Genomic DNA, 57,025 nt, shown 5'->3' with positions numbered 1-57,025 from the left:
AGCCCGGCTCCGTCCAAACTGGATGTCGGTTTGCTGCAAGGTGTGAACACGTTTTTGACCGCTGTCTGACAGAGAATCCGGAGCTGCTCAAGATTCGATCAGGGCATGACTGCCGCTGCTTCCTTTATGACTCGGAAGGGGGTGCTCCCCATGAGCCAGCAGCCACTGCTTCAAGTCAAAAACCTTAAGAAATTCTTTCCGATAAAGGGAGGCGTGTTTGGCCGCCGAATCGGGGATGTGCAAGCTGTAAACGATGTGTCTTTTGATGTATATGAAAAAGAAGTTCTCGGAATTGTCGGGGAGTCAGGATGCGGAAAATCAACAACTGGCAAATCCATTCTCCGTTTGATTGAACCGACAGCAGGTGAAGTGCTGTTTGAGGGAAAAGATGTTACCTCTCTCTCTCAGGAAGAAATGCGCAAGATGCGCCGCGATATGCAGATTATCTTTCAGGATCCGTATGCGTCGTTGAATCCGCGTCATAAAATCGAAAAAATTCTCGGGGAGCCGCTGATCGTTCACGGCATTGGTACGAAGGAGGAACGGCGAAAAAAGGTAGAAGAAATTCTGGAAATTGTCGGCCTTCCGCCTGAACATGCTTCCCGCTATCCGCACCAGTTCAGCGGAGGGCAGCGTCAACGAATCGGGATAGCCCGGGCGCTGATTGTACGTCCGAAACTGATTATCTGCGATGAGCCGGTTTCTGCGCTTGACGTATCGATCCAGGCCCAGGTGCTGAATTTGATGGAGGATCTTCAGGAGCAATTCGGACTAACGTATGTTTTTATTGCACATGATTTAAGTGTTGTAAAGCATATCAGTGACCGGATCGGTGTGATGTACCTTGGGAAAATGGTTGAGCTTGCAGATAAAGATGATCTTTATGCTGAGCCGCTGCATCCCTATACGCAATCTTTATTGTCCGCAGTGCCGGAGCCGGATCCTGATCTGAAGAAGGAACGCATTATTTTAGAAGGGGATGTTCCCAGTCCTGCGGATCCGCCTTCCGGATGTCCATTCCACACAAGGTGCCCGCACGTCATGGAAGAATGCCGCAGCGTCGTACCTGAATTCAGAGAAATCAGAGCTAACCATTTTGCTGCCTGTCACCTCTATAAGGAGGAACGTACTCGACAGTCGGCAGAAACCACTATAGAACACCAATCATAAAGGGGGAAATGGAATGAAAAAGTCTCTTGTACTGACGTCCGTTGCTGCAGCTGCACTGCTTTTTACGGCCTGTGGCGGAGATAACAACGAAGGGAACACGAATGTTGACAACAACGCTGAAGCCAACAACGCTGCAGACGATGGTGCCGAGGAGAATGATGAGGCTGGTGCTGAGGAGGACAACGATGGCGGTGAGGAAGCAGGGACGCCTTCAGAGGATCAGACACTGATCTTTGCCAGAGGCGGTGATTCCGTCAGTCTCGATTATGCGAGCGTTACAGACGGGGAATCCTCCAGGGTAACGGAACAAATTTATGAGTCGCTGCTCAGCTTTGAAGAAGATTCATTTGAAATTCAGCCAGGCCTTGCAGAAGACTGGGAAGTGCATGACGACGGAACTCGTTATACGTTCCAGCTGAGAGAAGGCGTCACATTCCATGATGGAACGGACTTTAATGCCGATGCGGTCAAACTGAACTTTGAGCGCTGGGCCGATCCGGATCATGAATTCCACTTTGCAGATGAGGGATACGCATACAGCGTTTATGGTACACAGTTCGGTGGTTTCGAAGGCGATGATGGGCACGTTATTGATGAAATCAACGTACTCGATGACTATGAAATCGAGTTTGTGCTGAATCAGCCGCTCGGCTCCTTTATTCAGAATATGGGCATGAGCTACTTCTCCATCACATCTCCTGCCGCTTTTGAAGAGTATGGTGCTGAGATTAACGAGAATCCGGTTGGTACGGGGCCATTCCAGTTCGTAAGCTGGTCTCGTGATGACTCGATCGTGTTGGAGAAGTATGAGGACTACTGGCAGGAGGACCTTCCAAAGCTGGACCAGGTGATTTTCCAGGTGATTCCTGACAACTCTGCTCGTCTGACGGCACTTCGATCAGGGGAAATTGACATTATGGATGGTCTGAACCCGGATGATTTGGAGCAGCTTGATGGTGAGGAGGGCGTTCAGACGTTTGAGCGTGCTACCAATAACATCGGTTATCTTGGCTTTAACGAAGATAAAGAGCCGTTTGATGATCCAGAGCTGAGACGTGCGCTCAACCATGCGATTGACAAAGAAAACCTCATTTCCCTTCTTTACGCTGATAAGGCAGAGCCGGCAAAGAACCTGATTCCGCCTGACTACCTCGGCTATAATGACGAGATTGAGGCATATGAGTATGATCCGGAGCTCGCGCAGCAAATGCTTGAAGATGCAGGCTATGAGGACCTCGAGTTCGATCTCTGGACGATGCCGGTTGCGCGTCCTTACATGCCGGATCCTCAGCGTGCTGCAGAGGTTATGCAGGCAAACCTGGATGAAATTGGCGTAACGGCTAACATCGTCAGCATGGAATGGGCGACTTATCTGGAACAGACAGAAGCCGGTGAACATGACTTGTTCATGCTCGGCTGGTCGGGTGTTAACGGAGATCCAGATTACTTCTTCGGCAACCTGCTGCACTCAGATGCCATTCCTGGTGGTAACCGTAACTTCTACCGCAATGATGAAGTAGATGCGCTTCTCGATGAAGCGAAGGTAACGATCGACGAAGACGAGCGTGCAGAGCTTTACATGGAAGCGCAGGAAATCATTCATGAAGAAGCACCGATGATTCCACTCGTACACTCGATTCCGGTTCTCGCAGGCAGCGAACGGGTTTCTGGTTACGTTCCACATCCATCTACCAGTGAGCCGCTTACAAATGTTGAACTGATGGACTAACCGTAATTTGATGCAGCGGGCAGGTTGCCTGTCCGCTGCATTCATTATGTAAAAAATGGATACATACGCTGTAAGGCAGCGGGGGGTGCAGGCAATTGCTTTCATATACAATAAGAAGACTGCTTATGCTCATTCCGGTGCTTATCGGAATGTCGCTGATTACATTCTCCATCATTCATCTAATACCGGGTAACCCTGCCCAGACGATTCTCGGCGAGCAGGCTACACCGGCTGCGATTGAACAGCTGGAGGAGCAGCTTGGGTTGAATGAACCTTATTTTGTGCAATATACAGAATACATGGCCGGATTACTGCAAGGCGACCTGGGTAATTCGCTAAGAACAAATGCTGCTATTTCTGCGGAAATATGGCCGTTTCTCGCAGCGACGATTGAGCTGACGTTTTTCGCAATGGTGTTTGCTGTCATCGTCGGTGTCAATGCGGGAATCATCAGCGCATGGAAACAAAATTCTATGTTTGATTACACAGCCATGCTGATCGCACTCATCGGAGTATCGATGCCGATCTTCTGGTTAGGCTTAATGCAGCAGTGGATTTTTGCTCAGGAGCTCGGATGGCTGCCCGCTTTTGGCCGTTCGAACCCGCGGGATCCTGTGGAAACAGTCACCCATTTTTATCTGATTGACACCTTGCTTTCAGGCAGACCTGATCAGTTTGTTACCTCGCTGAAGCACCTTGTACTTCCGGGAATCGCGCTTGGGACGATTCCAATGGCTATTATTGCGAGAATGACCCGCTCCAGCATGCTGGAGGTTCTGCGCTCTGACTACATCCGCACGGTGCAGGCAAAGGGAATCAATCACCTTTCAATCGTATACCGGCACGGATTTAAAAATGCCGTTATACCGGTGTTAACGGTAGTCGGTCTGCAGACCGGAACGTTGCTCGGCGGGGCGATTTTAACAGAAACGATCTTCAGCTGGCCAGGTATCGGCAGGTATGTGTTTGAAGCGATCGGTACTCGGGATTATCCTGTTATTCAGTCCGGGATTCTTGTCATTGCTACGATGTTTGTATTTATCAATCTGATTGTGGATCTCTTGTACAGCTATATTGATCCGCGTATTAAATATTAGGGGGAGAGGAATATGGAACAGGCTAAAAAACAAAAAAGCCCCATTCCAGGCCCTGAGCAAGACGAGGCCGGTACGGTGCTCCCGGCACCAGCCTCTCCCTGGAAGGTTGCTTATAAAGAGCTGAAGAAAAACAAACTCGCTCTCGTCGGATTGTTTATCATTGCCTTTTTTATTCTGACGGCGATTTTCGCACCGCTGCTGACGAGCTATCAGCCACAATCGATCAATGCCGGACCGAGGCTTCAGTCACCAAATGCAGATCATTGGTTCGGGACAGATGATCTTGGACGGGATATTTTTACACGAATTGTTTACGGTGCGAGAATATCATTGATGGTCGGTTTCTTTGCTGTAACCGGCGCGCTCTTTTTCGGCTCTCTGCTCGGCATAGTGGCCGGATATTTCGGGCGCTGGATCGACATGATTATTTCGCGCATCTTTGACATTATGCTCGCCTTCCCGTCCATTTTGCTTGCCATTGCAATCGTGGCTATTCTAGGTCCATCGCTTCAAAATGCCTTAATTGCAATTGCGATCATTAATATTCCGATTTTTGGCCGGCTCGTTCGGTCCAAAGTAATTTCAATACGGGAAGAGGAATATATTCTGGCTGCAAAGGCTCAGGGAATGAAAAGCGGAAGAATCCTGATTCACCACGTATTGCCAAACAGTACAGCGCCAATCATCGTACAGGCGACGCTCGGTTTTGGTACTGCTATTCTGGAAGCAGCAGCACTCGGCTTTCTCGGGCTTGGAGCGCAGCCGCCGACGCCGGAGTGGGGCAGCATGCTGTCTGATGCGAGGCAATATATTCAAAGTGCACCATGGACGGTATTGTTTCCGGGGCTTTCCATCATGCTCGTTGTACTTGGCTTCAATATGATTGGAGACGGACTCAGAGATGCACTTGATCCAAAAATGAAAACGTAACGATTAAAAGACGTGTGAAACAATCTCAGACCGCACACTGCTTTATCCTGTTTAATAACCCTGTCGAAACCTGACAGGGTTTCATTTATGTGCACGCTCGTTATAATGCCGGAGCGGATCATGTTTACAACAATATTAAGCAGGTCAGTGCTTTTTACCTCTGCTGTAATCAGCTATACTAGATTAGGAAAGGGGGCTGCTATGATGAGTGGTCAAAACCGGGCATCGGTTACTCCGGGAGCAAAAGTATCTGTTGTACAAAAGAAGGATCAGCAGACAGGGAAGCTGACAGAGGGCGTTGTCAAAGACCTGCTGACTAAATCTGCAACACATCCGCACGGGATTAAAGTGCGTCTGGAAGACGGTACCGTAGGGCGTGTAAAAGAAATTCTGGATCAGAAGCAGTAAACGATATGGAACGCTTCGCTGCCAGCTGGCGGAGCGTTCTTTTTTAATGAATTGCAGACGGGAGCGTACGATATGTCATTTCTATTTGCAAAACAAAGGAACTGGACGGTGCTTGGCTTTTTATGGGCAGTGACAGCTTTCATGACAGCATGGCTGACGGCTGCGCGAATAAATCTCGGCGGGTTTGGACTGCTGGAGGCTGCAGCAGCCCTGACTTCGCTGCTCGCTGCAGTTGTCAGCTTTTATTTCCTGCGGCTGCACCGCGTTGAATTATTTCGAACAGAGGAAAAAGGGATTTATATTCATGAAGGTCCAGCCAGAAAAAAACGTCTCGTGCCATGGGGTGAATTATCTTACACAGTGTGGGCAGAGGAGGGCTGCATACTCGTAAAAACGGGAGGGTCTCAGGAGGTATTGCAGACAGATATGCTAAGAGAAGAAGATATCTCTCTGTTTTATGAACAAATAGGGGAAAAACGTCCCGTTTATAAGCGGATAAGCTAAGGTTATATGACGGCGTGACGGGGTATAGATTACCACCTGTATCAGTCGTAAATATTCATTAAAAATTTCAGACGTTTATCATGGCTTTGGTACGGGTTAACACGTTTATAAAATGAACTGCGGTATAAACTACAGGCAAAGAGCCTGGGGTTTCAAGCGGTCCCGCACCAGCCAGGAGGACATCTTATGAGAAAAGCAGAGGAATGGACGACACTGCTCTCGATTGGAACGGGGGGCGGCACAATTGAACTGAAAGGCGCTGAGCGGAAAGATGGAGGGTGGGATTTCCGCCTCCGTACGGATGAACCTTCGAAAGGAGTTGCGTATCAGACGTCGGGAGGAGGAAAAGAGGACGGTCTCCACCTTCTGAGCCATATTGCCTGGCTGTCTTTGTATCCTTTATATGTAAACCCGGTGATTGCAAATGCGGTTGAGAAGCGGGTGCTGCATCATAAATACAGAAATGAATCATCATTTATGGCCTGGCTTGAAGCCTGCTATCCGGAAGCAGAGCAAAAAGCTGCACTGCTGGCAAACTGGCTGTTAACGGCTGAACGGACGGTGTTTTTTACAGGAGCAGGTATGAGCACGGAATCTAACCTCCCTGATTTCCGGTCGAAAGAGGGATGGTGGAGGCGGATCGATCCCCGAACAGTCGCAACGCCGGACGCATTGAATGATGACTATCCGCTGTTTAAGGATTTTTATGCTGCAAGAATGAAGTCGCTCGAGGCAGCTGTCCCGCATGCGGGATATCACGTTATCTCATCCTGGGAAAGCCGCGGCATGGTTCAGGCTGTGGCTACTCAAAACGTGGACGGCCTGCATCGCAAAGCAGGCAGCCGGAATGTGTACGAGCTTCACGGCAGGCTGCAGGCCGTCAGATGTTCCAGGTGCGATGAACAGGCTTCGGAGCAGGATTTCCGCCGAGGGATACCATGTCAGATTTGTGGCGGCAAACTGCGGCCGGGCGTAGTTCTTTTCGGGGAAATACTGCCTGAAAAAGACTGGGATGATGCTCTCGCAGCCGTTCAGCAATCAGATCTCATCATTACGATCGGAACCAGTCTGGAAGTGTATCCCGCCAATCAGATCCCTCTCATGTCCAGCGGCAGGTCCGTTTATATTAATTCAGAGTACAGCGGTGCGGCGGCTGATTTTGATTTGGTCCTGGAAGGCCGGGCGGGAGAGATTTTGCAGCAGGTTGACCGGCTGCTGAAAAGTGTAAAGAAATGATTATTGCTCAATATTTCACAAAGTCGACATGTTTTTGTGGTAAATATGATTTTTCAGCGACTGATTTCACGGTATAATGGAATCAGTTATTATCTTTATACAATTATGTGTAACATTGAACAAGAGAAAGGGGCACCTGTAATGTTCATGCTTACAGCATTAAGTGCAATTATTCTTCCTTTTATTTTTTTGGTCGTGATGCGCCTGCCCGCAAAAAAAGGCATGCTGTATAGTGCTGTTTTGTTTATATTCCTTGCCGGACTGGTCTGGCAAATGGAGCTTATCGTCCTGTCTGCTTCCATTTTGGAAGGGTTCCACCAGGCTGTCACGATCCTCTTCATTCTGCTTGGCGCTATCGTCCTGTTAAATACGCTGAAACGCACTGGTGCTGTCGTACGAATCAATCAGGGATTCCGGCGTGTTTCAGGAGATATGCGTGTTCAGGCGGTGCTTACAGCATTTTTGTTCGGAAGTCTGCTTGAAGGAGCGGCCGGGTTTGGCACACCGGCTGCCGTCACCGGTCCGCTGCTCGTCGCCCTTGGATTTGCGCCAATGGCAGCAGCCTCTCTGGCGCTTATCGCAGATAGTACGGCTGTTTCCTTTGGAGCTGTCGGAACACCGGTTATCATTGGGCTTGGGGGAGTTCCAGGAGCTGACGCAGCGCTCTTCCAGGAGACGGCGGTCCGCATCACCGCAATGGATATCGGAGCAGGAACGTTTATTCCGCTCCTGCTGATTTTTGTACTTACTTTTTTTGCAGACCGAAAAAACGCTTTGAAAGACACACGTGAAATGGTTCCCTGGGCATTATTGACAGGGATAAGCTACACAGGATCCGCCCTTCTGTATGCCATATTATTCGGTCCTGAATTCGTAGCTATCCTCGCTGCATTGACCGCACTTGCAGTCGCAGCTGCGACAGCGAGTTACGGTATACTGATGCCGAAAACGGAATGGAAAAAAGCGCTTGATCAAAACGATGTCCAGGAAGAAGAAACGCCGGACATGTCGCTTCTTGCAGCATGGAGTCCTTATTTTATCGTCATCGGCCTGCTTCTGCTGACGAGAATTGTCGAGCCGGTTCAGGAATTTGCACAAACAGCGGTGGATTTATCGTGGACAACGATTCTAGGAGTGGAAACAGCCTCTTCTACGTGGCAGGTGCTTTATTCGCCGGGCGCTGTACTTCTGCTCGCCGCTGTGCTTTCTGTATTCGTTCAGCGTAAAAAGCTCGCCGTAGTCAAAGAAGCGGTGATGGAATCACGCAAGATGGTGACAGGGGCCGCTCTGGCGCTATTTCCTACACTTGCTCTGGTCAACGTGTTTATTAATTCCGGAGTTAATGCCGGTGATCTTGTGTCGATGCCGGAACATATTGCCGTTATGCTTGCTTCCGGCCTTGGGAGCGTCTGGCATTTGGCTGCCCCGTTTCTTGGACTTCTAGGATCGTTTATAACCGGGAGCGCAATGGTATCAGGTCTGACGTTTGCACCGATTCAGACGTCTGTTGCGTCTGCAGCCGGCCTTGATCAGACGCTGGTGCTCGCCCAGCAGACTGCCGGAGCTGCAGCAGGAAATATGATTTCTGTTCACAATGTCGTGGCAGCTGCGGCCGTTGTCGGACTGGCGGACAAAGAAGGGGATATCATCAGGAGGACGGTTTTTCCGGCGTTAGGCTACGCAGCCCTGATCGGCATCGCAGGTTCGATTCTGGCCGGCGCAGCAGGCTTGTTTTAACGGTCACTCTTCGGACTATGCGTTTCACCAGGTTCGTATGCTACACTGATAGAAAGACATGGTGCTGCTTTGACAGGATACTGTTGAAGCAGCATTTGCTTGTGAGACAGCAGAAGCAAATGGAAGGAGAAACTCCATGCATCTAACTCAATATACGGATTTTTCACTGCGTGTACTGATGTATACAGCGGTCCGGCCTTCAGGGAGATTGTCACAGATTAAAGATATATCAGAGGCTTACGGCATTTCCAAAAATCATTTGATGAAGGTCGTTTACCGACTCGGAAAGCTTGGTTACATAGAGACAATCCGTGGAAGAAACGGCGGAATACGCCTTGCGCTGGAGCCGCAGGATATTAATATCGGTGAAGTTGTGAGACATACGGAAGATAATTTCCATATGGTGGAATGCTTCAACAGCGAAACGAATACGTGTCCGATCACACCCGCATGCAAGCTGCAGTTTGCTCTTTCGGATGCACTCGCGGCTTATCTGGATGTGCTGGACCAGTATACGCTGGAAGACATTACGGATAACAGGGATGCGTTGGCAGCCCTTCTAAAACAGTCTGATTAGGAGGAGTTTACATGCAGGAATTGAAAAAGCTGTCTGATCGCTTTTATTATCTGACTCCCGTAGAAGAAACAGACCGGCCGATTCTCGGAGCAGTGGTAGGGGATAACCTGACGTTGTTAATCGATGCAGGTAATTCAGAAGCGCATGTGCGCCTGTTTCTGGATGAATTAACGCGGAGCGGTGTTCCTGCTCCGTCTCTTGCTGTTTTGACACACTGGCACTGGGATCATGTTTTTGGAGCATCTGCGTTGAACAGAACACCTGTTATCAGTACCGAAGCCACCAAAACAGAGCTAAAGCGGCTGTCGTCGTACACGTGGGACGATGAAGCTCTCGACTTACGAGTAGACTCTGGAGAAGAGATTCTGTTTTGTGCAGAAGCCATTAAAAAAGAATTTCAGATGGAGCGCTCTATTCGTATTCATATGCCGGAGATCACGTTCAACGACGAGCTCGTGCTCGATCTCGGCGGTATCACATGCCGGCTTGTGCATGCAGGCGGTGATCACGCGCCAGATCACTTAATTGTCCATCTTGAAGAGGAGGATATTCTGTTTGCCGGAGATATCACAGCTCCGAATTTGTACGCTTCCTCCTGGCACTACACTTCTGAAGGAACGAAGCAGCTTGTCGAAAAGCTGAAGCCTTTTTCTTCTTCACAGAACATTATTTCGCACTGGAAGCCGTTGTCAAAAGAAATGTTCACAGAGGAGCTGGAGCTGCTTGAAAAAACAGCTTTATTGAGCTCACAGGCAGAGAATGAAGCCGATCTGAAACAGCTGTTAATGAACGAATACGGGAAGCCTTTATTCGAGGAAGAAGAACTGGCAGCGCATTATTTTATGAATGGTAAACAGCTGTGAGACTGAGCGTCTGCAAAGCGGACCGATGCAGCCGTTAAAAAAAGAATAGGCTGCAGTGATTCATTGAAAAATGCCTTTTCTGAAAAAGTTTTAGGTTGCAAATAGCTGGGAATAGAGGTAGCATAATCAATATGTTGAGTGTTTGAGCGAACAGACATCTAAATATAGCGTGCAGAAACGTAAAGGTACCGCGAAAGTGGTTTAATAGGGAATCCGGTTTAAGGCCGGAGCTGTCCCCGCAACTGTAACTGCTGACGAGCAGCTGATCACCCACTGTTTTTTAACGGGAAGGGAAGCTGTAAGGATGATGCAGAAGCCAGGAGACCTGCCTTACGTTTCAGACGTTTCTTTTCTTCGGGGATTGAGAAAGGAAATGGTGCAGCGCCGGGACTCCGGCTGTCTGCGCTGTTTCCTTTTTCGTGTCTCTTCCAATCGAAGAGGCACTTTTTTATGGTTCCGCTGTTTTGCGCAAGATCATTCAATATAGTGAATTATGAAAAGAAAAAGGAGGCTTCTCAATGGAATCTGCACTACAATCACGCATTCAGCTGACGATGACAGAGCTTGAAAAGAGCTACGATCTCGATTTATCAGAACTTAAACAGCAGGTGGAGTTAAAGCATGAGGACGAGGCATTTGATCATGCACTTCACACGTCACTGAATCAGGTGGCAATGGATCAGCCTGATTATACGTTTGCTGCTGCACGTTTTTACTTAAAGAAACTTTATGAACAGGCAGAATTACAGCGTGGTGTTAAAGCATACAGCGGATTTCATGACCTGCTTCATACGCTTACAGAAAAAGGAATTTACAGCAAGGCGCTGCTTGAGACATATTCAAAAGCAGAAATTGATCATTTAGAAGCGATTATCGTACCGGAGCGGGATCATTCATTTACTTTTATCGGATTGTTTTTGCTCTCCGACCGCTACCTGGCTCGTGACCATGAGAAGCAGGTATGGGAGCTGCCGCAGGAACGATGGCTCGTTATCGCAATGGCACTTATGCAGCAGGAGCCGGCAGAAAAGCGGATTGAGCTGGTGAAGGAAGCCTATTGGGCGTTATCCAACCTCTACATGACAGTAGCGACACCGACATTAGCCAATGCAGGCAAGAGCTATGGACAGCTTTCATCCTGCTTTATCGACACAGTTTCGGATTCGCTGGACGGAATTTATTTAAACAATTGGGACACGGCCAGATTAAGTAAAGACGGGGGAGGCATCGGTGTATACTTTGGAAAAGTAAGGGCGCTTGGTTCCGACATAAAGGGGTTCAAAGAAACATCGTCCGGCGTTATCCCATGGATCCGTCTGTTAAACGATACTGCAGTCAGCGTTGATCAGCTTGGACAGCGTCAGGGGGCTGTTGCCGTTTACCTCGATATTTTCCACAAAGATATTATGACCGGATTTCTGGACTTAAAAACAAATAACGGCGATGAACGACGAAAAGCTCACGACATTTTCACAGGCGTGAGCATACCGGATCACTTTATGCGGACACTGGAAGAAACAGATGAAACTGGCCGCAGCATCGGTGAGTGGTCGGTGTTTTGTCCGCACCAGGTGAAAACATTTATGGGGTGGAAGGATGAGAGTGGAAACGCGCTCGGACTGGAAGACTTCTACGATGAAACGGATCATTTAGCGTTTACGGAAAAGTATAAGGAAGCGTGCGGCCATCCGATGCTGCCAAGAAAAACGTACCGGGCGATGGACATCATGAAGCGGATCATGATCGCGCAGCTCGAAACAGGCACGCCGTATATGTTCTACCGCGATGAAGTAAACAGAAGTAATCCGAATAAAAAAGCGCTGGGGAGGACGTCCATCTACTGCAGCAATCTCTGTACGGAGATCGCTCAGAACATGTCTGCGTCAGAGATAACCGATGAGTACGTGGCAGAGGATGGCAGTATCGTCATCGTTCGCAAGCCAGGCGAATTTGTTGTCTGCAACCTCTCTTCAATAAACTTGGCTTCTGCATACAAAGACGATGTGATTGAGCGGACAGCAGCGATTCAGATGAGAATGCTCGATAACGTAATCGATTTAAACACACTTTCTGTCGGGCAGGCCCAGGAAACGAATAAAAAATACCGCGCTGTCGGACTTGGAACATTCGGCTGGCACCATGTTCTTGCCGTAAATCACATCCACTGGGAGTCAGAAGAAGCGGTTGCCTTTGCAGATGAACTGTACGAGCGGATTTCATACGCAGCTATTCAGGCCAGTGCAACGCTCGCTGAAGAGAAAGGTGCATATCCTGCGTTTTCCGGTTCAGAGTGGGAAAGCGGACTTTTCTTTGAGCGGAGGGGCTATAAGTCGGAGCGCTGGAACAAACTAAAACAAAAAACAGCGAAAAGCGGAATTCGCAACGGGTGGCTGATGGCGGTCGCTCCAAATTCATCAACGGCAAAAATTGCTGGATCCACGGATGGAATTGATCCAATTTATGCCCTGGAATACGCGGAAGAAAAGAAGAACTTTAAGCTGAAGGTAACCCCGCCGGATTTAACGCATCATACGTACCCATATTACAATCGGGCCAGACATGAGCTGGATCAGCTGTGGAGTATTCGTCAGAATGCAGCACGCCAGCGGCATGTAGACCAGGGAATCAGCTTTAATCTGTATGTCCGTCATGATATTCACGCAAGAGATCTGCTGCATTTACACATGGAAGCATGGCGGCAGGGACTGAAGACGACCTATTACGTCCGCAGCACCTCACAAGGTGAAATAGAAGAATGTGAAAGCTGTCATTCCTGATGAAGCTGACGAAGGGAAGGGAAGATACGATGACCTTAACAAAAATGAAGCTGCTTGAACCGGAGCACGCTAACAAATCGACCGGAATCATTAATGGCCGAGCATCGGGCATTTTAAACTGGAACGATATCGCCTATCCGCAGATGTATGATATGTATCACGTTTTATTGTCCAACTTCTGGAAAGCGCAGGAAATCAACATGCAGGATGATATTAAGCAGTGGGATTCGTTAACATCTATAGAAAAAGACATTTTTCTGAAGGTGAATACACAGCTGGCGTCTCTTGACAGCCTGCAGACTCCGACCATGTCAATGGTGCTTGACTACGTGAGCGATCCGAGTTTTAAAGCGGTTTTTGCTGTAATTGCCCAGCAGGAAGCCGTACACAATGAATCTTACTCGTACGTATTAAGCTCGCTCGTCTCCACGGATGAGCAGAGAAAGGCATTTGACGATGCAAAAAACGATCCCCTCGTTCGTAAACGGAATGCACTGATTCTCGATTCCTACGAGCGCTTCCGTGAGGAACCGTCTCCACAGCGTTTGTTTGAGCTTTGTATTAACTCGGTCAATCTGGAGGGAATTTATTTTTATGCCGGCTTTGCATTCTTTTATCATCTTGCCCGCAATCAGAAAATGGTGAAAACAAGTACGATGATCAGCTACATTCAGCGAGACGAAATGCAGCACGCCTATTTTATTTCGCAGTTTATCCGAATTCTGATGGCTGAAAATGAAGAGCTTAGAACGGAAGAGAATAAAGCATTTATTTACGATACGATTGCTGAGGCCGTCGAACTGGAAAAAGAGTGGGCTGCCGTGCTGCTCAAGGATATAAAAGGCATTGACACGGAGGAGTACGAATCCTACGTTGAATATCTGGCAGACAAGCGGTTCAGACAGCTGGGACTGGCTAATTTGTATAACCGTCCGGAAAACCCGATGCCGTGGATACAGGTATTCAGTGATGACATGATGAATGAAACGAAATCAGATTTCTTTGAACAAAAATCGAGAGCGTACACGAAAGTAACGGAACAGAACGGGTTCGATGAGCTGTGATCACCGTTGTCGTTCAGTCTATGTCTGGAAACACAGATGAACTCGCTGACCTGATTATGCTGAAACTTGAGGAAGCAGGAATGAAAGCTGAAAAAAAGGCCGTCCGTGATATCCGCGGCAATCTGGACTTATCCGAATGCGACGGGATCCTTTTTGGAACATATACGTGGGGAAATGGTGAGATTCCCCGTCATATGAAACCTGTAGTTGACCGGATAAAATCACAGAATTTAACAGCGGTTCCGTGCGGTGTATTTGGCACAGGCGATTCCTTTTATCCTCACTTTTGCGGAGCGGTGGACCGGCTTCGTTCATTGCTTAAGCTGGTAACCGGGGAAAGTGCCCCGGCCCTTAAAGTGGAGCTGCTTCCTCAGCCCAGTGATGATGAACGGGCAGCATCATTCGTGCGGACTTATTTAAGTCATTACAAGGCTGTGAAAAAAAAGCATGTTCAAAAGCGGCAGGAAATGACGCGATGAAAGCGAATACACTGTAGAGGAAAGATATTCTGCAGAGGAGGCTCATCATGTCAGAACAGTTTCATGCGTTTCAGACAGAGGGAGAAGGAACGGGATCACTGGTCAAGCGAACCGTGGAGGATCTTCCTCAAGGAGAAGTATTGATCAAGGTCCATTATTCAGGAGTAAACTATAAAGACGGGCTTGCGCTTCATAAAAAAGCAAAGATAGCAAAGGACTATCCAATGATACCAGGGATCGATCTGGCGGGAACCGTTGAGCATTCTGACTCCCCTGATTTTAGTAAAGGTCAGCAGGTTATCTGTACAAGCTATGATCTCGGCACTGCGCATGACGGGGGTTACAGTCAGTATGCACGCGTGCCGGCTGCCTGGGTCGTCAGTCTTCCTGACAACCTCTCGCTGAAAGAATCGATGATAATCGGTACCGCCGGTTTTACTGCGGCTCTGTCCATCCACCGTTTGGAGCAAAATGGCCTGACCCCGGAAGATAAGCCGATATTGGTTACAGGAGCTTCCGGCGGAGTGGGCTCTATGGCTGTCGATATGCTTTCGGGAAGAGGCTATCATGTCACAGCGAGTACGGGACGTCTTGAAGAAGAAGCTTATTTGAAAAAGCTCGGTGCAGAAGAAGTGGTCGGAAGGGAGGATGTCACTCCTGAAAAAATCAGGCCGCTTGATAAACAAAAGTGGGCAGCTGCGGTGGATCCAACTGGAGGAAAGGTGCTCGCGGCTATTCTCAGCAACGTGAAGCAGCATGGCAGTGTGGCTGTTTCCGGTCTCACAGCTGGTGTGGAAGTGCCGACCACGGTGATGCCGTTCATTCTGAGAGGGGTGGATTTACTTGGGATTGACTCTGCTTACTGCCCAATGCCTCTTCGGAAAGAAGTCTGGTCCAGATGTGCAGGAAGTCTGAAACCCCGCCACATGGAGGAAACAGCGACAGAAATTAGTCTTAATGGTTTACAGCAGGCGCTTAATGATATTCTCGAGAGTAAAATCAGGGGCCGCGTTATTGTGAATTTGCAGAAATAAGTTGCTGAGATAGAAGCTGGAGAATGCCTGTCAGCAGTCTTACGCTGCTTCACCACAGACGTTTGAATGAATCTTATTCTAATATGGAAAACCGGAGGCCTGATTCAGGTCTCCGGCTTTTAAGCTGCAGCAAAGGATACGAAAGACCCTTTTGTAGCATGCTTTATCTCATGAAAATACCCCCTGGGCGTGAATCAGGATCAGCTCAGGAGGTGAGAAAAAGACATGTTGTTAAAAGGATGGGACGGATATTACGTTGGCTGTCTGCCTCCCTGACTCTTCCGGGAGCGGAACAGCTCAGGCAGCTTGTCCTTAATCTGAAGCGACTGATTTTCAAGCTCCCGCAGCCGTGAAGTGTTCACGCGAGGTTCTCTGCCTGTTTCCTGATGCTTCATATCATCAATTAAATACAGGAAAAAGCCGTTTAAAAGCGGAATCCACCAGCCATTTAAATGATAATCTACGCTGTGCTCTTCTGGTTTAATACTGGAGAGCGTGACAGTGGCTACTTTGATGCCGTCATCCTGGCCAAATTTGCCGTCTGCGCCACGGAGATGCACATAAATGTTCACATAGTTGGACAGTGGAAAACGGAAAACGAGTAAAATATCCCGGGAAGCTTCATAAAATACATACTTTCCCATAGAGCCTGCTCCGCCTAAAATGTCAGTGACGTCCATAAATGAATCCCGGTCCTGGACAGCTTTAATGATGTAAGGGGAGTCGGTGATACGGAATTCCGGAATCTGCCAAGTCTGATACGTACGATAAAACAGTCCAAACATTTGGTCCTCATTCCTCCCTGCAGCCCGCGGAGGCTGAAAAGCAGGTTACAGTCATAGCAGCATATAAAGAGTAGGTAATAGGCCTCTGCAAGGCATGATTTCAGTATACGTACAGTTTACCATACCCGGTTTCAGGCCTGAACCAATCTGCTTCTTTAAAAATAGCGCTATAGAAAGAGAAGATTCCCTATCCATAGCGCTATCAGCCTGTCAGGAAGCAGGGTCTTCCGTTACTTCCAGCAGTTCAACACGATTTCCAAACGGGTCCCGGAATTCAAACCGATTCATGCCGGGAACAGGGACAGATTCCTCCGGAACAAGCCCCTGCTTTTGAAGCATATCTTTCCACGCTTCAAGACTGGTCACTCTATAAGCCAAATGCGCTTTAGTAGAGCTTCTGGCGTCTCCATCCTCGGTACCGACGTGCACTTGCAGATTTCCGGCAAGCAGCCAGAATCCGCCCCGCCCTTTGAGGGAATCAGGCTTCTCAATTTCCTTCAATCCGAGTAAATCACAATAAAACTCCCGGCCTTCCTGTTCCGTTCCTTTTGGAATCGTGATCTGCGCATGGTGCAACCCTTGAATATGCATGACGGACATTCCTCCTTATGGCTGCATTCGTCTTTTTAGAAAGTCTGTACGGTAGCAAGCGCTATTATGACGAGGATTTAGAGACACATGTGAGTAATGACCCACAGCATCACTTTGTCAGTGGACAAATAGAAATTTACGGAAATTTTCGTGGTGTTCATACAAGCTAGTCATTTCGTTTATTAGTTAAATAGAAACCGACCTGACTTTCTCAGGCAAAAGCTGAATAAATTAAACAGCTTATCTCAAGGGCAGAAGCAAGATTAGACTAAAGTATTCTGAAACATCCAGGCGAGATAAAAAGCAATTAAAATATATGCAGTAGGAAGCATCGTAATAATGATGCCCCAGGCACGCATGCGTGGTTTTATCTGCCAGAATAAGCCCGTGATCCATACTGCGGCCAGGAGAAAGTAGTACCATCTGGAAGGGATAAGGCGGGATTCCTCAACTAGAGCGCCGCTCATTAAAAAAGCAAAAAGAAACACGATGACCCCTGTCACGATATTGCTGATGTAGCGTACGATACGAATCATAGGCAGCCTCCTGGTTTATTCGAAAGACACATTTTATTCTATCATATTGTAAAGAAATGGATATGGCGCTTCCGGCTTTTGCAGTGTCCGGGACGCTTCAGAGAGAAGCGTGATATACTGAACGGAATCAGATGCTGCAGGAGGGACATAATGAAGACGATGTTATTTGACCTGGATGATACGCTGCTCGATTTTAAGCGATCGGCCGAACAGTCGCTTCAACACGTGTTTGAAGCTTATGGCTTTACATTTGAAAAAGAAATTCGCGACTATTATCAGAAGACGAATCGTTCCTTGTGGAAGCAATACGAGGAAGGAAATATTGAAAAAGAACATGTGATATCGGAGCGGTTCAATCAGACCTTTTCAGCCTTTGGCAAAGACGTGCCCGGAGCAGAGGCCGACAGATTATTCAGGCAGGGATTGGAAGAGAATGTGTATTTGATCGATGGCGCGGAAGAGATTCTCAAGCATCTCTCAAAGAGCACCAGTATTTGTGCGGTGACAAATGGAATAGGCGGGACACAGAGGCGGAGGCTGGCGAACGCCGGGCTGACAGATTGTTTTGACCAGCTCTTTATATCGGGCGATATTGGAAGTGCTAAGCCGTCCGAGCACTTTTTTGATCATGTTTTCACAACGCTTCAGCAAACAGATCGCAGCCAAACGGCTATTATAGGCGACAGCTTAACCGCGGATATAGAAGGAGGCGTTCGCGCCGGTATTACGACAGTCTGGTTTAACCCGGCGAAAGAGACACTGCTGCACCAGGCAGATCTGGAGATCCACCGGCTTCAGGAGCTGAAAACAGCAGATTTTACCGGATTGAAGACTGTTTAACGTTATGCCCACTTAAGCCCGAACCTGTTAGAAGGTGCGGGCTTAACAGTTTTAATAAAGCTGAAAGTGAAGCATGCTTTCAACGGCTGAGTCCAGGAGGGAGTCAGATCTGTTCCTGGGAAGCGTATACCGCTTCGATCACTTTCATGTTGTTATGCGTGCTTTCCGGAGTATATACCGGCTGAGTGCCGTCGATCAGGCACTGGGAAAAGTGTTCAATCTGAAGAGTGAACTGATTCCCTGCAAACGTTTTGCGCTCCGTTTCCCGTCCGTTCTCGTCTCTCACAATAACAAGTCCTTCTCCATTATCCGGGTTTTGATCCGGTCGAAACGCAAATGGCACTTCAATTCGACCCTTGGTGCCAGAAACCTCGTACCGGTTTAAAGAAGACTCGTTAAAGCTGCAATCGATGACAGCATCAATATCTTGGAAAGTAAGAAGGGCAGAGGTGGAAATATCCACACCTGTTCCACTTTGCTTTCGGCCTGTTCCAACGACTGCTTCCGGTTCCTGTCCGATGATGTGCCGGCAGGCGTGAACACAGTAGCAGCCGACGTCGTAGAGGCTGCCGCCTCCTAAAGACGAGTCCAGCCGAATGTTTGAGCTCGTCAGATCAAGCGGGAAAGAAAAAGTAGCACGCATTTTTTGAACGGCTCCAACTGTTCCCTTTTCAATCAGTTCTTTCACATAGCTATGCTGCGGATGAAATTGGTACATAAAGCCTTCCATCCACGTCATGCCTGTTTCTTTGCCGGCTTCGCGTATTTCCCGGATGTCATCAGACGTTACTGCCGCAGGTTTTTCGACCAGCACATGCTTGCCATGGTGCATCGCTTTGATCACCCATTCCTTGTGAAGCGCATTTGGAAGAGGTATATATACGGCATCAACGTCCGGATCGTTCAATAGTGCTTCGTAGGAATCGTGATGAACCGATGCACCCCATTCAGCGGCTGTGTCAGCAGCTTTTCCGCTTTCGCTGGCAACCGCGTGGAGCATGGTATTCCCGGCTTCTTTAATGGCCGGAACCATTTGCTTTCGTGCAATGCCTGCTGTACTGAGTATTCCCCATTTAATCTGCTGCATCATTGACTCCTCCTTAAGATAATCTGGTTCATTATAGACAAATTCCATACGAACGGCCGGATTCCTGCAAGTTTGATTTATTTTTGACGTAATCAAGCTGACGAAGCCAAGAAGCACGGTTTGAAGCTTGAAAGTGCGGGAATAGATTCGTACTTAAGGCATTTCGACGGGAGGGACTGATATGATCAGGATGGCAGCCGTCATACTCTTGTTCAACAGTCTGTTACTTCCGGGATGTATGCAAACATCTGTCCCAGATGACCATCCGCACCTGTTTGGAACGGTCGTGGATCATCAGCACAGCCACGGACGAATTCAAATACGAACGGACAGAGATGAATCAGAGCAGCAGCTTATCTGGTTAATCGAGCATTTAGATTCTGTCATAGTAGCATCAGATGAGCAACCGGTCACCGTTTCGTCTGTGAGACGCGGAATGGAAGTAGAGGTGTGGGTCATGGATCCGGAATCCATGGAGGAGCAGCGGAGGGCAGTGATTGATACGATGGTTGTCTATGAAACGAATTAAAAAGACAGAAATAAGCACCAGCTTGATCCCTGTCTTTCCATGCAATATATGAGTAATATAATGGCAGCTTTCGGACAAAAAGTCTGAATGGTTTAGTCAGGTAAGACGGCAGGCCGGAATTTGAAATCATGCGTTTTTCTGAAAATCCCATCCTTTCAGCAAAACGAACTGACTTTACAAACGCTGACGCTTATCGTTACTTCAGCAGCATTTTAACGGAAAAATCTTTATAAGCCTCTTTCAGTTCATCATAAAAAACGCGTGCAGACTGAAGATCACCTGCGGAAAGCTCCTCCAGTGCCTGACCGTTTCTAGGGTCCAGAATATCCTGTGTCTCACCTTCTGCATCGAGTACAATCAGGGAATATTGCTTATCCAAGAATGATCACTCCTTTCTAAGTTGACTTTAAAGATAGGTAACTAGTATAACTATAACCGGCTTTTTGCCATATTAAACGTCCGTATAGGATAAATCAGGAGGGATACGAGTGTTTTTCGGCGGAAATGCTTCAGAAGCGCCTTTTACAATGTTTGACTGGCAGCACGCAGCCGCACTGGCTCTGCTGGCAGCAGCCATCGCATTCGTCCGGCTGTGTAAAAACTGTTCACCAAACAGAAAACTGGAGCTGACTGCGGCTCTGCTGCTTGCCGGATTGGAGGTCTGGTATCAGCTTTGGCTTTTCATAACCGGACGCTGGGATATTCATCATGCGCTTCCGCTTGAATTGAGCAATATTATGGTTATATTTACGATCGTTCTTCTGCTCACCAGAAATCAATTCGTTTTCGAAGTAGTTTTTATGGCAGGAATTGCAAGTGCAATGATGGCATTTTTGACGCCGGTCCTTTCATTTGGACTGCCTCACGCCCGTTATTTTCATTTTTTCCTTACTCACGGGGCGATTATTGTAACAGGATTTTACTTTTTGTGGCTGCACCGCTTTTCGCTCTCCTTCCGATCGGTATGGCTGACGCTGCTCATCCTGAATATACTGCTTCCTTTTATCTGGTTCGTCAACAGAATGACCGGAGGCAACTACTGGTTTATTATGGACAGACCGGACGGGACAAGCCTGCTGGATTTATTCGGCGGTCAGCCGTGGCATATTATCGGCATGGAAGTAACGGCAGCTGCAGCTTTTCTTCTGCTCTGGCTCATATTTGGAGACTGGCGTAAAAAGCCCCCGGCGTGATAAAGTAACCAAGGATGCTAATTCGGGCAGGGGGGAAGCGAACGATGATGTTAAAAAGCAGGCGCCTTTATCTTCTCCTTTCCGGAGGATTAATCGGCGCTGCGGCGATTGCGCTGCTTCTCATTCACTTTGCGGGGGTTTACCCCGGAACGGTGCAGTATGAAGAACAGGGCGACGAAATACAGTTTGAAAAGGGTATGTTTCATGCGGAAACTGTCACAGCAGATACAGCAAATATGGATGAAACGAGCGAGTTCCTCATTATGCTGGCTATGGCTCAGGCAGATGAACTGGAAAGGGCAGCCGGTTCAAGTGTCGTGCTGCTTGCAGCAGCAGGTGCTGCGATTTTATATGCACTGCGGATGAATAGTGAAACAAGAGGCAGGCGGACGATTGCTGTCATTCTGATTCTCGTTTCTGTATTTATTATGCTGTACGTCTTTGTCAGCTATCCGACGATGATGGATGCACCAGCTGAGACGCTGGCTTTAATAGAGGCGGAAACGTAAACATGCTCCCAGCACGAAAATTGCCGACGCTAAATAAAGAAATAAAAGATCCCGGTCACTGAGATAACAGAGGCCGGGATCTTTTTAAGTTTATCTCTGTTAACGTTTATTGCTGACAGAAGGATACGCCACTGCAACTCGGCAGGCTTGCCGCAAGCGAAAAACAGCAGCGGCAGGAGTATGTTATTCCTGTTAACACCAGTCATAAACAGAGACACTCATGCCATGACAACCTGCACCATGAAAGATGAACATCTCGAACGCTGTGAAACGAAGGCGAGGACACCCAAAGGATCAGCGCAGTGCGAGAATCCATGTTGGCGACACGCTCTTTCGCCAACATTAGTCGAGAACAAGCCCTTGGGTAAGCCTTCGCCGAGAGTGGGACAGCTACGAGCTATTTTCAAGGCAGCCTTAAGTTTAAATAAATCAGTAATTATTCAGCAGGAACGTGGGGTTCGATATCAGACTCCCCTTCCATCGTATCCTGGTCCATTAAGTAAAGATAAGGGCGCTGAGGTTCATCGTCAAACACGACCTCAAACATAAAAATCGGATGAGTTTCAAGTTGACTTCTGCTGATTTCCCATTCCCGTTCCGGATATTGCTCTTCCAGATGGGATTCGAGAGTGGCTTCACGCTCCGGCAATTCAGTGTAAATCAACTGATAAGGCCGAACAAGCCAAAACGTTATCCCTACGAGAAGTACGGCAAAAAAAAGTGTGATGGAAATGCCTGTCACTAGCTTCAGGCGCTGCGGAACGATCATCGCTACCGTCAGAAAAACGGCTGCGACCGCCGCGGTAGCTATTGCCATCACTGTTTCAACCGGGTGTGCATATGCTGCTATGTAAATCTGGTAAAATACGATCGATGCAATGAGTGCAGCCGCAAACAATATAGCAGCTGTAACTTTCAATTTCATGCTTTCAGCTCCTTGATTTAAAAATACGTGGGGCATTACGTCACAAAAAATACCGGAATGGAACTACTTCCGGCTGAATTGATTTACATATACGAAGCGTAATAAAAAATGAGGGCGGTCCAAAGAATAGGCAGAGCATTGATCATTGCAGCCCGGCGCGGATGATCCAGTGATTTCCATGCATAAACAGCACTCAGCCCTGCCACAACAGGAAATAATGTAGTTAAGCTGAAAAACATAACATTCCACAGTTGAAAGCCTGCATCAAGAGTCATTAAGGCGATAAGCCACACAATTACCCATGCGGGGATTGCTGCTCCATACAGCAGCTGAAGTGAAATCAAGTAAATTTTCACATCCATTGAACCTCCTGCGCTTAATTCGCACGCTTTTTATCAGTATAGCATGAAATAGAGGAGCGTCACTAACTGCTGTTCACAAAGTCTAATCTGCACTAAACTTACTTTTTGTAAGTTAAGTGCAGATATGGTATAAAGGAAAGATAATATGGTTAGATTGAGAGGAGACGATTATGAATGAACTTACGATCTGTTAAAGATTTTTGGCACGTGCAATACCGAAATCCGGGACTTCCGCATATGCAGCAAGGATTCGTGCTGCCGCCTGAAAAAATGAAAGAGGTAGATCCTTTTCTGCTAATGGCTGAAGACTGGTTTAAGCGGGGGGTGTTTTCAGATCATCCGCACCGTGGATTCCAAACTATAACCTACGTCATTGATGGACGTCTGGAGCACAGTGATAATGCAGGCGGCTATTCGATACTGGACGCAGGCGACGTGCAGTATATGAATGCCGGTGGAGCTGCGAGACATGCAGAGGAAGCGTACAATGATGATTTGATTCATACGCTGCAGCTGTGGCTGAACCTGCCGAAAAAAGATAAATTTTCCGACACGTTCTATCAGAATATCCGGCTGGAAGATGCCCCGGTCGTTGATATTCCTGGAGGACACCTGCGAATATACAGTGGAGAATTTAATGGCGTTAAAGGTCCGGCAGAGAGCATTTATCCTTTCAGAATGGCAGAGCTTTACCTGGAAAAGGGAGCAGAGTTCACCATTCCGTTTCCCGGAAATGAATTTGTATTCAGTTATGTTCTTGCTGGCACGGTTCAGGCTGGAGAAGGCGGTTCAGAAATGGAGCGGTCCGGTACAGCAATCTATGAAACACCCGGGGATGGAGAAAGCGGCATCCATGTGAAGGCAGCTTCCAGAATGCGAATGCTTTTTTACTCCGGGGCACCAATTCAGGAACCGGTCGCTGCCGGCGGACCTTTCGTGATGAATACAGAAGCCGAACTCGAGCAGGCAATGATCGATTACCGGAATGGCAAATTCGGCCCTTCGTCCCAATAGATAAATGATTGAAAATTCTGATAACGGGTATAGGTGTTTATCAGTCCTTGACTGTTTAAATTAACGCAAGGAGGAGAACACCATGACTACCACCCAGCTTGTCCTTTTTGTAATGCCGGTTATCAGTTTATTCGTTGGTTTCGGCGCAGGTTTTTTAATCCGGAACCAGTATATTACTCTGTTAGCCTTGCCGCTTACCGTTGTACTCATGCACGCCGTCGTCGTTTTTCCTATCATGCAGTTCAGCTATGCTGTCTGGTTGATCACGGCACTCATGTTTTCAGGCATGATCATGGTACCGGCAGCACTCGCGGGTGAAGATATCCGCAGACGATTTGACCGCTACCGAACCAGGGATGTCACATATCCTTCAGAGAAGCAAGTCATTAAATAAACGCGCACAAAAACTCCCCCCAATGATAATTGTGAAGCGCTCCGGACTTTACCGGAGCGCTTTTTTTGCGCTCTGTATATTATGCTATACTGAATCCGGGAAGAGGTGGAATAGATGAAACAATGTCCAATTTGTCGCTCAGAGTTGTCCTACATGCAGCTGCTTCAATTAAACCGGAGTCTGACCTGCAGCAGCTGCAATAAGGAACTCGTTCCTACTAAAAAATCGAGAAGAATGCAGGGACTGCTGTTGTTTGGATCCGTAGGGGCAGCCTATTTAATCGGCGAAGCCGGAAATGTGGACAACGCCGTTTCTCTTATTTTACTGGCTGTTGCTCTTGCTGTTGCTTACGCAGCCTCGCCTGTTGCCGTGAGCTTACAGAAGAAAGAATAGTCAGGTTACAAAAGTGCTTTCTACAGAACGAATTTATGCGGTGAGGTGGTGAGCGGTCTGGTTATATCAGAAGATCTGGCGGCAAGAATCGTAGCAGAGGCATCGGACGTGATTGAAGAAGAAATTATCGTCATCGATAAAGATGGCTATATTACCGCAGCTACGGATGCTGGCCGAATCGGAAGCCGGCATCTCCCGGGCCGTGAAGTAATGACGACAGGTAAACCAAAAACGATCAGCGAAGCAGAGGCGTGTGAAGATGCTTCTGTCAAAGCTGGTACCGTTCTTCCGCTGGCATTTAGAGGGAGCTTAATCGGTGTGCTTGGTATTACTGGAAGCCGTGAAAAAACGGGTACATACGGTGCGCTGCTTCAGAAAATGACAGAGTTACTTATCGAAAAACTGTTCAGTGCAGAAGCGCTTCGGCTGCGTTGGTATGCGGGAGAGAGATTGCTGCATGAGCTTCTGACAGTGCAGGAAGATTCAGCAGAACAGAAGCAGCTCACTGCAAGACTTGGATTTAATCCTGACAGTACTTACAGTATACTTGTCTTAGAGCTGGTGCAGCCGGAGCCGGACGAATTGCCTTATCCAGAGCAGTTTACCGGGTTCATTACAAAATGGAGGTACGATCAATATGTATGTATCTGGCCCGGTGAAAAAGCCGTCGAGCACTCGGCACAGTTTATCAGCTACATGGTCAGGCAAAGGGCAGTAGTAAAAAGAGCAGGGCTTTCCAGGCCAGGCAGTCACTTTTCCAACATGCTGGAGGAAGCGGAGGCAGCTTCTCAGCATTCGGATGGCGGACTGGTCGTGTATCAGTCCCTCTCACTGGAGCTTTTGCTGCACGAGCTGTCAGACCGGACGAAGCAGAAGCTGATTGATGATACCGCTCTGCGGCATGAGCCCGTGCTCCTTGAAACGCTTGGCGTATTTCTGAAGCTTGGATATTCGTTGAAACGAACAGCTGCTGAGCTGAAGGTGCATGTGAACACGGTGCAGTACAGATTGGCAGGACTCGAAGAGCGGACAGGACTGTCCTGGAAACGTGGCGAGGATCTGTCTGTTCTTGTTATTGTTGTGAAATTGTTAGATCAACCAAAAATGTATCAATAATAACGCTATTAACTAGTTGAAGCAATATATCTATTTACCCCTTTTTTGCGTATACTCATGTATAAACATCGTGGAGAGGGGCTTTTTTATGCTGGATCAGACAATTAAAGAACAATTAACCGCCATCACTGGAGAAGAGCGATTTTCAGATACGCATGAACAACGGGTTGTGTATTCATATGATGCCACACCGGGATTTCAGTCTGAACCTGACGGGGTTATCAGACCTGCATCAGTTCAGGAAGTTCAGCAAATTATCAACGTTTGCCGTGAGCACCGGATTCCTGTGATCCCAAGAGGCTCAGGCACGAATCTTTGTGCGGGTACAGTCCCTTCACAGGGTGGAATTGTCATGGTTTTCACGCATATGAATCAAATTCTGGAAGTGGATAAGGAAAATTTGACGATGACTGTTCAGCCTGGTGTCATCACGCTCGATATTACTAAACGAGCGGAAGCAGAAGGATTGTTTTATCCGCCGGATCCAAGCTCTATGAAGATATCGACGATTGCAGGTAATATCAACGAGAACTCCGGCGGTCTCAGAGGACTGAAATATGGGGTGACAAAAGATTACGTGCTCGGGCTGGAAGCCGTACTGGCAAACGGAGAAGTGATCCGGACAGGGGGAAAACTTGCGAAAGATACTGCGGGCTATGATTTCACAAAGCTGCTGACAGGAGCGGAAGGAACCCTCGGTATTGTGACAGAAGCGATTTTAAAGCTTGTCCCCAAACCGGAAACCAAGCAGACAGCGCTCGCCCTTTTTCATAATATGGAGCAGGCGGCAGAGTCTGTTTCTGCCATTATCGCGGACAAAATTATCCCGGCTACGCTCGAATTTGTAGACCAGCCTACCCTTCAGGCAGTGGAGGATTTCGCCCAAATCGGTCTGCCCGTAGAAGCAGGAGCTGTTTTGCTGATGGAACAGGACGGCGAGCCGGAAGTAGTTCAGCGTCATATGGAAGCGATGCAGCAGATTTGCAAGGAGCATGGTGCCATCTCAGTCCGGCTTGCTCAAAATGAGGAAGAAGCGGCTGCACTCACAGAAGCGAGACGTTCTGCACTTACAGCGCTTGCAAGAAGGCGCCCGACGACACTTCTCGAAGATGCTACCGTACCTCGGTCAAAACTCGCTGAGATGGTCCGCTTTATCGAAGAGACTGCTGCTGCTTATGAGGTGGAAATTTGTACGTTTGGGCATGCTGGAGACGGTAATCTGCATCCGACGTGTATGACAGATGTACGCGATCACGCAGAAATGGAACGGGTCGAGGAAGCCTTTGCAGCGATCTTCGCCAAAGCAGTCGATCTGGGAGGGACCATCACAGGAGAGCATGGAGTCGGTGAGATGAAATCCCCTTATCTTGAATGGAAGCTGGGGCATGCCGGAGTGGAAGCGATGAAAGCTGTCAAGCAGGCACTTGATCCGGACAACATATTGAACCCTGGCAAGATATTTGCGAAGGATACGAAAAAACGTATTGTACTTGGAGGTGGCTCCCGTGGGTAAATCATCACTTAAGGAAGACTTCAAAAGCCGGGTTGATTATGAAGAACTGATGAATTGTACAAGATGCGGATTTTGCCTTCCGGCTTGTCCGACCTATATTCAGACCGGGGGAAATGAAGCGAGCTCACCTCGTGGAAGAATCGCCTTAATGAAAGCCGTTGCAGATGGAAAAAAAGAGCCGGATGAGGAGGTGGAGGCTCAGCTGAATGAGTGCCTTGGATGCCGGGCGTGCGAACCGGCTTGTCCGTCAGGTGTGAACTACGGTCATATACTGGAACAGGCGCGAGCCGTTATTCAGGAGCATAAAAGCCATTCTTTGCCGATCCGAATGTTGCGCAAGGCTGTCTTTCAATGGCTCTTTCTGGACAGAAGCAGGATGGAAACCGTTCACCGGATGAGATGGATGTATGAAAAAACGCCTGTACAGAAGCTGATGCGAAAAAGCGGTGCGTTTCGCATGCTGCCAGGAGAAGCAGCGATCATGGAACGAGTCATGCCTGGAGCAGCTCCGCCAAAAAAGGCTGTACGTCCGCCTGTTCAGGCTGTCTTTCAGGACAATCCAATAAAAAAGGTAGCCTTTTTCGATGGCTGCTTAATGAGCACGATGTTCACGGAAACCAATCAGAATACACTCTACCTTCTTGAAAAAAGCGGCTGCGAAGTAGTAGTTCCTGATACACAGCAGTGCTGCGGAGCCCTGCATGCGCATGCTGGTGAAACGGATGGGGCTGTAAAGCTTGCCAAACAAAATATTGAAGCTTTTGAACAGATCGATGCAGACTTTATCGTCACCAATGCCGGAGGGTGCGGAGCAGGTTTGAAGGAATATCCGTTTTTGTTGAAGGAAGAACCTGAATGGGTGGAGCGAGCTAAAGCCTTTTCGGCGAAAGTGGGAGACATCAGCACTCTGCTCGTGGAGCTTGAGCTTCCGCCGATGAAGCTCGAAGCCGAGCTGGTGACGTATCAGCCTTCGTGTCATTTGGAGAATGTAATGAAGGAAAAAGGCAACGTGGAGAAACTGCTGCGCAGTATTGACGGGGTCACCTACGCAGCAATGCCGGATAAAGAACAATGCTGCGGTTCAGCCGGCATTTATAATCTGGTTCAGCCTGAGATGGCCATGAAGATATTAGATAAAAAAATGACAGACGTCCGCCATATTCAGGCCGGCATCATTGTCACATCTAATCCAGGATGTCTGCTGCAAATGAAAGCGGGCATTGAACGGGAAGGACTAACGGAAAGTGTACGTGCGGTGCATATCGTCGATTTAGCAGCAGAAGCGTTAAAACAGGCTGAGCTTGCAGGAACCGCTGCGAAATGAAGGATACTCTCTAAAAGCGGTCAAACAGCCTGAACCCTGTCACCAAAGTGACAGGGTTCAGGCTGTTGATAAAGTAATTTCAGGTGAATAACGTTGCATCTGCCTGCATCTACGGACACTCGCTTTCCGGAGGGAACGGCCTCAGCTAACCGCTTCTTCCTTTCGTCAGAAGCGCTGGATCTTCGCCTCGTTCTGATCCTCCTGGAGTCGAGATCCTTCAATTTGGCAGCTGGCAGTCCGGTTGAAACGCCTGGTGATGATTCACACGTGCTTGTTCCATATGGGTGGAACCTTTATATAGACAACGCTTCAATGTCGAATAGGGATTACCTGTGCTTCAACGTATATACCATGAAACAGTCGTATCTACCGATCGGAATGTTTTTCTCCAACAAACAAATCCATTTTCCCTTCGTGTCCGGCGGGGACGCCTGTGGAAGCCGCGCAGCTTGAAGATCCTTTCTCAGGGGTCACGTCACCCTGAGAAATAGCTGAAGGCCAGCCCACGGCAAGCTTACGCCGGTTAACAGAGGGGAAATACAACCAAACGAATAAACATGTAAGTGGAAAGACTTTTTGCTTTGCATTTTGACCTTTCTTACAGGATAGTAACGTTGATTTCTTTCGGGTGGTCATCGAAACAACTTTCTGTGACGAAAAAGGAGCTTGCCTGCTCCCGGCAGAGGGAAAGGAAATACAGCGGACATGCAGCTTTACTATCTTGTATATACAAGTTATAATGCAGGCAGATACTGATACGAGGAGGCTGACACATGAATGATATGAATGAATGGTGGCGCAAGGCGGTTGTCTACCAGATTTATCCGAAAAGCTTCAATGACACAACAGGCAGCGGAACAGGCGACTTACAAGGTATCATTGAGAAATTGGATTATTTAAAAACGCTCGGGGTCGATGTGATCTGGCTGACACCGCCATATAAATCACCGCAGCGGGATAACGGCTATGACATAAGTGATTATTTCAGTATACATGAGGAATACGGAGGCATGGAAGATTTTGACAGGTTGCTTGAAGAAGCACATTCCCGTGATATTAAGCTGATCATGGATATTGTTGTAAATCATACGTCTACAGAACACGAGTGGTTTCAACGCGCGGCCTCGTCTAAGGACAGCGCCTATCGAAACTATTACATCTGGAAAGACCCGATTGATGGGGAAGAGCCAACAAATTGGCAGTCCAAATTCGGCGGCAACGCCTGGCAGTTTGACGAAAAAACAGCTCAGTACTACCTGCATCTGTTTGATGTGACTCAGGCTGATCTGAACTGGGAAAATGAACAGGTCAGACAGGATGTTTACGATATGATGCACTTTTGGTTTAAAAAGGGCGTCGATGGCTTCCGACTGGATGTCATTAACCTGATTTCAAAAGATCAGCGCTTTCCAAATGACGATGGATCTGTACCGCCTGGTGACGGCAGAAAATTTTATACAGACGGACCCCGTGTTCACGAGTTTATGCAGGAGATGAACCAAGCGGTCTTTTCGCATTATGATGCGATGACTGTTGGTGAGATGAGTTCGACAACGATTGATCATTGTATCAACTACACGCGTCCTGACAGACATGAGCTCAGTATGACGTTCAATTTTCATCATTTAAAGGTCGATTACCCAAATGGGGAAAAGTGGGCGCTGGCTGATTTTGATTTTTACGCATTAAAACAAATTTTATCGGAGTGGCAAGTGCGTATGCATGAAGGTGGCGGCTGGAATGCGCTTTTCTGGTGCAACCACGATCAGCCCCGAGTCGTAACCCGTTATGGAGATGATGAGCGTTACCACCGTGAATCTGCAAAAATGCTCGCTGCCTGTATGCATTTCATGCAGGGTACACCTTACATTTACCAGGGTGAAGAGTTCGGAATGACAGATCCAGGATTCGAGAGCATTGAAAGTTTTCGGGATGTGGAAACGTTAAATTATTATGAAGCGAAAAAAGCAGAAGGAAAAACGGATGAAGAAATTATGCCTGTCATCCGTGCAAAATCACGTGATAATTCGAGAACACCGGTTCAATGGAATGCGGACCGTCACGGTGGATTTACAACCGGAACCCCTTGGATACCAGCTGCACCAAACTATGAGTCGATTAACGCGGAAGCAGCTATCGAGGATCCGGAGTCCATTTTCTACTTTTACAAACAGCTGATACAGCTGCGCAAAAAGTACGATATCATTACGTTTGGAAGCTACGAGCTGCTCAGTCCGGATGATCAGAACGTATTTGCCTATGTCAGACGCTATCAGAATGAAGTCCTGCTTGTTTTGAATAACTTTTACGGAGAAGATGTGCTGTTCCCGATCCCGGATGAACTTCACATGAAGCAGGCGAAGCGTCTGATTGGCAACTACGCCAATACAGACTGGAATGACACGATGCGCCTTAAACCGTATGAAACAGCCGCTTTTATTTTGACTAAGTAAGGCAGGTGGAAGCTATGCAGAATAAATATCTGCAGATTTACAAGGAGATAGCGGATCAAATCCAGGGCGGGGGCTTTGAACCCGGCAGCAAGCTGCCTTCCGAACATGATCTCGTGGAGAGGTTTCAGACATCGAGAGAAACGATCCGCAAAGCGCTAAGCCAGCTCGCCCAAAATGGCTTTATTCAGAAAGTACAGGGAAAAGGATCGATTGTGCTGGATGCACGTAAATTTGACTTTCCGGTATCCGGTCTTGTCAGTTTCACTGAGCTCGCCGATATGCTTGGCGGAAACGCTGTGACCGAAGTAGAAAAGCTGGCACTGATTCATCCGGACAGCAGCTTGCAGGGAGCTCTGCAGGCTGCTCCGGATTCGTTTATCTGGGAAGTTCACCGGATAAGGGAAATCGATGGGGAGCGAATCATTTTTGATAAAGATTTTTTCAAGAAAATGTACGTGGATAACCTGACGGAAGAAATTTGCCGCGGGTCCATTTACGATTATATTGAAAATGAACTTGGTATGGCCATCAGCTTTGCCAGGAAAGAAATTACGGTGGAAGCGCCGACTGAGGAAGACCGGAATTATCTTGATCTGGAAGGATATGAAACGGTAGTAGTCGTTAAAAACTTCGTCTATTTTGATGATGCCAGCCTGTTTCAGTACACGGAATCAAGACACCGCCCGGATAAGTTTAAGTTTGTCGATTTCGCCAGAAGAACAAAGGCATAGCTGAAACACCGGGCTCTCTGTTCAGGGGAGCCCGTCTTCGTGCAAAAAAGAAATTAAATAAGCAGCGGATACGTTCACACAAACGAAGAAAAAGACCGGTCGCAGTTTATGCGAACCGGTCGGAATTCTTTACTTTTTTAATGACTGGACGATGGCCTGCTTCAGCTTTTTGTCTACGGTGATCGTATACAGCCATTCTTTCATCGTCTGCTCCTTTTCCTGCTTGACCCGCCTTGACAGGACGCGAAGCAGGCTTTTCAACGTTCTTCGGCCGTAACGCTGATCAATTTGCTCGCCGGTAACGAGGAGCTGTTCGATTTCTTTTTCTTTCTCCATGGGAACGACTCCTGCGGTTTCCTGCAGAAATGCCTCAAGCACAGCTCCTTTATTTACGTCAAAATAATCGGCAGATACTTTTTCTATCAGCTCCGGGTGCTGATCTGTATAAAAGCCGAGCGTTGGGACAAGATCATCCAACCGATGTGTTTTCAAGTATTCATACGTTTTTTTCGGGTTTGCTGTACCGGTTGCTTCCAGGAGTGTATTCATGATAAGAGAATCCTCTGCACCGTCTTCTTCGCGCTGAAGAGCGATCAATCTTGAAGGCCACCCGTTTTTAATGTCTTCCAGATGCTCATCAAGCAGAAGCTTCACAATCTTTTTATTTTTCTTTTTCGCATCATCTTCGCTTTTTAATGCGTCTTTTAAATCATCCTGCGTCATTCGGTGCTGCTTTCTCCTCGACTGCATCACGCGGAATTGTTCAACCGCTTCACCTGAAGCCTTCGTCGTTCGGTTGGAGAGATAAAAGGAGTCAAGAAAACGTCCAGTATAATCGAGAGACCCGAAGATCACAGGATTTTCATGTTCAAATAATAACACATCGACAGATCGTTTCCCCTTTTTATCCTCATATTTGACGACGTAGTATTGTTTCTTTTCACCATCCATATATACTTTTTTCCCTAAAAAGCTTGGAGGCAGGGTTTGCATATACATCTCTCCCTTCAGAAACTGACAGTTTCACGTTCTCTCTCTATCTTACCTGACCTGACAGCGTATGTGTAGGATAGACTGCCAGAAATATGCAGAATTGCGTATGAGAAAGAGCTAGGTGGGGGTACCTGAGCTTAATTAGGAAGCGTCACCAAGCAGGTTTGAAGTCATTCTATTAACAACAGGATTCCGATTATATGTATGTTTATTAAAAGAGACGAACAGCACTTGAATCAGTTTTAATAACAAATGCGCATAAAAAACATATTTTCAGGCGTATTAACGTTTATAAGCATGAAAATCACCTGTGCATAAGTGCACAGGTGATTTTCAGATTGTTGATAAAGTCATTTTCGGTGAATAACGTTGCATCTGCCTGTATCTTCGGACACTCGCTTTCCGGAGGGAACGGGCTCGGCTTTTCCTTCTGCTGTCCACCGGATCTTTGCCTCGTTCTGATCCTCCCGAGGGAGTCGAGATCCTCCGATGTCAGCAGCTGGCAGTGCGTTTCACGTACCTGGTTAGGACCGCACGATCGGCTTCCATTTAGCGGTTTTACTGGTAATAAGCTTATGTGCAGTTTTGCATTCCAGCTTCTTTGATTAGTTAATGACCGATTAAATCATAGAGCGCTTCATCAAGAACCGGGAACGAAAATTCGAATTGATGATCGAGCAGCTTTTGCGGCACTGCCTGCTGTCCCTCGAGAATGAGAACGCTCATATCACCCAGAGCCAGCTTAACCAGGTTGGATGGAACCGGTGCCCAGAATGGCCGGTTTAACACATCAGCCAACGTCTTGCCAAACACCTCATTTTTTTCCGGAGATGGAGCCGTTACATTAACAGGACCGGAGAATTCATCGTTTTCAATGCAGTGAATAATCGCACGGGCAGCATCTTCTATATGAATCCATGACATCCACTGCTGTCCTGTGCCGATGCGGCCGCCCCCGCCAAGTTTAAATGCAGGGAGCATTTTCTTTAATGCACCGCCTTCACCGGATAAAACGACACCGAAGCGTGTTTTAACGACGCGTATATTATCTGGTGCGTCATCTGCTTCTTCTTCCCATCTCACTACGACGTCAGCGAGAAAGTCATCACCGGGTTCTGTATCGGACTCAGTGAATGTTTCAGTGAAGGATGTGCCGTAATAGCCTACTGCCGAGCCGTTAATCAGCACTTCGGGTTTTTTCTCTAATGCACCGAGAATGCGAATCGTTTCACGGGTTGCATCGATCCGGCTGTCGAGGATTTCCTGTTTTTTATCCTCTGTCCAGCGCCCGGAATTTAAATTTTCTCCAGCAAGGTTAACGAACGCATCGATTCCTTCCAGCTGTTTCTCCGGCTCTGCAGAAGCAGTCAGCCATTCCACATAAAAAATACCGTCAGACGGTTTTTTGTTGTGCGGGTTTCGAGTAAGGATGTATACGTCATGCCCCTTATATAACAGTTTTTTCGTAAGTTCTTTGCCGAGCAGCCCGGAGCCGCCTGCGATTGCCACTTTCATTACAACCCCTCCTGGTTTAAGGTTATGTATAGTATTCCTTAATCTTACCCAGTTGAAACGTAGGAACGGAGGGCCGGCTTTGCCAAAAATAGCGAAAATCACTGCGGCGAAGAAAACAAAGCAGCGATATCACATTCATTTAGAGAAAAACGGAAAAGAAGAATATGCTTTTTCAGTTTCGGAAGATATGATTGTTTCGGAAGACCTGATGAAAGGAAAAGAACTGACAGAAGAAGAAATTACCAGACTGAAATCTCGCGATGATGTTGAAAAAGTATATCAGCGTGCGCTGAATTATCTTTCCTACCGGATGCGTTCCGAGAAGGAGCTGAAAGACTATATTCTTGGACATGAACATGTCGAGGAAGAAGATGCAGCTGACATGATCGAAAGACTGCGTAAACTTGACTTTGTTAATGACGGTCGTTTTGCTGAAGCGTTCGTCCGTACGAAAAAAGATCAATCCAGGAAAGGCCCGCGCACCATCAGGCAGGAGCTGAAACAAAAAGGTATATCAGGAAAGGAGATGGAAGACGCAATGGAGCAGTATAGTGAAGAGGAAGCCGTAGAACTTGCAGTTGAGCTTGTCGAAAAAAAGCAAAAATCGTATAAACGGGAATCCAGGCGCAGAAAAGAGCAGAAGCTGATGCAGTTTTTGCTGCAGAAAGGATATTCCATGGATATCGCGTCAAAAGCTCTAGAGCAGGCAGATATAGAATCAGATGAAGAAGAGGAACTGGCAGCAGTCCGGGCCCAAGGAGAAAAACTCTGGCGCAAACATCAATCCAAATCAGAACGGGAAAGAAAACAGCGCGTTAAACAAGGACTTTATCAAAAAGGATTTCCAGCTGAACATATTGACATTTTTCTGGAGGAAATGGAGAGCTCAGATTCTTTATGATCGTATGAAATCCGCGTATACTGTTAGTAACGGGAGAGGGGGAGATCAAGCGTGAATAAACAATACAGCAGAATGTCCCGTGAAGAGCTTGAGGCAGAAATTAAGGAACTGAGAGTAGCGGCTCAAAAGGCGGAAGCGAAGGGAATGATTAATGAATATGCCGTCCATGAACGTAAAATTCTCATGGCAGAAGCCTATATGCTCGATCCGTCAGTTTTTCGCTCAGGCGAAACCTACTCGATTGCTAACAGCGGTGGAGAGTCATTTAAAATTAATTATATGAACGGCGTGTTCGCCTGGGGCTGGAGAGATGGCAGCAGCAGCCTTGAAGCCGTTCCGATTTCTGTGCTCACGAAAGAGGATGGAGGATATAACTAATGCAGGATTCTTTAGACAGACTCACGAATCGGCTGCTGGAGCAGAATGATCAGCTCTCCTATGCAGAAGCGCGCACGTGGGTCGAGCTGCTATGGGAGGATTTTGAAGCTACCTATGCGAAAGCCGGACACACGTATAAAGGCAGAGAAATGACTGAAAAAGTGCTGATTCAATGGATAGATAACTACGGATCGGAACTCCATGAAGTATTGAAAAATAACCCGCGCTATCAGAAGTGGTTTGATCAAAAGCGCTTTTTCCATTAACACCACTCAGGCATTACAGATCGGATTTCGTTATAACCGTTTAAAAAGCGTCCCGCTTTTTTTTCTGGCGGGACGCTTGTTTCAGGACGCATAGTGCAGCTTTCGTTTAAGCGAATCAGTATTGTATATCCACCCTGTATAAGAGCTAAGCGGCTCCAGGTTTTCATCCAGTCTTACGATTGCGACAAACGGGTAATATCCTTTGCTTCTGTACCTGAGATCTACGAATTTAACAGAATATCCGTGTGGTTCAATCGAGACAGCCCAGCGGTAAGCCGGGGAAAACGATAGGAAAGCCTGCAGGTTATCATCGTGTCGTGCAGCATCGATCACCGGATCATCAGGAATTGGTTCAAACGGGTACGTTTCAAAATATGTGAGCTTCTGTTTGTGCCATTCTGCCACAAACATGAGATTATCTGTACGGACGACGATATGCCATCTCGACCAGCGGAACGTTGGCGACGTGAAGATGTGTGTGGCGTCAGGATGCTCCAGGTGAATCGCCTGATACACTTTTCGCTGCTCCCGGATCCTCCAGATGTAATAGCCTGCTATTACGATAAACATCGTCAGGAAGGTCCATCCCGGGTGGGCGCCGAATCTCCAGGCCACAATGGCAGCAATATGCATAATGAAAATAAACGGGTCAAATATATTAATTACCCCTAACGCAAGCCATTTCCGGTAAATCGGAGAAAACGCCTTCGTGCCGTAAGCATTAAAAATGTCGATAAACACGTGAAGAAATACGGCAAAAAACGTCCACATCCAGACGTGATACAAATTCAGCGGAGGCATGATCATAAACAGCATGATCGTAATAAGCGTCGGCCAAATAAACCAAAACGGAACAGAGTGCGTTACGCCCCGATGGTTTTTAATATATACAGCATTGTTTTTTAATTTTAATACAGTATCAAAATCAGGAGCCTGAGACCCTACGATGGCTCCGATCATGACTGCCTGAGTCATTGCGGGGTTCTGGGATACGACTGGGTCCAGGGTAGCGAGCCCGCCGATTGCTACTCCCATGACGACATGAGTTGCTGTATCCATAAGGTTCCCTCCATCAGCAGATCCTGTAAGTATACATAAGTGTACCCTTTTTTCTACTGTTTCAAAAGAGGAGTTTTTCAACGTGCAAATCATTGATACGAAAAAATTCCAGTCCGATCTCCTGGGCTGGTACGATAACGAAAAGCGTGATCTTCCCTGGAGACGGGAACGGGATCCATACCGCATCTGGGTTTCCGAAATTATGCTTCAGCAGACGAAAGTAGATACCGTCATTCCATACTACGAACGGTTTTTAACAAAGTTTCCAACCCTTGATGCACTGGCGGAGGCAGATGAAGAAGAAGTGCTCAAGGTGTGGGAGGGGCTCGGCTACTACTCGAGAGCGAGAAATTTGCATCAGGCAGTAAAAGAAGTCAGGGATGAATACGGTGGTGTCGTACCATCGACGGAAAAAGAAATCGCCACCTTAAAAGGTGTCGGGCCGTATACGGCCGGCGCCGTGCTGTCTATCGCTTACGATGTTCCCGCTCCTGCGGTAGACGGTAACGTAATGAGGGTATTGTCACGTATTTTCTCCATTTATGACGATATTGCGAAGCCGGCTTCACGCAAAAAGTTTGAAGCCATTACCCGCGACTTGCTGCCGGAAGAGCGGGCAGGCGATTATACACAGGCGTTGATGGAGCTGGGTGCTGTCGTTTGCGTGTTGCGCAGCCCTGCATGCCTGCTTTGCCCGGTTGCAGAACACTGTTCAGCGAGAAAAGAAGGAGTGCAGGAATTTCTCCCTGTAAAAGCGAAGAAAAAACCACCGCGTTCCGTTCAGCTTGCAGTTGGAGTGGTGCAGGACAGCAGTGGAAGGTACCTGGTTGAAAAAAGACCGGATACCGGACTGCTTGCCGGTATGTGGCAATTTCCCCATGCAGAAGAAGGAATCGAAGGACTTCTGGAAACAGGGAGAGAAGGCTGGCAGAGTCTGACGCAAATCAAACACGTTTTTTCCCACCTCGTATGGGAAATGGATGTATATCAGACCAGACACGACATTCAAAGCCTTACAGACCGACAGGCATTGCTGACGCTTGATGAGTTGAAGCAAAAAGCTTTTCCCGTGTCTCACCAGAAAATAATTGCGCTATTGGAGGAATAACATGGAACTGAACCTGCGTAATAAACGAGTCCTTATCACAGGAGGATCTAAAGGAATCGGCTTCGGCATTGCAGAAGCATTTATAAAAGAAGGAGCAAAAACAGCTGTCATTGCAAGAGGAGAAGACGGACTGAAGCAGGCAGCTGCCGAGCTGCCTGGGCTCCAGACGATTCAGGCAGACGTATCAAATGAAGACGAAAGAGAGCAAAGCTTTCAGCAGGCTTTAAACATGCTTGGCGGCATTGACATCCTCGTTAACAATGCAGGCGGGTCTGCCGGCAGTACGCACCTTGCGACGACGGTTGATACATTTCGCGGTGCAATGGAGCTGAACTATTTCTCTGCCTTGCACTATTCACAGCTCGCTTGTAAAGGCATGAAAAAGAACGGGAGCGGCGTGATCTTAAACATCTCTTCTATTTTCGGACGAGAATCCGGAGGAAAACCGAGCTATAACAGCGCGAAAGCTGCGATGATCAGTATGACAAAATCACTCGCAGATGAAGTGATTAAAGATGGTATACGCGTGAATGGCATCGCACCGGGTTCCATTCTGCATCCGACAGGCAACTGGCAGAAGCGGCTTGATGAAAATCCGGACAAGATTAACCGGTTTGTGGAACAGGAAATACCTGCAGGAAGATTCGGCACTGTTCAGGAAGTGGCCGACGCCGCTGTCTTTCTCTGCTCTGAGCGCGCATCATGGATCGTCGGTGCTACGATAAATGTGGACGGCGGACAATCACGGTCTAATTTTTAATATAAGTTCTGTAAAAGCATTGCTGCAGAAGGAAACATCGCAGGCAGACTTGCCTTGGTGGAGCTTCTACGCTCCCTCGCTGCGCCGCGGGATATTCCAGGCTCGTTCTTGACCAAGCGTCCTGCGGGTTTCGTTCTCTCGTTTTCTCTGCAGGAGAAGCGTAGACTGGGCCGCGTTTCTTTTGATCAGTACCATTCATGAACAGAGACACTCATGCCATGACAACCTGCACCATGAAAGATGAACATTACGAACGCTGTGGAACAAAGGCGAGGACACCCAAAGGATGAGCGCAGTACGAGAATCCATGTTGGCGACATGCTCTTTCGCCAACATTAGTCGAGAACAAGCTCTTGGGTAAGCCTTCGCCGAGAGTGGGACAGCTACGAGCTATTTTCAAGGCAGCCTTAATAAAAAGTAACAGATTGCGCCTGAACAGCTTATGAAGTAAATGAGCTATTAAATGACTGTCCGGCTGATCTCAATAATGAAAAGTAGCTTATTCTCCGCTATGATTAACCAATTAGTCAATTATTAATGATTTTAATAAACATATTGTTAATTTTCAGACGATATTATGGTACAGTTAGATAAAAGCAATCTGAGGAGATGGTTCAAGCATGAATACAGGTCAGGCACAAACATACCCTTACGCTTCTGGGCGAAATGTGACATTTGCTAAAAATGGCATGGTTGCGACATCACAGCCGCTGGCAGCTCAGGCAGGACTTGATATTTTGAAGCAGGGCGGAAACGCAGTTGATGCTGCGGTAGCAACTGCGGCAGCATTAACGGTTGTAGAACCTACTTCAAACGGGATCGGCAGCGACGCCTTCGCTCTTGTCTGGATGAAGGATGAACTGCACGGTTTAAATGCGAGCGGACAAGCACCGGAAAAACTTTCCATAGAAGCATTAAAAGCAGCAGGAGTAGAGGAAATGCCGAAGTTTGGCTTGACTCCGGTAACGGTTCCAGGAGCTCCGGCAGCGTGGGCGGAGCTGTCTGAGAAGTTTGGCAAGCTCACATTGGAAGAAACGCTTGCTCCGGCTGTAAAGCTTGCGCGGGATGGATTCCCACTGAGTCCAACGCTCGCTAAATATTGGAATAAAGCAGCCACTGCTTATGAGAAGGTCTGGCAGGGCGCTGAATTTGAAGAGTGGTACCGGGTTTTTACGCCCGGCGGTAAGGCTCCGAAAGCAGGCGAGATGTGGCATTCCGAGGACCACGCTCAAACGCTTGAAGCGATAGCTTCAACGAAGGCTGCTTCTTTTTACAGCGGTGCACTTGCTGATAAGCTGGATGCTTTTTCAAAAGAACATGGCGGTTATATTCGCAAGACCGATCTGGAAGCCTTTAAGCCGGAATGGGTGAAACCGATATCGGTGCGCTACAAGGGGTACGATGTTTGGGAAATTCCGCCGAACGGGCAGGGCCTCGTTGCTTTGATGGCATTGAACATGCTGAAGGATGATTCATTCGCTGCACGTGAGAAGGAAGAAACCTACCATCATCAGATTGAAGCAATGAAGCTGGCATTCGCAGACGGAGAGAAATACATTACAGAAGAAAAGCATATGAGCAGAAGCACAGAGGCACTCTTATCGGAGAATTATGCAGCTGAGCGGCGCAGTCTGATCGGGCATGAGGCGCTGACGCCGGAGGCAGGAGATCCTTCTGCTTCGGGAACCGTTTATCTGGCTGCAGCAGACGGAGATGGGAACATGGTCTCCTTCATTCAAAGCAACTACATGGGATTTGGTTCAGGTGCGGTCGTCCCTGGCACAGGAATCGCACTGCAAAACCGTGGACATAATTTCAGTCTGGATCCTGATCACGATAATGCACTGAAGCCCGGTAAAAAAACCTTTCATACAATTATTCCCGGATTTTTGACGAAGAACGGAGAAGCTGTTGGCCCGTTTGGTGTAATGGGTGGTTTCATGCAGCCTCAAGGGCATATGCAGATGGTGATGAATACGATTGATTTTGGTTTAAATCCACAGGCTTCTTTAGATGCTCCAAGGTGGCAGTGGATGAGCGGGAAAAAAGTTGTGCTGGAGCACAGCGTTCCAAACCACATAGCACAGTCACTTGCTGCCAGAGGTCATGACATTCAGCTTACCCACGATTCAGGTATGTTTGGGCGCGGGCAAATCATTTGGAAAGATTCGAACACCGGAGTTCTTCAAGGTGGGACGGAGCCCAGAACGGATGGAAGCATAGCTGCTTACTAAGCGGCAGCAGCAACTCATTCAGTACCCTGATACATCTTTGTAATGGCTTAACCAGCCTCTGAGAATGGAAACGCCGTCCAATAAGTCTGTTTGGACGGCTTCTTCATTCTAACAGTTCTGTTAAAGCTCTTTTTGATGTGTTAAAACAGCTTTTTATGAATTCCGGACGGATGAGAAACGCTACCAAACTTTCTAAGGAAAGAGAAGTGCGCCGGCACAAGTGGTTAGCTGCTGTCGGAGACCGTTCCAGAAAAAGTTACTATTTGAACGTGATGAGGTGAAGAAAAATGGCAGTACAAAAAGAGCTGTTTATGGCTTTTTTCAGAGTAGGCATGCTCGGCTATGGCGGCGGCCCTGCTTCGATACCGCTTATTCAAAAAGAAGCTGTCGAAACATATAAATGGATGAATGATGAAGAATTCTCAGATATTCTTGCCATCGGTAATACGCTCCCAGGTCCGATCGCCACGAAGATGGCTGGCTACATCGGCTACCGGGTAGCGGGAGTAACGGGACTCATCAATGCAATCGCTGCTTCGATCGTGCCAACGGTTGTTCTCATGATTGCCCTGCTCGTCTCGCTGGCCTCCTTTCGGGAGTATGCATGGGTGCAGGGAATGACACAAGGCGTCATGCCTGTTGTAGCGGTTATGCTCGGTGTATTGACATGGGGTTTTATAACGAAGGCAAAAGGAGATCTTGGCTGGCCAGCCGTATTTCTGCTTACCGCTGCTTCCGTCTTTCTGACTGAACTGGCAGGGATACATCCTGCTGTTGTCATTGCTGCTCTGATCGTCTTTGTGCTCGTAAAACCGGTTAAAAAGGCAGGTGACACCGCATGATCTACTGGGAGATTTTCCTGGCATTTTTTATACCGGGCATAGTCGGCTACGGGGGAGGCCCTGCAACAATTCCGCTTATAGAATATGAAGTGGTGCACCGTTATGAATGGATGGGAGTCGAAGAGTTCGGCGAGGTGCTGGCGCTTGGTAATGCGCTGCCCGGCCCGATTGCAACGAAAATGGCCGGCTATATCGGCTTTGTCGAGGGCGGTATTCTGGGAGCTTTCATCGCCCTGTTCGCTACTGTAGCTCCATCGCTCATTTTGATGATTATTCTGCTCAGCATTCTGCTTCGTTTTAAAGATTCTCCCAAAGTAAAAAAACTGTCTGCGATCGTCCGCCCGACAATCGCTGTTCTGCTTGGGGTAATGACGTTCCGGTTTTTGGAAACTACCTATACCGACAGCGGCTGGATGCAGACACTATTTTTGCTTGGAGCAAGCTACTACCTGCTTGAAATCAGAAAAGTTCATCCGGCCTTCGTGATCGCAGCCGCACTGATTTACGGTGCTGTTTTTCTTTCCTGACTCGATGCCGTCTGGACAAAAAAGACCAATTGAGGAAGAATAGCGGAGAGACCGTATAATCTGGAGGATTGATTTAATGGATAATCGTAAAACAGCACTAATCACTGGAAGCAGCCGCGGTATTGGCAAAGAAATAGCTTTGACGCTGGCAGATGCCGGATATGACATCATTGTTAACTATGCAAGAAGCCGCTCAAAAGCCGATGAAACGGTGAAAGAAATTGAAGCAAAAGGCCGCAGGGCGTTTGCAATTAAAGCGAATATTTCCAAAACGGAGAAGCTGGATGACATGTTCAGGGAGATAGACGAGAAGGTAGGTAAAATTGACGTCTTAATCAATAACGCTGCTTCAGGTGTTCTGCGTCCTTTGATGGAGCTTGAAGAAAGTCACTGGGACTGGACCATGAATATTAACAGCAGAGCGATGCTGTTTGTTACTCAAAAAGCAGCAGAGCGTATGACAGATGGCGGAGCGATTGTCAGTCTGAGCTCCCTGGGCTCTATCCGATACTTGCCGAACTATACAACGGTTGGCGTTTCTAAAGCGGCTGTCGAAGCACTGACCCGTTATATGGCAGTTGAGCTGGCGCCAAAGGGCATCCGGGTTAATGCTGTTTCCGGCGGAGCAGTCGATACAGATGCACTGACACATTTTCCGAACCGGGATGAATTGCTGGGAGATGCCGCGTCGCGCACGCCTGCGGGCCGGATCACCGAACCCCGGGATCTTGCAGCTGCGGTTAAGTTTCTTGTTTCAGATGAAGCCTACATGGTGAGAGGTCAGACGCTTATCGTGGACGGAGGAATTTCGCTTCTGGCGTAAACGTGGAATCTTCTGTGCATCGGGAGCCAAACAATAGTATACTGAAAGGGAATCTAAAGGAACCGATACTATGATGTTTATCCGCCGGTTATTCGAAACAGGTAATTACTGCTAAAGGAGAGGGCGTCATGTTCAGACGGAAGCAGAAAAAACAGGGCAGGAGAAAAGCGCAGCAGGAGCCGGAGGTTATTTCCTGTTCACTTGATGATGTCCGTCAGGCGGTGAACGCATTTGCTGATGCCGCCGGCCCTGGTATTTCGCTCCGTACGCTCGTATCATCCGGCAACCAACTGGATGCTGAGCTGCTTGTGCCTTATTTGAATGGCATTCCGGACCGCCCTTTTTACATGTCCAAAGAGACGTTTGAGCTGTTTGAAGAACCGGATACGCCGAGAATTATTGACCACGCTCAGATCGCGTGTGATCAGTACTTTCTTGAAACCGGAGAGCTGCCGCTAAAAGGCAGCGATCAGACAAGTCCGATCAGCTACTTTAAACTGAAAAATTACCTGCGTGAGGAACCACCGTTTGACCTTTATCTGCATCCGGAGGACAGGATGGTGACCCACCGAAAACCGGCGGCCAGATGACAGGAAGGAGAGGCCGCGTGGATTTTCCGACAGTTGGAAGCACGATTGAAGTCCAGAGCTATAAGCACGATGGAAGCCTTCACCGTGTCTGGGAAGAGACGGTGATTTTAAAAAGCACGACTCAGGAAGTGATCGGGGGAAACGACCGGATACTCGTCTATGAATCTGACGGAAGACACTGGCGTACGCGAGAACCTGCTATTTGCTATTTCACGGCTAACAGCTGGTTTAACGTTATCGGGATGATTCGTAACGATGGTATCTATTATTACTGTAATCTGGGAACCCCGTTTACGTACGATACGGAAGCGCTGAAGTACATTGATTACGATCTGGATATTAAAGTATTTCCGGATATGACGTATAAGCTGCTTGACGAAGATGAATTTGACATTCACAAGAAGCAGATGAATTATCCAGCGGAAGTAGAGCCAATTCTGCATCGTGCAGTAGATGAACTTGTTTCCTGGATCAGTTCCCAAAAAGGACCATTTGAACCAGGGTTTATTGAATACTGGTATGAACGATTTCTTCAGCACCGCTGATTATTCAGACGGAGCTTATGAAAGGCGTCATGACGGCACTGATCCGTTATGGCGCCTTTAGACCGTCCGCATTGCTGAGGAAAGGAGGCAACGAGCTTGGACAGCATTAAACGATATATGCAATTTATTCGTCCGTACTGGAAGGAAATATTAATTACCGTCGCGATCGGCGCGCTGAAATTTGGCATTCCGCTTTTGACGCCGCTCATCTTAAAGTTTGTTATCGACGATATTATCGGTGGAGAAGGGCTGGCCGTCAGTGAACAAATGACGATGCTTTACTGGCTGATGGGCGGAGCCCTTTTCATCTTTTTAATTATCCGGCCCCCGGTCGAGTATTACCGGCAGTATTTCGCACAATGGACTGGAAACAAAATACTCTATGATATCCGCGACCAGCTCTTCAGTCATCTGCAAAAGCTGAGTCTGAAGTTTTATGCCAACCGGAAATCCGGTGAAATTATTTCCCGGGTAATCAATGATGTGGAACAGACGAAAACGTTCATTATCACCGGGATGATGAACATTTGGCTCGACATGTTTACGATTATCGTGGCGATCATTATCATGCTGACGCTGGACCCGCTGCTGACGCTGGCTGCAGTAGCACTGCTGCCATTTTACGCAATGTCGATAAAGTTCTTTTACGCAAGACTGCGGGATCTGACGCGAAAGCGGTCGCAGGCGCTGGCTGACGTACAGGGTCACCTGCATGAACGGCTGCAGGGCATCAGCGTTATTAAAAGCTTTGCGCTTGAAAACCATGAGCAGGAAGAGTTCGGCAAACAAAATAATAATTTTTTAAACCGGGCAGTTGATCATACAAAGTGGAATGCAAAAACATTTGCAGTTGTGAATACCATTACGGATATCGCACCGCTGATCGTGATCTTTACAGCAGCAGTCCTGGTCATTCAGGCAGATCTTACCGTCGGGACGCTTGTCGCTTTTACAGCTTACATGGACCGTTTATACAATCCGCTGAGACGACTGGTCAATTCCTCTACAACGCTCGTGCAGTCTATCGCTTCGATGGACCGCATGTTTGAACTGGTAGACGAAAAATACGACATTAAAGATGATGAGAAAGCAAAGCCTTACGAAGGCGGCAGCGGTGAAGTGATTTTTGACCGTGTTTCATTTGGTTATGATGAAGAAGAAGTGCTGCACAATGTCAGCTTTCGCGCTGAAGCAGGCCAGACAATTGCGGTGGTAGGAATGAGCGGCGGCGGCAAAAGTACAATCATGAGCCTGATTCCAAGGTTTTATGATGTAAATGAAGGCTCTGTTAAAATAGACGGAGTTAACGTGAAAGATTATCAGGTAAGAACACTCCGTGACAGAATTGGCATGGTGCTGCAGGATAACATTATCTTTAGTGACTCGATTATGTTCAATATCAGAATGGGGAACCCGGAAGCGACGGATGAAGAAGTTTATGAAGCTGCCCGGGCAGCTAATGCTGACGGCTTTATTCAGGAAATGCCGGATGGGTATGAAACGAAAATAGGGGAACGAGGTGTAAAATTATCCGGGGGACAAAAGCAGCGTGTTGCCATTGCGAGAGTATTTCTTAAAAATCCGCGGATCCTTATTTTCGATGAGGCAACGTCCGCTCTTGATCTTGAAAGCGAAAAACTGATACAGGATTCGATTTTACGCCTCGCTGAAAACAGGACGACATTTCTGGTGGCGCACCGTCTTTCCACTGTTACACACGCTGATAAAATTATCGTGATGGAAAACGGCCAAGTTGCAGAAACAGGCTCGCACGATGAGCTGATGAAGCTCGATGGGCGTTACAAAAAGCTTTTCTCTATTCAAAAGCTTGGATGAAGAAGTGCGGGATATTTTACTCGCAGCTGACCGGATGAAGTTATGTGTTTCCACGGCTGTTTACAATAAACCTTGCCTTAGCACAGGGAAAAAGGAGCTGCCGAAATGGGGCTGAAACTGGATCAATTAACAAAAGTTTTTCAAAATGAGACAGCTGTAAACGCACTTTCAGCTGAAATTAAACCGGGAACCATTTTCGGGATGCTCGGCTCAAATGGTGCCGGGAAAACGACGACGTTTCGTATGATATTGGGTTTGATCGATCCGACAGAAGGAAAGGCGGAATGGCACTCAACGCGCCTAAGCTATCAGCTTACCAGACTGGTCGGTTATTTGCCGGAGGAGCGGGGACTTTATCCAAAGCTTACAGTAAAGCAGCAGCTCCACTATTTTATGAAGCTGAAGGGCATGCACAAAAAAGAGTTTCGGGAGGAAATGCGAAGCTGGCTTTCCCGCTTTCAAATTGAAGAGTATGAGAATCGACGTGTCGAGGAACTTTCCAAAGGAAATCAGCAGAAAATCCAGTTTATGGCTTCCGTGCTTCACAAGCCGGAGCTCCTTATTCTGGATGAACCGTTCAGCGGCCTCGATCCGGTTAATTCAGATATGTTGAAACGAGCCGTGCTTGATCTGCAGAAACAGGGAACAACGATTCTCTTTTCCAGTCATCAAATGCATAATGTCGAAGAGCTCTGCGACGAGCTGATGATGCTGAAGAAAGGGAACGTAATCCTGCAGGGGAAGCTCGCTGAAATAAAATCATCTTATCCGGTCAAAAGCATTGTTATTCGCGGTGCAGAAGAGCTGCCATCGCTTGATGAACTACCTGGGGTCCTGTCAATTCGCAAAGGAAAGCTCGAGTCTGTTGTTCAAGTGAGCGGAGCAGAAGCTGCTGAACGCGTCTTTCGCCGATGCTCTGAAACGACATGGCTAAAGAAGTTTGATCTGCAGGAGCCGTCTTTACACGAAATCTTCGTCGATCAAATGGGGGGCGAGGAGCATGCGTAACTTCTGGATAACTGTCAGTCACACAGCTGTAAGGCGCATTACATCGAAATCATTTATAATTTCTACAGCTGTAATGGCCTTTCTGGTTATGGCATTTTTCATTATCCCGGCCCTTTTGCAGACAACAGCTTCCGATGAAGGTACCACAGTATTCATTGCAGATACTTCAGAGTGGGATGGAGCTGCTGCAGCGCGATTTCATGAGCTTCAGGAAATGGAGACCGAGATCGCCGGGTCTGCTGAAGAAGCGGAACGAAGGGCTGAAGAAGCAAATGGTGCCGCTTTGATTATCACAGGTGATACGGAGGAGCTTCAGGGAGAACTGCTTGTTGAAGGTGATGAAGCAATGCTGGTTGAGCAAACGGGCGATATACTGGACCGCGTTCAGGCCTCTCTTTATGCAGAGCGAGTACTGGAGCTTGACGAGACAGAAGCAGGCCCGCTTTTTGGAGGAGTTGAGGTCAGCCAATCTCTGATCGCCGGAGCTGAGGAGCGTCCGCAAGCCTTCTCCGGCTCGTATTGGATGGTTTACGGACTGGTATTTATTATTTATCTGATTGTCGTGTCATTCGGATCGATGATTGCGACCGAAGTAGCGGCTGAGAAATCTTCAAGAGTGATGGAACTGATTGTTTCCAGCGTTTCGCCGGTCACGCAGATGTTCGGCAAGCTTGCCGGAATTGGCATTGCCGGGTTGGTCAACCTTGCTGCGATCGCAGCCGCAGCTGCGGCCGGGGCGTGGTTAAGCGGTGAGGAGACGATTACCTTCATTTTAGATGAGGTGCTCGATTATTCACTGTTAGGATATGCCCTGCTATTTATCGTTCTGGGCTATGTGCTATACGGCGGATTAGCGGCGATGACAGGTGCCCTGGTCAGTCGCGCAGAGGAAGCGAATCAGGCGATGCAGCCGATCATCTTTCTTGCGATGATTGCGTTTTTCATTTCAATCGTTGCGCTGAATGCCCCGGAGTTACCTGTGTTCCGTATATTGTCTTATGTACCATTTTTCACACCGCAGCTGCTGTTTTTACGTATTGGTATGGAAACCGTTCCGGCGTGGGAAATTGCTCTTATTATCGTGATACTGATTGCCAGCGCCATATTAGTCAATCTTGCTGCAGCGAGAGTGTATAAAGGCGGCGTGCTTATGTACGGCAAATTCTCCTTCCGTCAGAGTATCGGTCGGGCGATTGCTGTTTCCAAAAAAGAATCATGACAAAATTAATGAGACAACAGAATAACAAAAAAACGAGCCGATTCAGGCTCGTTTTTTTGTTGAGAGGATTTATATGCAGTTTGAATTGGGAGCGAGTAAATCCGCTCTTATCTATTTTGCAGCATTTTCTCGCTTTGAGTGATTGAAGCCGGGCCAACTTTAGCCTGCTAGAGTTCTTTCGCTGCGATATCAACTTCATTGTCGTCTGTATGATAAGTGAAAAAGCCGTCGACCAGCTTATCGAGATGCTCAAGCTCCTCGGAATACTCAATAATCAGGGCGATGACCGGCAGAAAATGAATCCACGTTTCATGCTTAAACTCTGCGTGCTTTTCAGAATGCATAAATACTTCCACAAGGGTGGCCCGGCCTTCTGTTACTTCCTCTAAGTCCATCGTAAACGACTGAGGACGAACCTTTCCCATATATTTCAGCATGATGCGTTCATGGTAATTGGTCAGTGCGTCCAGCTGGTGCTGGATAATTTCTTCTACTTCCGGCGGAAGCTGATGAGTAACGTGATCGTGTCTCGCAAGACTTTCAAGAATATTTTCTGCTTTTGATGTCGTTCTGATCATTTGACGGAACAGGACGATCTTCCGCATGCGGGAATATTCTTTTTTACGAAATAAACTGCGCTCCTGACGATATAAATCAAAAATAGTGTCGAGCTTCTGAATGGATGAGCGAATTTTGTCCTGATCCTGTTTTAACGTACTGTAGTCAATTTCATGATGCAGAATAAGGCGAATCCACTGAATGATTTCTTCGTTCGCAGCCGTCAGTTTATGATACAGCTGGTTTTCGTGATTAGGCGGCAGGAAAATCATGTTAACTGCAGACGCTGAAAACACGCCGATCATAATCAGCAAAAACCGGTCCAGAGCGAATGGGAGAAAATCGTCGGTCGGACTTCCCATGATGATGACAGCTGTCACTACAGCAAGAGGAATAATTGCCTCCCGCCTCCAGCGGATGTGTATGGCGATGATCAGGACAACAACGACCCCGATAACAAACGGCTCTGGTCCGAAAGCGAGCACAAACGTAACCGCCAACACCGCACTGATAATGTTAGCCTGAATCTGATCCCAGATTAATGTCATGCTTTTATAAAGAGAGGGCTGTACAGCAAAAAAAGCCGCAAGCGCGGCAAAGGCAGGGGTTGAAAAATCGAGCCACATCGCCGCATACAGGGCAAGTGTTACTGCCAGACCAGTTTTAAACATCCGGGCACCGAGCCTCATAAGATGTGTTCTTCCTTTCTTTAACGTGTTAATGACAGCTTGAGAGCTGCCTGCAAAAACGACCCGGCTGCATCAGCTCCGGGTCGTTTCACCTTTCTCTTCATCATACACCGGCTTTATGCCGTTTACAAGACACACTCAATTCATCGCTTTGAACGCTCTTCGGGCCGCTTCAATCGTCTCGTCAATATCTGCTACCGTGTGAGCGGCTGTTAAAAAGAGAGCTTCAAATTTTGATGGAGCCAGATTAATCTGCTCCTGCAGCATGTGTTTAAAGAAGGCTGCAAACATAGCTGTGTCAGAAGCGTTTGCTTCATCATAATTGGTCACGCTGTCAACGCCAAAATAAATTGTTAACGCTCCGCCTAATCTGTTAATACAGGCGTGAACGCCGGCTTCTTCAACAGCTGCTTGAAGACCTTGCTCCAGTCTTGCCCCGAGCCGGTCAAGTCGATCATAAAGGCCCGGCTCACGAAGCACTTCCAGACACGCAATGCCAGCACGCATAGAGGCAGGGTTGCCTGCCATTGTACCTGCCTGGTAGGCAGCCCCCATTGGAGACACCTGCTCCATGATATCGAGCCGCCCTCCATATGCCCCAATCGGAAGTCCGCCGCCGATAATTTTACCCATTGCGGTTAAATCCGGATAAACATTCAGCATGTCTTGTGCTCCTCCGTACATAAAACGGAAAGCCGTGATGACTTCGTCGTAAATGACGAGAGATCCGTTCGCTTTTGCCAGTTTATTAACCTTCTCGAGAAAACCGTACTCTGGTTCGACGATCCCGAAGTTGCCGACAATCGGCTCAACCAGAACGGCCGCAATCTCCTCTCCAAACTGCTCAAGCGCCTGCTCCAAAGCATCAGCATCATTAAAAGGTACAGTGATCATTTCAGCAGCCGTAGCAGCTGTTACACCCGCAGAATCCGGATGGCCCGTCGTCGACGGACCGGAACCGGCTGCAACAAGCACCGGATCAGAATGACCGTGGTAGCAGCCTGCAAATTTAATGATTTTCGTCCTGTTTGTAAAAGCTCTGGCAACACGGATGGTTGTCATCACCGCTTCTGTACCTGAATTAACAAACCGGACTCGGTCCAGCGCGGGCATCGCTTCTTTCAGCATAGAAGCGAATTTGTTCTCATATTTTGTTGGAGTGCCATAGAGCAGTCCGTCCTGTGCGGCTGCGTTTATTGCTTCGGTGATATGCGGATGAGCGTGACCTGCAATAATCGGGCCGTATGCAGCGAGGTAATCGATATAACGTGTACCGTCTTCGTCCCAGAAATAAGCGCCCTTTCCGCGGTTCATAAATACAGGCGTACCGCCGCCGACCCCTTTATATGCTCTGGAAGGACTGTTGACCCCTCCTAAAATAACTTGCTTTGCTTCGTTAAAAAGCTTCTCAGATCGTTCATATGTATGCATGATAATCTCCTTCCGTTCCACTCGTATCTGTCGGAAAGATTGTATCATGCACACCCCTTTATGTCGACGCAGATCAGTATAGGAGCTCTCTCCAGGCGGGATCTCCTTCTCTGGGCATGCCGATACCTGCTTCAGATGAGAACCAGCTTCGAATCTCTTCCCAGTCAGATGTGCGAAGCGATTCCCCTTCTGACGACAGCACGAGATAGGAAGGCGTATCATCGATCTCCATAAATGTTTCGAAGTAATCCGGGGCATAGTAGTGAACATCAATATACACACCGTACCGTTCACCTGCCTGCGAACCAAACTCGTTTAAAATGAGCAGGTACTCCCTGTCGAAATCCTCGTCGAACAAAAACAGCATATAGTGATCATCTTCCACCGGCGTGTGTACTTCGATAAAATCATCGGAGGTGTAGGCGTGTGCTTTCACTTCTTCAGCCGTATAAACAGGGAAAAGACGCGATTCTTCTGTCACAGGCCTCTCCAGCCTGCGGCTAAACGGTTCCACTTCTTCTGAGACGGTTATTTCCAAACGTTGATTGGGCCAGTGCAGAGGAAAATCGATATCACTCATGGCTGCAGACTCGCCGGTTTCAGTATTTGTAAATACAGTATCGTCGGTTGTGTGAATCATATATGATTCAGCTTCATACATTTCTGGCAGGGATGTATGAAGACCGTTTAAATAGCGGTAGGAGGAACCGGTGTACGAGTCTTCAACGAACAATTGAAAACTCCCCTCCATTGAAACGGTAAACATATACCGGCCTTCGAGTGTATGGTCCGTATCGCGGCCGCACCCGGAAATAAAAAGGAGCATGATGGTCAGGGCAGTGAGCGACTTCATGTCTCATCATCCTCCAGTCTTTCTTCAAAAAAACCAACAACTTCTTCAGGTGTATCTGCCTGAACAACCTGTCCCTCAGACGTAAGCAGAACCCAGTTGTGTTCGAGCTGTGCGGCCTGCTGCTGATCGAGCAGTTCGGCAGAGAAGCGTTCCCTCTCGCGAAGCATGGACGGAACACTTTGCATTCGGTATAAAAGCTCTTCCTCGCTCAGTCCGCGGCCGATTAAGCGGAAGTCTCCGTCTCTGACAGGCTGATAAAAGCTTGTAACGTCCTCTTCTTCAAGCGGGTGCACGACGATCTCTTCTGGTACATAGGCCGGAATAAAGCGCGGCTGATAGGTCAAATAGCGTTGAAGAGCAGTAGACTGACCGGCCGTATCAGGAGCCGGATAAATAGTAAGTCTCTGATTCGGCATCAGAGTATCGACAGAAACCTCCTCGCCGGTCACCTCGTCATACACAACTGTCTCCTCTCCTTTCATTAAATGAAACGCCTCGGCCTCATAGCCGTCGAGCGGATGCCTGGAGCGGTCCTCCTGAATGACCGGTCCAAATGTATCTCCTGCAGAAAAAAGAATGCGTCCGAATCCATCGGTGGGGCCGGCGGTGCGGCCTTCGTAAGAATCTTCCGTTGAGCAGGCAGTCAGCCAGAGAAGAGCCAGCAGAGACATTTTTTTCATAGGAGCCAACTCCTTAACGGGAACGAGTATTTCTGTCATTGTATCACTTGGAGACTTAATCAAGGGAGGATCCTGCTTTGCGGCTGAATTCCACACTGCAGTCTGCTACTATAGAAAGTAGGAAAGGTGGGATCCGGATGAAGCAGGTGCTTCCATTTATACTGATTTCCGTCGTAGTCGGAGCTCTATTATATTTTCTGCAGGATGATTATGAAGGTCCTTTCGATCCGGATCACCGAAGTGATGCGTCAGATGCGTATTGGGATGCAGTACTGTTTGTAGAAGGTGAAGACGAGGAAGCTGAAATCGGGTTCAGACTGAGTCCTGCAGAAGACAGGGAGTTTGATCCGGCATCAATCGATATGCTGGAAGTATTCGTAGACAGCTCCAACGTAAGCTTCTATTTTCAGGATCTCGATATGGAGGAATTTGAAGAAGAGCTTATTCATCGGGAAACCTGTACCGTATGCAGTTCTGTTTCCCAGATCGAAGCACGAATGCTTGTGAACTGGAGAGAAGATGGTGAAACAAGATCCAGCCAGTATCAGTTCAGTTTAGTGCTGGAGGAATAAGTCAGGAAGGTTGTGGCCCAAGTTGAAAATTGTATCGTCAGGAAATATTCATCTTGATATTACGTTGAATCTTGAAAAACGATTTAACGAGCATGATTTCTGCTGGCACGAGAATATGTCTCAGGCAGAAGCGGATTTAAAAGATGCAGATGTGTTTATTACCTATGGAGAGGACATGGAGCCTCATCATATTGAAACAGCCTCACGTCTTAAGTGGATCATGATTGTCTCAGCCGGAATGGATGAAATGCCTTTTCAGGAAGTCGCTGCGAAAAATATTCTGGTAACCAATGCAAAAGGCATTCACGCTGTACCGATGGCTGAATACAGCATGCATATGATGCTTCATACAGCACGGAAAACACCTGTTGTACAGGCGCAGGAGAAGGAGCACAGATGGAGCAGAGAGCCAGTCATGAATGAACTTTACGGGGCTTCGCTGCTGATTGCCGGAGCTGGAGCGATCGGTTCCCGCACCGCTGAGCTGGCAAAGGCGTTTGGCATGCACGTTACCGGCATCAACCGAAGCGGGGGCGAGAGCCCTTATTTTGACAGACTGCTTGATGTATCCAGACTTCCGGAGGCACTGGAAGACGCCGATTATGTCATTTCAATTCTTCCTAAAACGGAAGAGACCACTAATTTCTTCAGTATGGATCAATTTCGACAGATGAAGCAAAGCGGTGTATTTATCAATATCGGACGTGGCAACGCGGTTCATGAACAAGATATCATTACTGCTCTGGATGAGGGTGAATTCAGTCACGCGTGTCTGGATGTGTTTAATGAAGAGCCGCTTCCGGAAGACCATCCTTTCTGGGCACACCCTTCCATTACAGTAACTCCGCACCTGTCAGGCATCTCGCCAATGTATCAGCCGCGTGCGATGGAGATTTTTGAAAAGAATCTCACTGTTTTTCTTAGCGGTAAAGGGGAATACATAAACCAAGTGGATCCTGTCCGTGGATACTGAAAGGGGTGCCCTCTGTGAAATTAATGATCTGTATCGTTCAGAACCGGTATCGTGATGTACTGGAAGAAGGACTTAAGCTTGCTGATTACCGGATGACGGAATTTGCAAGCAGCGGCGGTTTTCTGCGCAAAGGGAGCACGACGTTCCTTATCGGGGTTGACGAAGAAGATGTCGATAAGGTGCACAGCTTAATGAAAGATATTTGCCGGCGCTATGAAAGCAAACGCGGGAGACCGGAGCCGGAGCATAACCGCTACATTTCCTTTATGATCGACGCCCGCGACAGTCTGCCGTTTTTAAAGGGTCAAAATTGACACCGAAGTGATGCATTCGGTATACTGTTTATAACCATTATTATGTAAGAATCTCTAGGTGCAGCTGATCAATCATCCAATCAATGCCGTTCTCATCACCTGAACAGAGAGAGATATGCACGAAATGTGAGGTGAGCAAGTTGGAAAATGCCGAACTAAAAGAAGCGCTTCAATCATTAAAATCAACAAAGGTTCGTATGACGCCGCAGCGGCATGCAATTTTGGAATTTCTATTTGACTGTGAAAGTCATCCTACTGCTGACGAGATTTATAAGGCGCTCGAGGATAAATTTCCGAACATGAGTGTTGCGACGGTTTATAACAACCTGAGAGTATTTAAAGAAGCTGGCCTGGTTCGTGAGCTGACCTACGGGGATTCCTCGAGCCGTTTTGACAGCAATACAAGCCATCATTATCACGTCATCTGTGATGACTGCGGCAAGATTGTTGATTTTCATTATCCGGGATTGAATGAAGTGGAAGCACTGGCGGAGCACGTTGCCAGCTTTCGTGTCAGAAGTCACCGTATGGAAGTATACGGGACGTGTCCGGACTGCAGGCAAAAACATTAAAGTAAAAAAGCAGGAAGCAGACGAAAGTCTACTTCCTGCTTTTTCTTTTTGAGTTGTACGATTCATCGAACTCTTCGCCTTCAAGTGCCGGATCGAGCGTCAGTGGTTCATTGCAGTGCATGCACGCATCGACACGTCCAAGCATTTTTGTCGGTTTGCTGCACTCCGGACACGTCACTTGAACAGCTTTAGATGAAAGCATGCCAATCCAGAAATAGATGACGGTGCTTGCTATAATTGCCAGAAATCCGATCAGCATAAAGATCGTCATGACAAGCGGGTTTGCCTGGAAGAACAATCCGCCGTACATAATTACAATGCCGGCAAAAATGAGCACCAGCGCAAACGTGCGAATTTTGTTTATTTTGTTTGTAAACGTAAGCATTGATTCACCACGCCTTTCTTCACCGCTAGTATATCACAGAGCAGGCGCTGAAAATATAAAAAAGTCGTGAACAAGCGATGTGTGAAAGGAATCTGATGGTTTTTGTCGAATACTAGCCTGACCAGCAGTTTAAAGGCAGGTTTTAGTAAAGAGGAGGAAGGCTCTGTCATGAGAGAATTTCTACGCGAATTATATCAGGACCGTACCAGTGATCCGGAAACACTTGCTGTAGTGATGATGGAAGGAAAGAAGCTGGAGGATGCTGCAACAGATTATTTTGACGGTGTGATTCTGATCGTAACCGATGACAGCAGACAATGGGAGATCAAGCATTATGAGTACCGGGATATGAAAGCAGCTATGCACCTTGTAAGCAGTGAACAACTGATGGAGTGGGTCCGCCTTAGTACAAACCGCCGGGTTGTGGAGTGGCTGATCAACGGAAGAGTGATCTTTGATCGGAATGAATTTATGCATTCATTCAGAGAACGAATGCTTCACTTTCCTGAAGAAGACAGGTATTCCAGGATCGGATTGGAATTTGCAAAGCTGGTGAGGCGTTTCGCGGATGGCAAATCGCTTTATCAGGAAAAGCACTATCTGGATTCCTTTAATCAAATTGTGCACGCCCTGCATCATCTAGCCCGGCTTTCAGTCATTGAGAAAGGATATTATCCGGAAGTGACCGTTTGGGAGCAAGTGAGAAGAATTGAGCCGGAAGTACACAAATTGTATTCCGAACTTGTAAATGGTTCAGAACCACTGGAAAAGCGGCTGGAGCTGCTGCTTTTAGCCAACGAATTCGAGCTTGCGACTAAAATGAGGCTGGGCAGTGCTCACCTGCTTTCTATTATGGAAGAAAAGCATGAAGCATGGAGCGTCGATGAATTAAAAGAGCGTCTTACGTTTCACGAATACTCTCTGGATTTGAGTATGCTGCTGGAATACTTAGTGAAAAAGCGGCTTGTTTCTGTCGAGCTTGGGAACACAAAAGGCGGAGCTATTCAGCACAGGCTTTATCGGCCGGCGCTTCTTAAAGCAGATTCGATATAATTTCAGTCAGGTGGGAGGTGGGAAAAAATTCGAGTTTTTCACCTCCTCCTGCTTTATCGATTCCCGGTGTTGTCATATTGGTGATTTTCTGCTCTGTTAAGAGTAGACGAAATGCTGTGAAAAAAGTTCATCTTTTTCTGGAAAAGCTGTTGCGCACTATGAAATTATTATGATATATTAATAATCGTCGCTGAGACAGCAGGCGGTAAAGCGCCTCGCAGACTTGAAGAAAATTAACTTTTTCTGTTGACGGTCATGTGTCTCTGTGGTAAATTAATAAAGTCGCCAAAACGAGCGGCGCCAAGCAATACGGCCCTTTGAAAACTAAACAAAAGACGAGAAGAAGGAAAGAGAATGAATCATTCTCTGTCAATTTTTGAAATACAGGAATCTTTAGCCAGATTCCGTTCTGACCGACCGGTTTCACCGGGAGGACAGCTT

The 57,025-nt window shown here is 47.6% G+C and carries 61 protein-coding genes and 1 riboswitch (1 of these 62 cut by a window edge); of the genes, 46 read left to right on the top strand and 15 right to left on the bottom strand.

The genetic code is table 11. From position 1 onward, the window contains the following. The 15 genes from HCN83_RS09725 to HCN83_RS09655 all read left to right on the top strand — a co-directional run. Positions 1-188, top strand: partial view of an ABC transporter ATP-binding protein gene (locus tag HCN83_RS09725; RefSeq protein ID WP_168006746.1) — the 3' end only. The gene continues 850 nt to the left of window position 1, outside the view; only the last 188 of its 1,038 coding nucleotides appear in the window; its start codon lies off the left edge, out of view; the stop codon is at positions 186-188. Beyond that, positions 151-1,170 (top strand): ABC transporter ATP-binding protein, encoded by a 1,020-nt coding sequence (locus tag HCN83_RS09720; RefSeq protein WP_168006744.1) that lies wholly within the window; start codon positions 151-153, stop codon positions 1,168-1,170. The genes HCN83_RS09725 and HCN83_RS09720 overlap by 38 nt, the downstream gene beginning before the upstream one ends. Positions 1,171-1,183: 13 nt before the next feature. After that, positions 1,184-2,899, top strand: coding sequence for an ABC transporter substrate-binding protein (locus tag HCN83_RS09715; protein ID WP_168006742.1), 1,716 nt, complete (start codon positions 1,184-1,186; stop codon positions 2,897-2,899). 95 nt (positions 2,900-2,994) lie between these two features. Then, positions 2,995-3,996: an ABC transporter permease gene (locus HCN83_RS09710; RefSeq protein WP_168006740.1), complete on the top strand. Its 1,002-nt coding sequence runs from the start codon at positions 2,995-2,997 to the stop codon at positions 3,994-3,996. A 12-nt stretch (positions 3,997-4,008) separates the two neighbouring features. Next, the gene (gene nikC, locus HCN83_RS09705) at positions 4,009-4,926 is read left to right on the top strand and encodes a nickel transporter permease (protein ID WP_168006738.1); all 918 of its coding nucleotides are present in this window, start codon (positions 4,009-4,011) and stop codon (positions 4,924-4,926) included. A 204-nt stretch (positions 4,927-5,130) separates the two neighbouring features. Next, on the top strand, positions 5,131-5,334 hold the full coding sequence (locus HCN83_RS09700; RefSeq protein WP_168006736.1) for a YwbE family protein: 204 nt from the start codon (positions 5,131-5,133) through the stop codon (positions 5,332-5,334). Between the two features lie 72 nt (positions 5,335-5,406). Further along, complete coding sequence (locus HCN83_RS09695; protein ID WP_168006734.1) at positions 5,407-5,838, top strand: hypothetical protein; 432 nt, start codon at positions 5,407-5,409, stop codon at positions 5,836-5,838. Between the two features lie 186 nt (positions 5,839-6,024). After that, positions 6,025-7,074 (top strand): NAD-dependent deacylase, encoded by a 1,050-nt coding sequence (locus HCN83_RS09690; RefSeq protein ID WP_343033698.1) that lies wholly within the window; start codon positions 6,025-6,027, stop codon positions 7,072-7,074. 141 nt (positions 7,075-7,215) lie between these two features. Continuing rightward, entirely contained in the window at positions 7,216-8,811 is a 1,596-nt protein-coding gene (locus HCN83_RS09685) for an L-lactate permease (RefSeq protein WP_168006732.1), read from the top strand. Between the two features lie 136 nt (positions 8,812-8,947). Further along, positions 8,948-9,388 carry an Rrf2 family transcriptional regulator gene (locus HCN83_RS09680; protein WP_168006730.1) on the top strand — a complete coding sequence of 147 codons (441 nt, stop codon included), beginning with the start codon at positions 8,948-8,950 and terminating at the stop codon, positions 9,386-9,388. A gap of 11 nt (positions 9,389-9,399) precedes the next feature. Then, positions 9,400-10,251, top strand: a complete 852-nt coding sequence (locus HCN83_RS09675) for an MBL fold metallo-hydrolase (RefSeq protein WP_168006728.1) — start codon at positions 9,400-9,402, stop codon at positions 10,249-10,251. Positions 10,252-10,416: 165 nt separating this feature from the next. After that, positions 10,417-10,598, top strand: a riboswitch (cobalamin riboswitch). A gap of 171 nt (positions 10,599-10,769) precedes the next feature. Continuing rightward, positions 10,770-13,028 (top strand): ribonucleoside-diphosphate reductase subunit alpha, encoded by a 2,259-nt coding sequence (locus HCN83_RS09670; protein WP_168006726.1) that lies wholly within the window; start codon positions 10,770-10,772, stop codon positions 13,026-13,028. Beyond that, complete coding sequence (locus HCN83_RS09665) at positions 13,028-14,092, top strand: ribonucleotide-diphosphate reductase subunit beta (RefSeq protein WP_425483610.1); 1,065 nt, start codon at positions 13,028-13,030, stop codon at positions 14,090-14,092. The genes HCN83_RS09670 and HCN83_RS09665 overlap by 1 nt, the downstream gene beginning before the upstream one ends. Beyond that, positions 14,089-14,571 carry a flavodoxin domain-containing protein gene (locus HCN83_RS09660; RefSeq protein WP_343033695.1) on the top strand — a complete coding sequence of 161 codons (483 nt, stop codon included), beginning with the start codon at positions 14,089-14,091 and terminating at the stop codon, positions 14,569-14,571. Before HCN83_RS09665 ends, HCN83_RS09660 begins: the two co-directional genes overlap by 4 nt. Before the next feature lie 47 nt (positions 14,572-14,618). Beyond that, positions 14,619-15,605, top strand: a complete 987-nt coding sequence (locus tag HCN83_RS09655; RefSeq protein ID WP_168006722.1) for an oxidoreductase — start codon at positions 14,619-14,621, stop codon at positions 15,603-15,605. Between the two features lie 251 nt (positions 15,606-15,856). On the opposite strand, the gene HCN83_RS09650 is transcribed toward HCN83_RS09655, so the two are convergent. The 3 genes from HCN83_RS09650 to HCN83_RS09640 form a co-directional block, all read right to left on the bottom strand. Further along, positions 15,857-16,390 (bottom strand): hypothetical protein, encoded by a 534-nt coding sequence (locus tag HCN83_RS09650; RefSeq protein WP_168006720.1) that lies wholly within the window; start codon positions 16,388-16,390, stop codon positions 15,857-15,859. A 210-nt stretch (positions 16,391-16,600) separates the two neighbouring features. Beyond that, entirely contained in the window at positions 16,601-16,981 is a 381-nt protein-coding gene (locus HCN83_RS09645) for a VOC family protein (protein WP_168006718.1), read from the bottom strand. A gap of 263 nt (positions 16,982-17,244) precedes the next feature. Continuing rightward, complete coding sequence (locus HCN83_RS09640; protein ID WP_168006716.1) at positions 17,245-17,517, bottom strand: hypothetical protein; 273 nt, start codon at positions 17,515-17,517, stop codon at positions 17,245-17,247. Between the two features lie 150 nt (positions 17,518-17,667). On the opposite strand from HCN83_RS09640, the gene HCN83_RS09635 reads away from it, so the two are divergent. After that, complete coding sequence (locus HCN83_RS09635) at positions 17,668-18,357, top strand: YjjG family noncanonical pyrimidine nucleotidase (RefSeq protein WP_168006714.1); 690 nt, start codon at positions 17,668-17,670, stop codon at positions 18,355-18,357. 103 nt (positions 18,358-18,460) lie between these two features. On the opposite strand, the gene HCN83_RS09630 is transcribed toward HCN83_RS09635, so the two are convergent. Then, the gene (locus HCN83_RS09630; RefSeq protein ID WP_168006712.1) at positions 18,461-19,444 is read right to left on the bottom strand and encodes a Gfo/Idh/MocA family protein; all 984 of its coding nucleotides are present in this window, start codon (positions 19,442-19,444) and stop codon (positions 18,461-18,463) included. A 181-nt stretch (positions 19,445-19,625) separates the two neighbouring features. Between HCN83_RS09630 and HCN83_RS09625 the strand changes: the two genes are divergently transcribed. After that, entirely contained in the window at positions 19,626-19,973 is a 348-nt protein-coding gene (locus tag HCN83_RS09625; protein ID WP_168006710.1) for a hypothetical protein, read from the top strand. Positions 19,974-20,169: 196 nt separating this feature from the next. Here HCN83_RS09625 and HCN83_RS09620 read toward each other — a convergent pair whose 3' ends face one another. Next, positions 20,170-20,352, bottom strand: coding sequence for a hypothetical protein (locus HCN83_RS09620; RefSeq protein WP_168006708.1), 183 nt, complete (start codon positions 20,350-20,352; stop codon positions 20,170-20,172). Between the two features lie 109 nt (positions 20,353-20,461). On the opposite strand from HCN83_RS09620, the gene HCN83_RS09615 reads away from it, so the two are divergent. Together HCN83_RS09615 and HCN83_RS09610 are read left to right on the top strand one after the other, a co-directional pair. Next, positions 20,462-21,166 (top strand): TIGR02206 family membrane protein, encoded by a 705-nt coding sequence (locus tag HCN83_RS09615; protein WP_168006706.1) that lies wholly within the window; start codon positions 20,462-20,464, stop codon positions 21,164-21,166. Positions 21,167-21,210: 44 nt separating this feature from the next. Further along, positions 21,211-21,675: a hypothetical protein gene (locus tag HCN83_RS09610; RefSeq protein WP_168006704.1), complete on the top strand. Its 465-nt coding sequence runs from the start codon at positions 21,211-21,213 to the stop codon at positions 21,673-21,675. A gap of 436 nt (positions 21,676-22,111) precedes the next feature. On the opposite strand, the gene HCN83_RS09605 is transcribed toward HCN83_RS09610, so the two are convergent. Continuing rightward, the gene (locus HCN83_RS09605; protein WP_168006702.1) at positions 22,112-22,600 is read right to left on the bottom strand and encodes a hypothetical protein; all 489 of its coding nucleotides are present in this window, start codon (positions 22,598-22,600) and stop codon (positions 22,112-22,114) included. Between the two features lie 83 nt (positions 22,601-22,683). Then, positions 22,684-22,962 carry a hypothetical protein gene (locus HCN83_RS09600; protein WP_168006700.1) on the bottom strand — a complete coding sequence of 93 codons (279 nt, stop codon included), beginning with the start codon at positions 22,960-22,962 and terminating at the stop codon, positions 22,684-22,686. Between the two features lie 174 nt (positions 22,963-23,136). On the opposite strand from HCN83_RS09600, the gene HCN83_RS09595 reads away from it, so the two are divergent. From HCN83_RS09595 to treR, 8 genes are all read left to right on the top strand, one after another. Beyond that, positions 23,137-23,976, top strand: a complete 840-nt coding sequence (locus tag HCN83_RS09595; protein ID WP_168006698.1) for a pirin family protein — start codon at positions 23,137-23,139, stop codon at positions 23,974-23,976. 82 nt (positions 23,977-24,058) lie between these two features. Beyond that, positions 24,059-24,370 (top strand): hypothetical protein, encoded by a 312-nt coding sequence (locus HCN83_RS09590; protein WP_168006696.1) that lies wholly within the window; start codon positions 24,059-24,061, stop codon positions 24,368-24,370. Between the two features lie 153 nt (positions 24,371-24,523). Then, positions 24,524-24,763 carry a hypothetical protein gene (locus HCN83_RS09585; RefSeq protein WP_168006694.1) on the top strand — a complete coding sequence of 80 codons (240 nt, stop codon included), beginning with the start codon at positions 24,524-24,526 and terminating at the stop codon, positions 24,761-24,763. Between the two features lie 48 nt (positions 24,764-24,811). After that, on the top strand, positions 24,812-25,879 hold the full coding sequence (locus HCN83_RS09580) for a sugar diacid recognition domain-containing protein (protein ID WP_168006692.1): 1,068 nt from the start codon (positions 24,812-24,814) through the stop codon (positions 25,877-25,879). An 88-nt stretch (positions 25,880-25,967) separates the two neighbouring features. Then, a complete protein-coding gene (gene glcD / locus HCN83_RS09575; RefSeq protein ID WP_168006690.1) occupies positions 25,968-27,392 on the top strand; it encodes a glycolate oxidase subunit GlcD in 1,425 nt (474 codons plus the stop codon). 49 nt (positions 27,393-27,441) lie between these two features. Beyond that, positions 27,442-28,716 carry a (Fe-S)-binding protein gene (locus HCN83_RS09570; protein WP_168006798.1) on the top strand — a complete coding sequence of 425 codons (1,275 nt, stop codon included), beginning with the start codon at positions 27,442-27,444 and terminating at the stop codon, positions 28,714-28,716. Positions 28,717-29,498: 782 nt separating this feature from the next. Beyond that, positions 29,499-31,169, top strand: a complete 1,671-nt coding sequence (gene treC / locus HCN83_RS09565; RefSeq protein WP_168006796.1) for an alpha,alpha-phosphotrehalase — start codon at positions 29,499-29,501, stop codon at positions 31,167-31,169. A 14-nt stretch (positions 31,170-31,183) separates the two neighbouring features. Beyond that, positions 31,184-31,900, top strand: coding sequence for a trehalose operon repressor (gene treR / locus HCN83_RS09560; RefSeq protein ID WP_168006688.1), 717 nt, complete (start codon positions 31,184-31,186; stop codon positions 31,898-31,900). 129 nt (positions 31,901-32,029) lie between these two features. Here treR and HCN83_RS09555 read toward each other — a convergent pair whose 3' ends face one another. Continuing rightward, positions 32,030-32,893 carry a hypothetical protein gene (locus HCN83_RS09555; protein WP_168006686.1) on the bottom strand — a complete coding sequence of 288 codons (864 nt, stop codon included), beginning with the start codon at positions 32,891-32,893 and terminating at the stop codon, positions 32,030-32,032. 609 nt (positions 32,894-33,502) lie between these two features. Then, positions 33,503-34,408 (bottom strand): TIGR01777 family oxidoreductase, encoded by a 906-nt coding sequence (locus tag HCN83_RS09550; protein ID WP_168006684.1) that lies wholly within the window; start codon positions 34,406-34,408, stop codon positions 33,503-33,505. On the opposite strand from HCN83_RS09550, the gene recX reads away from it, so the two are divergent. Genes recX through HCN83_RS09535 form a run of 3 tightly spaced genes read left to right on the top strand, consistent with a single transcriptional unit; the run spans position 34,323 to position 35,953 of the window. After that, positions 34,323-35,309, top strand: coding sequence for a recombination regulator RecX (gene recX, locus HCN83_RS09545; protein WP_425483609.1), 987 nt, complete (start codon positions 34,323-34,325; stop codon positions 35,307-35,309). The two genes, HCN83_RS09550 and recX, sit on opposite strands and share 86 nt — an antisense overlap. A 51-nt stretch (positions 35,310-35,360) precedes the next feature. Then, positions 35,361-35,687, top strand: a complete 327-nt coding sequence (locus HCN83_RS09540) for a YfhH family protein (protein ID WP_343033692.1) — start codon at positions 35,361-35,363, stop codon at positions 35,685-35,687. Further along, a complete protein-coding gene (locus HCN83_RS09535; protein ID WP_168006680.1) occupies positions 35,687-35,953 on the top strand; it encodes a YfhJ family protein in 267 nt (88 codons plus the stop codon). The genes HCN83_RS09540 and HCN83_RS09535 overlap by 1 nt, the downstream gene beginning before the upstream one ends. Before the next feature lie 81 nt (positions 35,954-36,034). Here HCN83_RS09535 and HCN83_RS09530 read toward each other — a convergent pair whose 3' ends face one another. After that, complete coding sequence (locus tag HCN83_RS09530; RefSeq protein WP_168006678.1) at positions 36,035-37,012, bottom strand: metal-dependent hydrolase; 978 nt, start codon at positions 37,010-37,012, stop codon at positions 36,035-36,037. An 82-nt stretch (positions 37,013-37,094) separates the two neighbouring features. Between HCN83_RS09530 and mutY the strand changes: the two genes are divergently transcribed. From mutY to HCN83_RS09475, 11 genes are all read left to right on the top strand, one after another. Next, positions 37,095-38,120, top strand: a complete 1,026-nt coding sequence (gene mutY, locus HCN83_RS09525) for an A/G-specific adenine glycosylase (RefSeq protein ID WP_168006676.1) — start codon at positions 37,095-37,097, stop codon at positions 38,118-38,120. Between the two features lies 1 nt (position 38,121). Further along, positions 38,122-38,880: an SDR family NAD(P)-dependent oxidoreductase gene (locus HCN83_RS09520; RefSeq protein ID WP_168006674.1), complete on the top strand. Its 759-nt coding sequence runs from the start codon at positions 38,122-38,124 to the stop codon at positions 38,878-38,880. Positions 38,881-39,500: 620 nt separating this feature from the next. Then, positions 39,501-41,114 (top strand): gamma-glutamyltransferase family protein, encoded by a 1,614-nt coding sequence (locus HCN83_RS09515; protein WP_168006672.1) that lies wholly within the window; start codon positions 39,501-39,503, stop codon positions 41,112-41,114. A 287-nt stretch (positions 41,115-41,401) separates the two neighbouring features. Next, positions 41,402-41,956: a chromate transporter gene (locus HCN83_RS09510; RefSeq protein ID WP_168006670.1), complete on the top strand. Its 555-nt coding sequence runs from the start codon at positions 41,402-41,404 to the stop codon at positions 41,954-41,956. Continuing rightward, on the top strand, positions 41,953-42,483 hold the full coding sequence (locus tag HCN83_RS09505; protein WP_168006668.1) for a chromate transporter: 531 nt from the start codon (positions 41,953-41,955) through the stop codon (positions 42,481-42,483). The genes HCN83_RS09510 and HCN83_RS09505 overlap by 4 nt, the downstream gene beginning before the upstream one ends. 76 nt (positions 42,484-42,559) lie before the next feature. Beyond that, a complete protein-coding gene (gene fabL, locus HCN83_RS09500; RefSeq protein WP_168006666.1) occupies positions 42,560-43,306 on the top strand; it encodes an enoyl-[acyl-carrier-protein] reductase FabL in 747 nt (248 codons plus the stop codon). A gap of 128 nt (positions 43,307-43,434) precedes the next feature. After that, complete coding sequence (locus tag HCN83_RS09495; RefSeq protein WP_168006664.1) at positions 43,435-43,896, top strand: DUF3939 domain-containing protein; 462 nt, start codon at positions 43,435-43,437, stop codon at positions 43,894-43,896. 17 nt (positions 43,897-43,913) lie between these two features. Further along, positions 43,914-44,441, top strand: coding sequence for a nucleoside tri-diphosphate phosphatase (ntdP, locus tag HCN83_RS09490; protein ID WP_168006662.1), 528 nt, complete (start codon positions 43,914-43,916; stop codon positions 44,439-44,441). Between the two features lie 96 nt (positions 44,442-44,537). Then, the gene (locus HCN83_RS09485) at positions 44,538-46,277 is read left to right on the top strand and encodes an ABC transporter ATP-binding protein (RefSeq protein ID WP_168006660.1); all 1,740 of its coding nucleotides are present in this window, start codon (positions 44,538-44,540) and stop codon (positions 46,275-46,277) included. Between the two features lie 105 nt (positions 46,278-46,382). After that, entirely contained in the window at positions 46,383-47,285 is a 903-nt protein-coding gene (locus HCN83_RS09480; protein ID WP_168006658.1) for an ABC transporter ATP-binding protein, read from the top strand. After that, the gene (locus HCN83_RS09475; RefSeq protein WP_168006656.1) at positions 47,278-48,504 is read left to right on the top strand and encodes an ABC transporter permease; all 1,227 of its coding nucleotides are present in this window, start codon (positions 47,278-47,280) and stop codon (positions 48,502-48,504) included. Before HCN83_RS09480 ends, HCN83_RS09475 begins: the two co-directional genes overlap by 8 nt. Positions 48,505-48,671: 167 nt before the next feature. Here HCN83_RS09475 and HCN83_RS09470 read toward each other — a convergent pair whose 3' ends face one another. The 4 genes from HCN83_RS09470 to HCN83_RS09455 all read right to left on the bottom strand — a co-directional run bounded on the left by HCN83_RS09470 (position 48,672) and on the right by HCN83_RS09455 (position 52,715). Next, positions 48,672-49,751, bottom strand: coding sequence for an FUSC family protein (locus tag HCN83_RS09470; RefSeq protein WP_168006654.1), 1,080 nt, complete (start codon positions 49,749-49,751; stop codon positions 48,672-48,674). 138 nt (positions 49,752-49,889) lie between these two features. Beyond that, positions 49,890-51,182 carry a glutamate-1-semialdehyde 2,1-aminomutase gene (locus HCN83_RS09465; RefSeq protein WP_246238177.1) on the bottom strand — a complete coding sequence of 431 codons (1,293 nt, stop codon included), beginning with the start codon at positions 51,180-51,182 and terminating at the stop codon, positions 49,890-49,892. A 73-nt stretch (positions 51,183-51,255) separates the two neighbouring features. Beyond that, a complete protein-coding gene (locus tag HCN83_RS09460) occupies positions 51,256-52,035 on the bottom strand; it encodes a hypothetical protein (RefSeq protein WP_168006652.1) in 780 nt (259 codons plus the stop codon). After that, positions 52,032-52,715, bottom strand: coding sequence for a hypothetical protein (locus HCN83_RS09455; RefSeq protein ID WP_168006650.1), 684 nt, complete (start codon positions 52,713-52,715; stop codon positions 52,032-52,034). Before HCN83_RS09455 ends, HCN83_RS09460 begins: the two co-directional genes overlap by 4 nt. 137 nt (positions 52,716-52,852) lie before the next feature. Between HCN83_RS09455 and HCN83_RS09450 the strand changes: the two genes are divergently transcribed. The 4 genes from HCN83_RS09450 (at position 52,853) to HCN83_RS09435 (ending at position 55,146) form a co-directional block, all read left to right on the top strand. Beyond that, positions 52,853-53,287, top strand: coding sequence for a hypothetical protein (locus HCN83_RS09450; RefSeq protein ID WP_168006648.1), 435 nt, complete (start codon positions 52,853-52,855; stop codon positions 53,285-53,287). Between the two features lie 22 nt (positions 53,288-53,309). Continuing rightward, positions 53,310-54,260, top strand: coding sequence for a D-2-hydroxyacid dehydrogenase (locus HCN83_RS09445; protein WP_168006647.1), 951 nt, complete (start codon positions 53,310-53,312; stop codon positions 54,258-54,260). A 23-nt stretch (positions 54,261-54,283) separates the two neighbouring features. After that, positions 54,284-54,574, top strand: a complete 291-nt coding sequence (locus tag HCN83_RS09440) for a cyclic-di-AMP receptor (protein ID WP_205774576.1) — start codon at positions 54,284-54,286, stop codon at positions 54,572-54,574. A gap of 197 nt (positions 54,575-54,771) precedes the next feature. Then, entirely contained in the window at positions 54,772-55,146 is a 375-nt protein-coding gene (locus HCN83_RS09435) for a Fur family transcriptional regulator (protein ID WP_425483611.1), read from the top strand. 28 nt (positions 55,147-55,174) lie between these two features. On the opposite strand, the gene HCN83_RS09430 is transcribed toward HCN83_RS09435, so the two are convergent. Then, on the bottom strand, positions 55,175-55,531 hold the full coding sequence (locus tag HCN83_RS09430; protein WP_168006643.1) for a YgzB family protein: 357 nt from the start codon (positions 55,529-55,531) through the stop codon (positions 55,175-55,177). A 168-nt stretch (positions 55,532-55,699) separates the two neighbouring features. Between HCN83_RS09430 and HCN83_RS09425 the strand changes: the two genes are divergently transcribed. Then, positions 55,700-56,584 carry a nucleotidyltransferase-like protein gene (locus HCN83_RS09425; RefSeq protein ID WP_168006641.1) on the top strand — a complete coding sequence of 295 codons (885 nt, stop codon included), beginning with the start codon at positions 55,700-55,702 and terminating at the stop codon, positions 56,582-56,584. Positions 56,585-57,025 lie beyond the last annotated feature (441 nt).

The organism is Alkalicoccus luteus (genome assembly GCF_012034335.1).
GTDB lineage: Bacteria > Bacillota > Bacilli > Bacillales > Salisediminibacteriaceae > Alkalicoccus > Alkalicoccus luteus_A.
The sequence above is the reverse complement of the archived record's forward strand: the minus strand, read 5'-3'. Positions and strand labels throughout refer to the sequence as shown.

Excerpts from the sequence above, each read along its gene's own strand:
- HCN83_RS09675 (WP_168006728.1), top strand. The coding sequence starts at position 9,400 with ATGCAGGAATTGAAAAAGCTGTCTGATCGCTTTTATTATCTGACTCCC.
- HCN83_RS09720 (WP_168006744.1), top strand. The coding sequence starts at position 151 with ATGAGCCAGCAGCCACTGCTTCAAGTCAAAAACCTTAAGAAATTCTTT.
- HCN83_RS09690 (WP_343033698.1), top strand. The coding sequence starts at position 6,025 with ATGAGAAAAGCAGAGGAATGGACGACACTGCTCTCGATTGGAACGGGG.
- HCN83_RS09515 (WP_168006672.1), top strand. The coding sequence starts at position 39,501 with ATGAATACAGGTCAGGCACAAACATACCCTTACGCTTCTGGGCGAAAT.
- HCN83_RS09455 (WP_168006650.1), bottom strand. The coding sequence starts at position 52,715 with ATGAAAAAAATGTCTCTGCTGGCTCTTCTCTGGCTGACTGCCTGCTCA.
- HCN83_RS09645 (WP_168006718.1), bottom strand. The coding sequence starts at position 16,981 with ATGCATATTCAAGGGTTGCACCATGCGCAGATCACGATTCCAAAAGGA.
- treR (WP_168006688.1), top strand. The coding sequence starts at position 31,184 with ATGCAGAATAAATATCTGCAGATTTACAAGGAGATAGCGGATCAAATC.
- HCN83_RS09595 (WP_168006698.1), top strand. The coding sequence starts at position 23,137 with ATGAACTTACGATCTGTTAAAGATTTTTGGCACGTGCAATACCGAAAT.
- treC (WP_168006796.1), top strand. The coding sequence starts at position 29,499 with ATGAATGAATGGTGGCGCAAGGCGGTTGTCTACCAGATTTATCCGAAA.
- HCN83_RS09680 (WP_168006730.1), top strand. The coding sequence starts at position 8,948 with ATGCATCTAACTCAATATACGGATTTTTCACTGCGTGTACTGATGTAT.
- HCN83_RS09635 (WP_168006714.1), top strand. The coding sequence starts at position 17,668 with ATGAAGACGATGTTATTTGACCTGGATGATACGCTGCTCGATTTTAAG.
- HCN83_RS09610 (WP_168006704.1), top strand. The coding sequence starts at position 21,211 with ATGATGTTAAAAAGCAGGCGCCTTTATCTTCTCCTTTCCGGAGGATTA.
- HCN83_RS09470 (WP_168006654.1), bottom strand. The coding sequence starts at position 49,751 with ATGAGGCTCGGTGCCCGGATGTTTAAAACTGGTCTGGCAGTAACACTT.
- HCN83_RS09450 (WP_168006648.1), top strand. The coding sequence starts at position 52,853 with ATGAAGCAGGTGCTTCCATTTATACTGATTTCCGTCGTAGTCGGAGCT.
- HCN83_RS09695 (WP_168006734.1), top strand. The coding sequence starts at position 5,407 with ATGTCATTTCTATTTGCAAAACAAAGGAACTGGACGGTGCTTGGCTTT.
- HCN83_RS09685 (WP_168006732.1), top strand. The coding sequence starts at position 7,216 with ATGTTCATGCTTACAGCATTAAGTGCAATTATTCTTCCTTTTATTTTT.
- HCN83_RS09505 (WP_168006668.1), top strand. The coding sequence starts at position 41,953 with ATGATCTACTGGGAGATTTTCCTGGCATTTTTTATACCGGGCATAGTC.
- HCN83_RS09520 (WP_168006674.1), top strand. The coding sequence starts at position 38,122 with ATGGAACTGAACCTGCGTAATAAACGAGTCCTTATCACAGGAGGATCT.
- HCN83_RS09605 (WP_168006702.1), bottom strand. The coding sequence starts at position 22,600 with ATGAAATTGAAAGTTACAGCTGCTATATTGTTTGCGGCTGCACTCATT.
- HCN83_RS09665 (WP_425483610.1), top strand. The coding sequence starts at position 13,028 with ATGAAGCTGACGAAGGGAAGGGAAGATACGATGACCTTAACAAAAATG.
- HCN83_RS09425 (WP_168006641.1), top strand. The coding sequence starts at position 55,700 with ATGAGAGAATTTCTACGCGAATTATATCAGGACCGTACCAGTGATCCG.
- HCN83_RS09600 (WP_168006700.1), bottom strand. The coding sequence starts at position 22,962 with ATGGATGTGAAAATTTACTTGATTTCACTTCAGCTGCTGTATGGAGCA.
- HCN83_RS09625 (WP_168006710.1), top strand. The coding sequence starts at position 19,626 with ATGATCAGGATGGCAGCCGTCATACTCTTGTTCAACAGTCTGTTACTT.
- HCN83_RS09535 (WP_168006680.1), top strand. The coding sequence starts at position 35,687 with ATGCAGGATTCTTTAGACAGACTCACGAATCGGCTGCTGGAGCAGAAT.
- HCN83_RS09700 (WP_168006736.1), top strand. The coding sequence starts at position 5,131 with ATGAGTGGTCAAAACCGGGCATCGGTTACTCCGGGAGCAAAAGTATCT.
- HCN83_RS09630 (WP_168006712.1), bottom strand. The coding sequence starts at position 19,444 with ATGCAGCAGATTAAATGGGGAATACTCAGTACAGCAGGCATTGCACGA.
- HCN83_RS09510 (WP_168006670.1), top strand. The coding sequence starts at position 41,402 with ATGGCAGTACAAAAAGAGCTGTTTATGGCTTTTTTCAGAGTAGGCATG.
- recX (WP_425483609.1), top strand. The coding sequence starts at position 34,323 with ATGTATACGTCATGCCCCTTATATAACAGTTTTTTCGTAAGTTCTTTG.
- glcD (WP_168006690.1), top strand. The coding sequence starts at position 25,968 with ATGCTGGATCAGACAATTAAAGAACAATTAACCGCCATCACTGGAGAA.
- HCN83_RS09715 (WP_168006742.1), top strand. The coding sequence starts at position 1,184 with ATGAAAAAGTCTCTTGTACTGACGTCCGTTGCTGCAGCTGCACTGCTT.
- HCN83_RS09460 (WP_168006652.1), bottom strand. The coding sequence starts at position 52,035 with ATGAAGTCGCTCACTGCCCTGACCATCATGCTCCTTTTTATTTCCGGG.
- HCN83_RS09440 (WP_205774576.1), top strand. The coding sequence starts at position 54,284 with ATGATCTGTATCGTTCAGAACCGGTATCGTGATGTACTGGAAGAAGGA.
- HCN83_RS09655 (WP_168006722.1), top strand. The coding sequence starts at position 14,619 with ATGTCAGAACAGTTTCATGCGTTTCAGACAGAGGGAGAAGGAACGGGA.
- nikC (WP_168006738.1), top strand. The coding sequence starts at position 4,009 with ATGGAACAGGCTAAAAAACAAAAAAGCCCCATTCCAGGCCCTGAGCAA.
- HCN83_RS09670 (WP_168006726.1), top strand. The coding sequence starts at position 10,770 with ATGGAATCTGCACTACAATCACGCATTCAGCTGACGATGACAGAGCTT.
- HCN83_RS09475 (WP_168006656.1), top strand. The coding sequence starts at position 47,278 with ATGCGTAACTTCTGGATAACTGTCAGTCACACAGCTGTAAGGCGCATT.
- HCN83_RS09480 (WP_168006658.1), top strand. The coding sequence starts at position 46,383 with ATGGGGCTGAAACTGGATCAATTAACAAAAGTTTTTCAAAATGAGACA.
- HCN83_RS09530 (WP_168006678.1), bottom strand. The coding sequence starts at position 37,012 with ATGGATACAGCAACTCATGTCGTCATGGGAGTAGCAATCGGCGGGCTC.
- HCN83_RS09640 (WP_168006716.1), bottom strand. The coding sequence starts at position 17,517 with ATGATTCGTATCGTACGCTACATCAGCAATATCGTGACAGGGGTCATC.
- HCN83_RS09550 (WP_168006684.1), bottom strand. The coding sequence starts at position 34,408 with ATGAAAGTGGCAATCGCAGGCGGCTCCGGGCTGCTCGGCAAAGAACTT.
- HCN83_RS09570 (WP_168006798.1), top strand. The coding sequence starts at position 27,442 with ATGAATTGTACAAGATGCGGATTTTGCCTTCCGGCTTGTCCGACCTAT.
- HCN83_RS09435 (WP_425483611.1), top strand. The coding sequence starts at position 54,772 with ATGACGCCGCAGCGGCATGCAATTTTGGAATTTCTATTTGACTGTGAA.
- HCN83_RS09585 (WP_168006694.1), top strand. The coding sequence starts at position 24,524 with ATGCAGCTGCTTCAATTAAACCGGAGTCTGACCTGCAGCAGCTGCAAT.
- HCN83_RS09465 (WP_246238177.1), bottom strand. The coding sequence starts at position 51,182 with ATGCATACATATGAACGATCTGAGAAGCTTTTTAACGAAGCAAAGCAA.
- HCN83_RS09430 (WP_168006643.1), bottom strand. The coding sequence starts at position 55,531 with ATGCTTACGTTTACAAACAAAATAAACAAAATTCGCACGTTTGCGCTG.
- fabL (WP_168006666.1), top strand. The coding sequence starts at position 42,560 with ATGGATAATCGTAAAACAGCACTAATCACTGGAAGCAGCCGCGGTATT.
- HCN83_RS09590 (WP_168006696.1), top strand. The coding sequence starts at position 24,059 with ATGACTACCACCCAGCTTGTCCTTTTTGTAATGCCGGTTATCAGTTTA.
- HCN83_RS09555 (WP_168006686.1), bottom strand. The coding sequence starts at position 32,893 with ATGCAAACCCTGCCTCCAAGCTTTTTAGGGAAAAAAGTATATATGGAT.
- HCN83_RS09495 (WP_168006664.1), top strand. The coding sequence starts at position 43,435 with ATGTTCAGACGGAAGCAGAAAAAACAGGGCAGGAGAAAAGCGCAGCAG.
- HCN83_RS09650 (WP_168006720.1), bottom strand. The coding sequence starts at position 16,390 with ATGTTTGGACTGTTTTATCGTACGTATCAGACTTGGCAGATTCCGGAA.